Source organism: Pelagibius sp. Alg239-R121 (assembly GCF_947331435.1).
GTDB lineage: Bacteria > Pseudomonadota > Alphaproteobacteria > Kiloniellales > Kiloniellaceae > Denitrobaculum.
In genome coordinates this window covers 461,374-517,450 of the sequence record NZ_CAMZOF010000003.1, presented here as the reverse complement: position 1 = coordinate 517,450, position 56,077 = coordinate 461,374, and the positions used below count along the sequence as shown (strand labels likewise).

Below are 56,077 nucleotides of genomic sequence, written 5' to 3'. Positions count from 1 at the left end.
GCAGCCGGGCACCGCCGCCCAGCATCCAAAGGCCGGGGGTCATATTGCCGCCGAGATGTCCGGTGTCGCCGTGCGCCCAGGAGGTGACCAAATCGACCGCCAGATGATCGTTTGCCTGCGCGGCTTTCAGAAGAGCCGGATGCACCGGCATGCTGGCTGCAACACCCAACAGGGCAAGTGCCTTTGCTCGTCCCGGCTGCCGCGCGGCGAATTCCAGTGCCGAAATTGCCCCCATGGAATGACCGGCCACGGCGGCTTTCTCGACCCCCACTGCGTCGAGCAGCACAGCCAGCCAATCCGCAATGGCTTCGATGGATTCGAGGGGCGCACCGTCGGACAGGCCATGGCCAGGCAGGTCAACCGCCAGAACTGAATGGCCGTGATGGGCGAAATACCGTGACTGCAGAGACCAGACCGTGCGGTCCATACCAGCACCATGCACGAAGACGACTGCCGGCAGGTTGGGATCGAATTCCTTTCCTCCTGTCGCCGCAAAGATGCTGTTGCCGTCGACTGTCACTTTCATAAAGACGCCCCGTTTTTCACCTGCTGCGCGATCGGTTCAACCGGTCTCCGGTCTGCCGCGTTAGCCTTTCTGAGACGCTCTCAGCGCCTGATTGAGATCGCCGATGATGTCGCTCGGATCTTCCAGACCGACCGACAGACGCACCATATCCTCACCTACGCCGGCGGCCTCCAGCTGTTCAGCCGTCATCTGTTGATGGGTGGTCGAAGCCGGGTGAATGACCAGGGTCTTGGCATCTCCGACGTTGGCCAGATGGGATGCCAGCGAACAACCTTCGATGAAGCGCGCGCCGGCAGCCCGGCCGCCCTTGACACCGAAGCTTATGATTGAGCCTGCGCCTTTCGGCAAGCGTGTCTGCGCCAACTCAAAATCCGGATGGCTTTCCAGACTCGGATGAATTACCCAGCTGACCGCCTCGTGTGCTTCCAGAAAACTTGCAAGCTTGTTGGTGTTTGAAACATGTCGCTCCATACGCAGCGGCAGAGTTTCAATTCCCTGCAGGATATAGAAGGCGTTTTGGGGTGAGAGCACCGCGCCAAAGTCACGCAACCCCTCGGCGCGCGCGCGCATGGAAAAGGCCGTCGGACCGTATTCCTCGGCAAAATTAATTCCGTGATATCCAGCATAAGGTTCGCTCAAGGTCGGGAACTTTCCGCTTTCCGTCCAGTCGAACCCTCCGCCATCAACCACGATACCCCCCAAAGCAAGACCGTGCCCGCCAAGCCACTTGGTCAGCGAATGCATGACAATGTCGGCACCGTATTCGATCGGCCGGCAAAGGTAAGGCGAGGCGAAGGTGTTATCGATCATCAGTGGCAGTCCGGCATCATGTGCCACCTGCGCCACTGCTTCGATGTCCAGAACCTCCAATCCGGGATTACCCAATGTCTCGGCGTAAACCAACCGCGTCTCTTCGGTAATGGCGGCGCGAATGCCGTCTACATCGCGCGGATTGACGAAGCTGGCGGTGATGCCAAACCGCGGCAGGCTGTGCACGAACATATTGACCGAGCCGCCGTAAAGCGACGAAGAGGCCACGATGTGTCCGCCCTGTCCCATTAAGGTGATGATCGCCAGGTGCAACGCGGCCTGTCCTGAGGCCGTCGCCACCGCCCCGACGCCACCTTCCAACGCTGCTACACGTTCTTCCAGAACAGAAACGGTCGGATTCGAAATCCGGCTATAGATGTGGCCGGCGCGTTCCAGGTTAAACAGCGACGCCGCATGCTCGGTATCCTGGAACACGAAGGAGGACGTCTGATAAATTGGAACCGCACGGGCGCCCGTCACAGGATCGGGCTGCTGGCCGGCATGCAGCGACAAGGTGTCGAACTTTAGAAACTTGGCATCAACCATCGATCGCCCCGCACAATTACACCCGGACTTTGTAATACACTAAGACCCCGGGGATCCTGCATTTTCTTTTGTTGTGGAGTCAATTTCCAACGAAGACTACACGAGATTTCAACGTGTTCTCAACGCTAATCAATCCAATGTCGTAAGAAAAAGCAATGTCCGGAAAAAAGAGAGGGCCTTCGATCCTTATGTTGGATCGTGGCCCTCGTCTTATTATGCCATACCCTGTCAACTTGCCTTGGCACGAACACTAAGCAGGCCGAATGTGCCGGTCAAGGGCGGATTTATTAACAACGAATGTATTGAGTTAACAACGGAACATAACTCCATAAAATTAATGGAGTTCAACTAATCCGAGTTACAAAAGAAAACCGCCGGACAAGCCGGCGGCAAGTTTACAGGGAGGCATTACAAGGAACGGAAAACTTCCGAACAACGGTGAGAGAACATGAGATCCCCTCGAACCGTCATGCAGAAAATAACCGCCTTGTACTAAAAAATAGTTAACACGCGTATGAATTTCAATTGATTCATTTTTTCTTTTTTCCGCACGCCGGTTGCAGACGTCGCTTCTGAAACACCGGCTTCTGCCTCCTCCGGGCTTCTACGAAGCCCAAAACAAGGTTGGCTTTATGCGAAGTAGGCCAGAAGAACAGAGACCGACAGGACCGAAAGACCGGTCGATATCAGAATGGCCGACGCAGCCCGCGCCTTATAGATATCGTAGTGCTCGGCCATGATGAAGACGTTCACCCCGACCGGTAGCGCTGCCGTGACTATGGCGACAGCGGCCCAGACCGGCTGTAGATCAAACACAAATAAGACCAGCAAAGCCGTGATCACCGGATGGACAACGAGCTTGAAAATCACAAGCGCAGAGCACTGCTTTAAGTCGCCGCCAAGCCGGTACCCCACAAGCGAAGCCCCCAGCGCAAAGAGAGCGCAAGGTGCGGCTGCACCACTCAGCAGTTCTGTGAAGCGGTCCACTGTCGCCGGTAACGGAAGGCCGCTTGCGCCATAAAGCTCCCCCGCCAGCAGCGCCACAATCACCGGATTTTTAAAGATCGCGAAGAAAACCAGCTTCAGTTTCAGCCACAATGAAGACGCTGAACCGCGGCCGAGTTCGACGATCAGAGAGACCAGCGGCATGATGATCGGTGAGTGGAAAGCGACAATCAGGGTCAGAGCCAATAGTCCCTCTTCCCCGAACGCGCCGTATACCAGAGGCAATCCAAGCAGTACCGTGTTGGAGAAGATCGCGCCCATTCCCATGATCGCGGCCTCGTCGCTATTTGCCGAAAAAACCCGTCTGGAAAACAGCCACGCGAGCGCAAAGTTGGCGGCGAGGCCGGTAAAGTATGCTGCAACGATCGAGAAATCGAAACCGGTCGGTGGCCCGCCCTTGGCCATTGTCCGGAACAGCAAAGCCGGAATAGCGAGGTAAAACACAAAAGTCGTCAGACCTTTGACGGCCTCTTCCGACATAAAACGACTGCGCCCGCCTAGATATCCGCAAAGAACCAGACCAAAGACAGGCAGAACGATGTTGATCGCCGTTTCCATTAATTCTGTATCTGTTCCTGTAGGGGATCAACGAACTGAGGAGTGCTGCTGCGCAATGCATGCACAGCAGGATAAACTTGGAGAAAACCGGAGCTCAAAAAAACCGAACCCAATTGGTGGCGTCAGGCCTAACTCTTAAAAAGCGAATCGATTGCAGAGCGATGGCTCTTCTTTCCGGCAACTTCAGCGTCCACCCGTGCGATTTCCGCTTCCAGCGATTCGCGATATTCAGCGAGTTCCTCCAACCCCATCAATGTGAGGTCCTTGAGTTTGGGCTTTTTCTTCCTTGGTTCCAGGTCTTCCAGTTCCATATAGTCATCTCCCGGTGATCTCTTGCCTTACACCACAGGCTGCGACTAAATAGCCACGCAGTCTAGCGTCTGTCACCTTCGTATGAAATTTTCAGCAGCAATTCTTCATAGACTGGCGCTCTCTCAGAATTTTCTAGGAACACCGTCCTAGGCCCTGCAGCACAACGAGGACTTAAATGACCGGCTCTCTTCCTTCCACCATGACGGCAATTGAAATCAGCGAACCCGGCGGCCCTGAGGTCCTCGTGCCCTGCGAACGCCCGGTCCCCTCGCCCGGCCCAGGCGAAGTGTTGATTGAAGTCGCAGCCGCCGGCATCAATCGTCCTGATCTTCTTCAACGCACGGGCGGCTATCCGCCACCACCGGGTGCTTCCGACATTCCAGGTCTGGAGGTTGCTGGCCGGATCGCCACCCTCGGTGCAGACGTAGACGGACTCGAGGTGGGAGATGAGATAACTGCGCTGGTCGCGGGCGGCGGCTACGCAGAATACTGCGTTGCGCCCGCACCGCAGTGCCTGCCCATCCCCAAGGGATTGAGCGTCGTTCAGGCTGCGGCGCTGCCGGAAACCTTTTTTACGGTCTGGACCAATGTCTTCGACCGGGGTGGCCTGCAACCTGGTGAAAGCCTTCTGGTTCATGGCGGTTCCTCCGGGATCGGCACAACGGCAATTCAGTTGGCGTCCGCGCTCGGTGCACGGGTCCTTACGACCGCGGGATCGGCCGAAAAGTGTCAGGCCTGCGTAGAATTGGGTGCTGAGCGGGCCATCAACTATCGGGATGAAGATTTTGTTCAGATCGCCAAGGACCTGACCGGTGGTAAGGGCGTCAACGTCGTGCTCGATATGGTCGGAGGCAGCTACGTACAGCGGAATATCTCTGCTTTGGCGCCTGACGGCCGTCTCTGCTACATCGCCTTTCTTGGCGGCTCCAAGGCTGAGGTTAATCTCGCACCTGTTATGCTCAAGCGCATCACGATCTCGGGATCCACACTCCGTCCCCGGCCGGTCGCTTTCAAAGCCGAGATCGCCGGCAACCTCCAAAAGACCGTTTGGCCCTTGATCGAAGCGGGCAAAATCGCACCGGTTATCCACAAGACCTTTGCCCTTAGGGACGCCAGCCAGGCCCACAGTCTGATGGAGTCCAGCACTCATATCGGGAAAATCGTGCTGACGGTCTGATTTCAGGCTGAGGATGAGAGATGGGCGCAAAGACTGCTCAATCTGCACTCCAGGCCCGAGGATTGCTCTGGAAACACCCTCTTCGTCAAAAATTTGTGTGATGCCTGCGCCATAAAGTCTTTTTCCCGCTTGGCGGCGGCTTATAATCAGGGTATCCCACAGCTTCCGATCCGCACGCAGCCGCGTTTGTGGCGCGATGGCGGACGACTGAAACAAGCGCAGCCCCTGTCGACAGTCCACGAGGACCGGGACCCGGGCAGACGAGGAGCAAAGATGTCTCAACCACTTATGCCGAAAGCGACCGCCGTCTGGTTGGTCGAGAACACTTCCCTGGGTTTCGATCAAATCGCAGAATTCTGCGGTTTGCACCCGCTTGAAGTACAGGGTATTGCCGACGATGAGGTTGCGGTTGGCATCCAGGGCATCGATCCGATCGCCAACAGCCAGCTCACCCAGGCCGAAATCGACCGCTGTCAGGCCGATCCCTCAGCCCGGCTGAAACTCTTGAAGCTCGACCTGCCGCAACCTTCGAAACGCACAAAAGGTCCGCGCTACACTCCGGTCGCCAAGCGCCACGACAAACCCGACGGGATTGCCTGGGTGCTGCGCCATCACCCGGAACTCAAGGATTCCCAGATTTCCAAACTAATCGGGACCACCAAGACCACCATTCAGTCGATCCGTGACCGCTCGCACTGGAACATGGCCAATATCCGCCCCCGCGATCCCGTGTTGCTCGGCCTCTGCGGCCAGATCGATCTGAACTCGGCAGTGGAAAAAGCCCGAAAAGCCGCCGAACGTGCCGGCATCGCCATTCCGGAACCCCAGTTCGAGGAAGAGGCCCCTTCCCCGCTGGCCGGTTTCGGACTCAGCAACGACTGAGGCTTAACAAAGCGCTGTAGCTACAATCAGAATGTCAGCTTTCAACAAACACTCCGGTCGGTTTTCTGACTGGAGTGTTTTTTTATGGCAAATCGTTTCCCGAAACCCTTTCACGTGAACAAACTATTCTGCATTGCAAGAACACGCTATCATCTCGTTTCGCGTGCACACCCACGTAAAATTACACCGGTTTGTCAATTCTCACAGGAATCGGGAGGATGGATCGTGATTCTCATCGTTGAAAATGGCATCGACTACGCAACATACATGAATGTACACGTTCTATGGACGCGTCATCAGACAGTCGCCTACCGGAAAAAGCACTGGCCCTCCCCTCGACAACGTATCTGCTGGATCGGATGGGATAAGGGCAGACAAAAAACCGACCTCGCCAATATGTCCGATGGCGAAACACTGTACATCGCCGGACATGGGGATGGACGCACGGTCGGGCTATATAAAGCCGACAAATTGGCAGGCTATCTAATTGATCACGGTATTAAGAAATCGATCGATAACATCAAGTTGCTTGCCTGCAAATCTGCATTATCAAGCAACCCGTTCAACGAGTTGTTGGCAACCGAGCTCTTTAGCCAGTCAGACGGACGCATAGAAGTCAAAGTCACTGGTTTTCCCGGCGATATGACTCGCAATCTAGCAGGTAAATTTCGGACGATGGCGGATGGGGTACCGAAATTCGACGCCCTTGAAGCTGAAATGCGGGAGTCATTTGATTCAAAACTTGAGGAAGCGCAAACGGCGTTCATGTATGAAGTGTTAAATTATGAGCCGAGAGATGAAGACGACCTATTGAGGAAAGCAAATTCAGTAACTGACCAATACAATGCTCTTGGCGCTAAACATAGTACCTATTGCCCGGATTGCAGACGCTCGCTAGAACAAAGTATAGATAATTGTCTCTTGGACAATAAGGATACGGCAACCCGCTCTTTGGTCCTCTGATCCACTCGGCCAAACGCGCCCGATCTGTGCGACAAGACAAATGCCGAGCATGCCGGATTCATGCAATATTGAATCCAAAGAAAGATGCACTTCGAAGCACATAGACATTGTTGGACCTGCAAACATCTCGTATGGCTTGATCCGCAATTCCATGCTGAAACAGGTCGCGGCCTGATCTATGAAACCGGTTAAAACCGTCTGCCATCGCGGCGCTAGTAAAGTCGCACCAGAAAATACCTTTGCCGCCGCGCAGGCCGCGCTTGCGCTCGGCGGCGATATCATCGAGTTCGATGTCCGCCAAAGCGCAGACGGCGTGCTCTACGTGATGCACGACAAGCTGATAGACCGGACCACCGATGCCTTCGGCCCCATCGCCGAGTTGACCGCTTTGGAAGTCGACGCGCTCGATGCCGGCATCAGCTTCGATCTGGAATTTGCCGGCGAAGAAGTGCCGCGCCTGGACCATTTTCTCAGTGCCTTCAGACACCGTGCGGGCTTTTACGTCGAGATCAAACATGCCGACTGCGAGGCCGTGGTAGAGGTGCTGAAACGCACCGGCACCATGGCACAGAGCTTTACCTTTTCCTTCGACTCCAAAATGCGCGACGGCATGCACAGAGCCGCACCTGAAATGCGTAAGATGGTAAATTGGTCCGTTACGGACGATCCCGCAGTGGCGCAGAACGACCATTATGCCTCGATCTATGAGACCCAGATCAGCGCGCTGTCGCAGGACCTCGTTGATCGCACCCATGATCTCGGCATGGAGATCATGGTCTACTACGAGGGTAAGGATCCCGCCGATTTCCGCAAGATGATCGAGTTCGGTATCGATTACGTAAATCTGGATGCACTGGAACTCTTTCTCTCCATCCAGCGTGAAATTCTGGATGGAGAGGCCGCCATCTAGATCTATTCCGGCACGGGCATGGTGTAGTTTAAAGCCATGCGGCCGCCGTCAGGATAGATGGTCTGCCCTGTGATATAGCTGGAATCGTCGCTGGCCAGAAAGACCGCTACTTTGGCAATTTCATCCGGCTCTCCGACCCGGCCCAGAGGCGTGCGCATCATGATTTTGTCCATGGCAGATTTGTCGTTGGCGACCTTCTTCAGCACGTCGGTCATGATCGAACCGGGACCGATACCATTGACGCGGATCCCCTTGTCGGCGAGCGAAATCGACATGGTCTTGGTCAATTGGTTTACGCCGCCCTTGGCGACCACATAGGGCGTGATGCTCGGGATCGCCATCACCGCATTGACCGACGACATATTGATGATGGTGCCGCCGCCACCCTGCGCGACCATCTGACGCGCCGCGGCCTGCCCGGTCAGGAAGACGCCCTTCAAATTCACCCGCAGGACCCGGTCGAAGTCTGCCTCTTCCAGATCCAGGAAGTCACAGGCATGAACGATCCCGGCGTTGGCGACAACACAGTCGAGCCTGCCGAAGGCAGCGACAGTGCCGGCGATCAACGCATCGACCTGCCCCTTGTCTCCGACGTCACAGGCAATGAAAAGTGCATCCGCCCCGGTTTCCTGAATGGACTCGGCCGCGCGCTCTCCTTGTTCGACCGCGACATCGGAAAGCACGACCTTAGCGCCTTCCGACGCAAGACGCTGGGCACAGGCCAAGCCGATCCCCCCTGCGGCACCGGTTACGATCGCCACCTTGTCCTTTAAACGCATTACTCTAACCCTTTGGATAACCGAGTCCGCTGAGCGATTCGGTGATTTCGTCGATAATTGCAGGATCGTCGATGGTCGCGGGAGTCTTGAAGCTTTCCCCGTCGGCGATCTTTCGCATGGTGGCGCGCAGTATCTTGCCCGAGCGGGTCTTCGGCAAGCGTTGCACGACCGTTGCCAATTTGAATGCGGCCACCGGACCAATCCGGTCGCGCACCATGGAGACGACGTCCTTTGCGATCTCGTCGTTAGCACGATCAACGCCGGCCTTAAGAACCATGAAGCCCACCGGAAGCTGTCCCTTCAGGGAGTCCGCAACGCCGATCACCGCACATTCCGCAACGTCGGGGTGTGCGGCAAGAACCTCTTCCATCGCTCCGGTCGACAGGCGATGACCGGCCACGTTGATGATATCGTCTGTCCGCGCCATGACGTGGATATAACCGTCTTCATCGATCATCCCCGCATCGCCGGTTTCGTAGTAACCGGGGAACTCCTGCAGATAGGATTCCTGATAGCGGTGATCGGCATTCCAGATCGTCAGCAGAGTGCCCGGAGGCAGGGGCAGCTTACAGACGATCGACCCGATGGTTCCCGGCTCGACGGGATTACCTTCACTATTCAAGACGCTGACATCCCACCCGGGCACCGCGCAGGTCGGCGAACCGGCCTTAACCGGCAATTCTTCGATCCCCATGCAGTTGGCGGCAATGGCCCAGCCGGTTTCGGTCTGCCACCAATGATCGATCACCGGAACTTTGAGTTTTTGCTGTGCCCAGCTCAGTGTATCCGGGTCACAGCGTTCACCCGCCAGATACAGGGTGCGAAATTTCGAGAGATCGTATTTTCCAATGTACTCGCCTTCCGGATCCTGTTGACGGATCGCACGAAAAGCCGTGGGAGCCGTGAACATGGCCGAAACCTGATGTTCTGAGATCACCCGCCAGAACGCGCCGGCATCCGGTGTGCCGACAGGCTTGCCTTCATAGAGCAGGGTCGTGCAGCCGGCCAGAAGAGGCGCATAGACAATGTAGGAATGGCCGACGACCCAGCCCACGTCGGAAGCAGCCCAATAGACTTCACCCGGCTCCACATCATAGATGTTCTTCATGCTCCAGTTCAGCGCAACCGCATGTCCGCCATTGTCGCGAACGATTCCCTTCGGCTGCCCCGTGGTTCCCGAGGTGTAGAGGATGTAAAGCGGGTCGGTCGCCGCGACCGAAACACAGCCATGGGGCTGGGCAGTGGCTTCCGCTTCCCGCCAATCCACATCGCGGCCGGCGGTCATCGACGCCGTTGCCTGCGGGCGCTGAAGCACGATACAACTGTCAGGCTTGTGGGCGGCCATATCGAGCGCGGCGTCAAGCAAGGGCTTGTATTCGATCACCCGGTTGACTTCGATGCCACAGGATGCCGAGACCATCGCCTTCGGCTTTGAATCATCGATCCGGGTTGCGAGTTCACTCGACGCAAAGCCTCCAAACACAACCGAATGCACAGCACCGATGCGCGCACAGGCGAGCATCGCGATCAGAGCTTCCGGCACCATCGGCATATAAAGGATTACACGATCCCCCTTGCCCACGCCCTGCGCGGCCAAAACGCCGGCAAAGAGCGCAGTCGCATCCCGTAACTCGCGGAAGCTGTAGCGCTTGACGCTGTCGGTGACCGGGCTGTCGTAGATCAAAGCCAACTGATCGGCCCGCCCTGATTCAACATGCCGGTCGAGCGCGTTATAACAGGTATTCAGCTGGCCACCCTGGAACCATCTGTAAAATGGCGGGTTGCTGTCATCGAAAAGCGTATCCCAGGGCTGATCCCAGTCAATGCCCTTGGCCGCTTCGGCCCAGAAGGCACGAGGATCGGCAAGCGAGCTATCGTGTGCGTCTTTGTAGCGCCCCATGGCGTCTCCCCTTATTCCTTTTTGTCAGCCGGCCCGCGCCCCTGGCCGGCACGAGCTTCGACGGCTCGCATCAACAACCAGAAACCACAGGTTTTACCGACTGAATTTCTTTACACCCATGACTTGGATCAAGCTGACGGGACCGATAAAGAATGCGGCAATTCGGGCAGGCTTGCAAACCCACAACGCCTGAAGCAATAGCTTGGAGACGACGCGGAGTCGTCCAATCGCCAACGACCAATCCCCTCAGTTGACCAACAAAAAGCGGCCCGGAATCGGACCGCTTGCAACATCGCGACAATGCCAGCGTTGCTTCAATTCTTTCAATATCTTACCGCCCGACAAGCCGCACTACGCCTTCGACCTGTCAACCAGGTCCAAACGCCCATGACAATTTGATTTCTGGCTCTTAAGCGGCCGTCAGTTTCAGGGTTTCCAAACGATATGTGACTGTCCTGCACATATCTTCAGGCGCCGAAGCTTCGGGCGATTCGGAATTAGTGGGGACTACCCATCATTTCCGTGATTTGGTCCTTGATCCTGAGCTTTTCGCGTTTAAGTTCGTGGAGGCGGGTGTCATCGGGATGAGGTCTTTGGTTTTCCTCGTCTATTTCCCGGTCTAGAGAAGCATGCTTGCCTTGAAGAGATACAATCCGTTCGGTTGCTGGCATACGTGACCTCCTAATCAAAGTGTTACAGATATGCTAAACCTCCCTGAGCGAGAATGCAAAGCCGCAAGGGCGAATTCGGCGTGATAAAGAGGCAGAATCGAGTGACCAAATGACGCATCCAGACCGGCTTATCGTCGGGATCAGCGGCGCCAGCGGCGTCATCTACGGCATCCGGCTGCTGGAATGCCTGAAATCGCTGCCTGTCGAAACTCATCTTATCATGAGCAAATCAGCCGAAATAACACTGGCTTATGAAACCGAACTAAAGGTCGCGCAAGTACAGGCGCTTGCCGACGTCTGCCATCCGGTCGCCGACATCGGAGCATCCATTTCCAGTGGTTCATTTAAAACCCTGGGCATGGTGATCGCCCCCTGCTCGATCCGCTCAATGTCTGAAATTGCCAGCGGTGTTACGTCGAGTCTGCTGACCCGTGCTGCCGATGTCGCCCTGAAGGAACGCCGCCGCCTGGTCCTTATGCTGCGTGAAACGCCGTTGCACACCGGGCATTTGAGAAATCTGGTGGCCCTCTCGGAGATGGGGGCCGTTATAGCACCGCCCGTCCCGGCCTTTTACACCAACCCGCAGAGCGTCGACGACATCGTAGAGCATTCGATCGGACGGGTTCTGGACCTTTTTGGGATCGATAGCGGCAAGATCAAACGCTGGGGTGAAGATGCGCCCGACGGCGAAGCCGTAATGCGCGCACCCAAGCGCAGCAAGCGGGCTTAACACCCCGTCCTACTATATTAAGGTCCAGACCGCTTCCAAAGGCGCCAGCAATGGGAAAGCTCCGCGCAGAACAGCGGCCAAGTCGGCAGTAACCGCCGAATCGCATTCCACTTTGACCAGCTTGGCATAGGTCTTGAGGTTTTCAGCCGCGATTTTTGCAGAAGCCTCTCCAGTCTCCAGCGGCAAAACTTCGAACAGCATTTGCTGCTGAACCGCCTCTGCCTCCAGTTCCGCGTCTTTGATCTTTCCCAACAACGCCGCACTCGAGCCCTCGTAATCGCCTCCGGAATGTAATTGCCGGCGCAACGCCCTCAGTGGGGAGACAACATCCGCCTGCCAAGGTTTCACGGCCTTTGTCAGGGAAGCAATTTCCGCAGGTTTCAATGCGTGACCCAAAGATCCTGCCCAGCAACAGAACAGCAACAGATTTACATCGAGGTTCTTGGAATCCTGCAGTGCGAGGCAAGCTGGGGCCGTGCCGGCGCGTTCATAGACGGCAAGCGAGAAGTCCCAGAAGGGATTTACCGGCTGCTTCGAAGCGCGCTTCGCCTTGCCGTTCTTGGTTTCAGATTTGGACTGCGGGACTTGAGCGTCGCCGGATTCGGCTTCTGCTGCTTTCTTTTTCGTACTAGTCATCGCCAAAACAGATTCCCACCCCCCTGGCTGTCGTTACCAGACTGCCGTTCGGATCAACGGCGTTATAGCCAGCGATCGCATCTGCAATCGGGATCGCAGTCACCTGGCGGTTGGACCAGGCCACCATGTGGTCGAATTTTCCTTCAGCAATCAAATCGACGGCATGAACACCAAAGGCGGTTCCCATCAGACGATCCGTCGGCGTCGGTGCGCCGCCGCGCTGGACATGCCCCAAGACGGTTACCCGTGTCTCGGCACCGGTGACATCGGCTATGCGTTCGGCGATGTAGTGCCCAATTCCGCCGTAGTTTACGCTGCCCCCGGATTGCCTTTGCGTGACCGGTTCACCACTTTCCGTGGTCACAGCCTCAGCAACTACGACCAGCGCAAAATTGCGTCCATGATCCCGCAACGCCGCAATCTTGCGCGAGACGCTATCGATCCGGTATTCGATTTCGGGAATAAGGATCACGTCCGCCCCGCCGGCAATCCCGGAACTCAGCGCAATATGCCCGGCATCCCGCCCCATCACCTCCAGCACCATCACCCGTGAGTGACTGGCGGCGGTCGGCTGCAGGTGATCGAGCGCATCGGTCGCGACTCCCACGGCCGTATCGTAACCGACGGAGAGTTCCGTGTGACCGAGGTCGTTATCGATGGTCTTGGGAATTCCAACCAGGTTCAATCCACCCTGTTGAGCCAACCTGCGGAGAATATCCATACTGCCGTCACCCCCGATTCCGATCAGGGCATCCAGCTCCAACTCCCGATAGGCAGCTATGATCTCCTCGGACCGGTCGACCCTGCGGCCATCGTTCGTGGGATAATCGAAGGGGTTACCGCTGTTGGTGGTACCAAGGAAGGTGCCGCCGCGCCGCAAAAGATCACCCTCGAACCGGCTTATATGCAAAGGCTCTGCATCGATGGGCCGAGCCAAAAGGCCGGCCGTCCCCTGACGGACGCCGAAGACCTCCCAACCATAGCCCGTAATCGCCCGTTGCGTTACGGCCCGGACCACGGCATTAAGACCTGCGCAATCTCCACCGCTCGTAAGAACTGCTATTCGCTTCATCGCACCCGATGACTCTGGCTATTTCAACAGCTTAGCAGTGCGATTCTCGCGTAAAAGCGGCGCAGACGCAAACAACACTATGCAAATCGGGCAGGAAAGACCGAAGTTCGATGCAAATTCGGATGAATTCTTGTGGTATGCTGTGGTCGCAAGGCCCGATTCCGGGTTACTATGGTTGGGACTTCACTATTCGTGACACTCATGGAAGAGACTGATCGAGAGAAAATGAGGCAGCAACTCACGCGGCTTCTGGAAGAACATCGCGACCTCGACGATGTCATCGCAAGAATCCACGATCAGGTGCCCTTTGATCAGCTTCAGCTTCAGCGCATGAAAAAGCGTAAGCTGATGCTTAAGGACCTGATTCTGAAACTTGAGAGCGAGCTGCTTCCAGATATCATCGCCTAACAGTCCAGCATCCGGAGAAAGCCGTCAAAGCAAACAAGGCGGCCAGGAACCACAGGGCGTTAGATCAACAGATCGGCAGCGGAAAGCCGGACAAGACCTCCTTCAGAGCGTGCACCACCCTCTAGAGCGGATCCGGGTTAGATGGAATCTCTCCTGGTGATCTGCCGTCCCGGTGAACCTACTCCAACCACATAAATTAGAGCGGCCGGGTCAGGTCGCTTCGTGATTAACTGAAAACCAATCTGATTTCAGGCTGTTCCCGGACTGCGGAGCTATTGCTTTCTCGCGGCAGAATTGCGTTTCTGTTCGTACATTGCCTTGTCTGCAGCATTGAGAGCCTCGTCGACCTGTTCTTCGCCCGCGAAGGTATGAACGCCATAGGAAACCGAGACATCGAGCTGCTGACCTTCCCAAACAACAGGCTCTGCCTGAACGTCGGTTGAGAGCTGAGACGCCTTTTCCACGGCTATCTCTGTACTTGCCTGCGCGAGAACCACGCCAAATTCATCGCCGCCGAGGCGCCCGACCACATCGGATGATCTGACATTGGCAAGCAGGGTCGAGGCGATATGCTTCAGGGCTGCATCGCCAGCGCCATGGCCATGGGTATCGTTGACCTGCTTCATACCGTTGACGTCAAAGAACAAGACGCTGCCGGGAGATCCGTAGCGTTCGGCAAAGGACATCATCCGGCTGAGCTCGCGCACGAACGCCCGCCGGTTGAGGACCGGCGCGAGGCTGTCCTGATCCGCCAGCTCTTCCAAATAACCGATCCGCTTTTGAGCCCGCTCCAATTCCTGGCGCATATTGACGACTTCGGCGAGCAGTTTTTCAAACGCAGCCTTGACCTTGGGCGTCAATTCCGATTCCGGAATACCCATGATCGTCGTCACATCGATCGGCTGATCCGACGCGCGGCGGGCCGGCGTCACCGCTTCAGCCTTCGTGACCGGACCGGCACCCGTTGCGACGGATGCACCCGGCACAAATGAGGACGAGGTATTGTTTCTGACTTTCATAGTCGCCTTTTGTCTAAGCGGCCGGATCGGCGCCCGCACTCTGTCATTACACAATCAATCTATCACGAAAGTTAATACTGATCGGTAAACCCTCAAAAAAAACACAGATATCTGCGATTTGAGTAACTAATTTCACCCAGATGTCATGAAGGAAAACGCCACAGTGCGTCTCTCATTCTTACATTGCCTGACTTCACTTGCTTCGGCGTGACCTTGTCATGATAATGCGGCCTCTTTTGGGCAGCTTTAGTTGGTAGGCGAATGGTTTCGAACGACGATGTGCAGGTTGGCATTATTATGGGCAGTCAATCTGACTGGCCGACGATGAGGCATGCCGCTGAGGTACTCGAGACCCTTGGCGTTCCCTATGAAAAGCGGATTGTTTCGGCCCACCGGACCCCTTTGCGAATGATGGATTATGCCCGCACCGCTCGCGAGCGAGGGTTGAAGGTCATCATCGCGGGCGCCGGCGGTGCGGCTCATCTTCCGGGTATGGTTGCCTCCATGACGCCACTGCCCGTTCTCGGCGTACCAGTCGAAAGCAAAGCACTAAGCGGCCAGGACAGCCTGCTTTCGATCGTTCAGATGCCCGGTGGAATTCCGGTGGGAACTCTCGCGATCGGTAAAGCGGGCGCCACAAACGCCGGATTGCTGGCCGCTTCCATCCTTGCACTCGGGAATGCCGAGACCGCCGACGCGCTGGATGCCTGGCGCCAGCGCCAGAGTGATGCGGTGGCCAACAGCCCCAGCGACAATGCCTAGAGTCTGATTGCGATTAACGGCGACAACAGGTCGAGCAGCGAACATGAGCGATAGCCAGAGCCTTCCCCTTCCGCCCGGTTCAACGATCGGCATGCTCGGCGGTGGCCAGCTCGGCCGGATGGCGGCCTTGGCAGCAGCGTCGTTAGGCTACAAAGTCCACGTTTACAGCCCGGAGGTGGATGGACCGGCATCGCAGGTAACGTCGCTGAACACAGTCGCAGCCTACGACGACTGGCAGGCGCTGGAAAAATTCGCCGCTGCGATCGACGCGGTTACCTACGAATTCGAAAACGTCCCTGCGGCAACAGCCGAATTCCTCGTCAAACGGATCCCTGTCCGACCCGGCCCTAATGTCCTGCGCATCTGCCAGAACCGTTTGCGGGAAAAGGATTTCTGCAACTCGATCGCAGTGCCCACGACCCGCTATGCCGAGGCCACCAATGCCGATTCCCTGGCACGGGTTACGCGCGACTTTGGGCTTCCCTGTATTCTGAAAACCGCAGAGTTCGGCTACGACGGCAAGGGTCAGGTGTTTATTTCCTATGGTGACGATATCGAAACCGCCTGGAACGCGATGTCAGGCGGCAAGGAGACGGCGGCAGCGATCGTCGAGGGTTTTGTCGACTTCCGGATGGAAATCTCAGTCATCATTGCGCGCAACGGCGACGGATCCAGTGAATGCTACGTTCCCGTCGAAAATCACCACAAGAACCATATATTGGATCAGACCCACGCGCCGGCCCGGATCACTGCCGAGTTAGCCGATCGTGCGGAAGTTATCGCACGCCGGCTCGCCGAGGAGATGGATCTGCAGGGGCTGCTTGCGATCGAAATGTTCGTCACTTCCGACGACCACATCCTGGTCAACGAAATGGCGCCCCGGCCGCATAACTCAGGGCATTGGACCATGGATGCCTGCATCACCTCACAGTTCGAGCAATTTATGCGCGCCGTCGCGGGCCTGTCTTTAGGTTCGCCCGATCGCCATAGCAATGCGGTGATGAAAAACCTGATCGGAGACGATGTGGATGCCTGGCAGTCGATCCTGACGGAACCTGGCGCCAAACTGCATCTCTACGGCAAAGCCGAAGCACGTCCCGGGCGCAAAATGGGACACGTAAACAGACTGTCGCCGAAGATTTAGCGCGCGATTGTTCTATTTGGCGGTAACAGTCGCTGGTGCGATCTGCTCTCTACCGTTTCCTGAAGCCGGGGCCAAACCCACGGGAGCCAAACCCACGGGCGCTAAATCCCCGCGCCTTCAGGCCGCCACCCTGGCCAAAGCGCTTGCCGCGTTCGAGCAGCTTTTCCGGCAGACTTAGAACACCACTCATGGTCTTTCCGAAACGTCCGCCGACTTTCAGAACTTCACCGATTCGCCGATCAAGAAACGCCCAGGTCTCGCTGTGCCCCTCAGATCGATCATTCAGCCAATATAGCAGGGTCGAAGAATAGACCCCGGCGAGCAACAGCCGCTTGCTGTAAAAATTATAATCGGTCGCGCGATCTCCCGCAGCAAACCACATGGCATCGACGGTGCGGTAAAGGCAGGTGAGCCCGAGCTGCGCATTTTGCGGCATCGCCAGATACGTCAAGCCTCGGTTGATGGCTTCTCGATGCGGTTCAAGCAATTCCAAGCGGAATCGGACAGCGGTGGCAATGCGTTCACGCACCTTCATGGCGCCCAACTCCTGCTTCTCCAACTCAACCATCATGAGGTGATCGATGTGGGAGCTGAACCTCTCAACCAGCTCAGCAACACCCCCGGGAAAAAGATTCTGAGCATCGATCGAGTCCATATTCAGATCCCGAGCGCCCGTCTGTATCGCCTTGACGCTCCAGCCATCAAACGCGATATGCGGCAATGCCGCTTCCAACAGGTCGAGCTGCGCTTTATCCGTGGTCATCGCTCAGGTCCTTTTAAACCGCCAAAATTCAGAAAATCGCGAGCAAGCTGCATCGGCACCTGCCCCGAATGAATACTCAAGACTGGTTCTCAACGGGCTCGTTAGCGGCCCCGATCTCGCTCGTGAAGGTCAAAGTCGAGAGGTCGATCATACGTTGCGGATAGAGGACACCATCCAAATGATCGCACTCATGCTGAACAACCCGTGCATGAAAGCCTCTGGCCGTTCGCTCAAAGCGTCGCCCTTCAAGGTCAAAGGCACTGTAACGCAGGGCAGTCCAGCGCGGCACCTGCCCCGCGAGACCAGGCACGGAGAGGCAACCCTCCCAGCCGATCGACTGCTCCTCCGTTAGAAATTCCAGCTCCGGATTGATCAAGACCGTCAGCGGCACACCGCTTTCACCGGAGTCGTCGTCGGATTCCTGGGAATCCAATTCATCGCCGGCGTCTTCCCGCGCGGCGCGGGCGGCATTAACGTAAAAAACCACCACCCGAAGTGGTATGTGCACCTGCGGTGCGGCCAATCCGGTACCATTAGCGTCCTGCATGGTTTCGATCATATCGGCAACCAAATGGCGGATTTCAGGAGCAGTCGGGTCCGAAACCTCTTCTGCACGCTGTTTCAATACGGGATGCCCCATACGGGCTATCTTCAATAAGGCCATAGAGGCAATATGGCCGCGACCGGAGTGGCGGTAAAGCCAGGTAACAGGCCCAGGCAGCTTTTTTTAGCCAGCTGCGGCAAAAAGCGTCAGAATCTTGCAAATCGCCCTTCACATGGCCTTTTTCGTATGATACCACCCTCCACACCACGCTACGGTATCGCCATAGCGAGTGGGATGGTTTGTTCTTAACCCTGACATGACAGTTAGGATGAGCCGATGGGTCAGAGAACCCATCGCAGTGAAAGGAGCATGGTCGCCCGTGCAAGTACACGTTCGCGATAATAACGTTGATCAGGCCCTACGCGCGCTGAAAAAGAAGCTGCAGCGCGAGGGTGTTTTCCGTGAGATGAAGCTGCGCCGCAACTTCGAGAAGCCATCGGCCCGTAAGAAGCGGGAGCGCGCAGAGGCGGTTCGCCGTCACCGGAAGCTGCTTCGTAAGCGGATCGAACGCGAGGGTTTCTAGCCCAGATTTGAAGTCCTGCGGGCGTTGTCTATTCTTAGATGCGCCTGAAAGACGATCATGATCGACAAGAATGAGGGCCGTAGGCGGGAAGCCTTTCAGCGGCCCTTTTCTTGTGCCTGGATTCAGGCAACCATAGAAGCATGGACCGGAATTCGCCCGCAGAGACTGTGCCGCCGTTAACCCCTGGTCACTGGGTGGAAACGAGGCTTATCGCGTTGCCATGATGAAACCCGTCCAGCGGATCGATGGCAGGAATGCCTCGCCGGTTGAAGGCAGTATTGTTCTGGACTGGGCCAAGACTCTTTGGACCGGCGGAATGCTCTCCTTAGGACTGGTCCTGGCTCCATTGTATTTTTCATGGAGCGCGTTCCTCGTCTTCCTGGTGCTGACCTACTTGACCATGCTTGTCGGCCACAGCGTCGGCATGCACCGGATGATGATCCACCGCACATTCTCCTGCCCGAAGTGGCTCGAGCGAAGCTTGATTTACGCAGGCTTACTGGTTGGTGTTGCAGGTCCGTTCGGCATTGTGAAAATCCATGACCTTCGTGACTGGGCGCAGCGACAAAGCGATTGCCACGACTTTTTCTCACACAGGCGCGGGTTTTGGCGGGACCTGACTTGGCAGCTTTTCTATCGTTTCGAATTCGAACATCCGCCCCGATTGATAATTGAGCCACAACTTGCCGCCGACCCCTGGTGTCGTTTTATGGACCGAACCTGGCGGCTGCATCAGCTTGTGATGGTGGTGCCTCTCTATACTGCTGGCGGGCCCTCATGGGTGATTTGGGGTGTCTGCGTCCGGGTGGCCGTCAGCACGGTCGGGCACTGGACAATCACATATTTCTGCCACAACCCCGGCCCCGGCCGATGGCGGGTCAAAAACGCCGCTGTACAAGCATCCAATCTGCCACTGCTCGGTGTCCTGTCTCACGGTGAGTGTTGGCACAATAATCATCACGCCTTTCCAGAATCAGCCCGGATCGGCTTGGATCCCGGTCAAACCGATCCGGCCTGGCAGGTTATTCGGATCCTCCGACGCGCTGGCTTGGCCAAAGACATCGGGCAGCCCAGACCGATTGTTGAGAGAGACGATCTTTTCGAATCCACGGCAGCACCTTGAGGCGCAGGCCAACACTATTCCTATCCGGTTCCTGCAATATAGCCATTGAAGGCTAGAGATAAAAAACGGCGGAGCCTTGGCCCCGCCGTTTTCTGTTCAAGAAAGCGTACTCTCCTAAGAGCGCACCCTACTCCATACCCTTGACGATGTCCTCGCACATCTTCTTCGCATCACCGAACAGCATCATGGTGTTGTCCCGGAAGAAGAGCTCGTTCTGGACGCCGGCATAACCGGTGGCCATGGAACGCTTGATGAAAAGCACGGTCTTGGCCTGATCGACCTCCAAGATCGGCATGCCGTAAATCGGCGAGGCCGGGTCCGTCTTGGCGGCAGGGTTGGTAATGTCGTTGGCGCCGATCACGAAGACGATATCGGTCGATTTGAAATCGCGGTTAATCTCTTCCATCTCCAGCACCTCATCGTAAGGCACGTTGGCTTCGGCCAGCAACACGTTCATGTGTCCGGGCATGCGGCCGGCCACCGGATGGATAGCGTACTTCACGTCCACGCCACCGCCTTTGAGAATATCGGCCATTTCCCGCAGTGCATGCTGGGCCTGCGCCACGGCCATGCCATAACCAGGAACGATGATCACCGAGCCGGAATTCTGCATCATGAAGGCCGCATCCTCCGCGGAACCTGACTTGGCGACGCGGTCGTCATCACCACCAGCACCACCCGCCACGGCGCCGCCGTCGGTTCCGAAACCGCCCAGGATCACGTTGAAGATAGAGCGGTTCATGCCTTTACACATGATGTAGGACAAGATCGCACCCGAAGAGCCCACCAGCGCACCGGTCACAATCAACAGGTTGTTGCTCAGCGTGAAGCCGATGCCGCAAGCCGCCCAACCCGAGTAGGAGTTGAGCATGGAGATGACCACGGGCATATCCGCCCCACCGATCGGCAGGATCAGCAGGAAGCCAACCAGCAGCGCAAGGATGATAATCAGCCAGAAGACCGCGTTCGACTGATCCACGCAAAGCACCACGATCAGCACGACAATCGCAATACCGATCGCGGCATTCAGATGATGCTGAAACGCAAAGACCAGCGGCTTACCACTGATGAGCGCCTGCAGCTTGCCGAACGCCACCAGCGAACCGGTAAAGGTGATGGCACCAATAGCGACACCGAGCGACATCTCGATCAGACTGGCGACCTGGATATCGCCGGGCGTTCCGATGCCGTAGGCTTGCGGTTTGTAGAAAGCCGCCACCGCAACGAAGACGGCGGCAAGACCAACCAGCGAGTGGAAAGCCGCCACGAGCTGGGGCAACGCAGTCATGTTGATCTTGAGTGCGATCACGGTACCGATGGCGCCGCCCACAAGGATCCCGGCAATGATCAGGCCGTAACTGACGACACCCGGCATTGACAATGTTGTGATGATAGCAATGGCCATACCGACCATGCCGAAGAGGTTGCCGCTCCGACTGGTTTCAGGATGCGACAAACCGCGCAGAGCCATGATGAAGCAGATTGAGGCGACGAGATACAGCAGTGCTGCGAGATCTGGTGACATTTACGATCGCCCCTTATTTCTTCTTCTTGAACATCTGCAGCATGCGCTGCGTGACGATGAAGCCGCCAAAGATGTTCACGGACGCCAGGGTCACAGCAAGAAAGCCCATAACCTCGCTGAAACCGAAGTCAGCCGGACCGGCCGCGATCAGTGCGCCGACAATGATGACCGAGGAAATCGCGTTGGTGACGCCCATAAGCGGCGAATGCAGGGCTGGCGTCACTCGCCAGACTACGTAGTATCCGACGAATACCGCCAGGACCAAAACGGTCAAGCCGATGACCGTCGGGGAAACACCGCCGCCGCCCGAAGATTCAACGGCGAGTCTGCTGGCTTCGCCGGCGAGACCGATCAACTCGTTTGACAGCTCGCGCGCCTGATTGGCGGCTTCCGTCGCTTTTTCTACAAAAGATTCGGCAGACATCTAATTCTTACCCCTCCCCCTTCGGCGCGGCATCGGAGTCTTCCGACGGCGCTGCACTCGGTGTCTCTTCACTCGAAGCTGCGGCAGGTACCTCTTCTTTAGGCGCCGCCTCTTCCTTGGGTGCAGGCTCATCCTTGGGCGCGAGCGCAGGATGAACGATCTTTCCGTCCCGGGTGATACAGGTGCCCTTGACGATTTCATCTTCCCAATCAATGGCCAGCGCCTTGGTCTCACCGTCGACCAGCAACTGAAGCAAATTGAAGAGATTGCGCGCATAAAGCGCGCTGGCGTCGGCGGCGAGACGGCTCGGCACGTTGTAGTGACCGACGATTCTCACACCGTGCTTGGTTACGACTTTTCCTGCCTGCGCCAGCTCGCAGTTGCCGCCATTCTCAACCGCGAGATCGACGATCACCGAACCGGGCTTCATGGATTTCACCATCTCGGTACTCACCAGCATCGGTGCCGGACGCCCGGGGATCAAAGCCGTGGTAATGACGATGTCCTGTTTCTTGATCGTCTCGGCAATCAGCTCAGCCTGCTTCTGTTTATAGGCGTCGCTCATTTCCTTGGCATAACCGCCGGCGGTCTCGGCCTGCTTGAACTCGTCGTCTTCGACGGCAACGAACTTGCCCCCCAGGCTTTCGACCTGTTCCTTGGCGGCCGGCCGCACATCGGTCGCGGAGACGACGGCGCCGAGCCGTTTTGCCGTGGCAATCGCCTGCAACCCGGCAACACCGGCGCCCATCACCAGGACCTTTGCAGGTGAAACCGTACCGGCAGCGGTCATCATCATGGGAAATGCGCTGGCGTACTCGGCAGAGGCGTCCAGGACGGCTTTATATCCGGCGAGGTTGGACTGGCTGGAAAGAACATCCATCGACTGCGCGCGCGTAATGCGCGGCACCAGGTCCATGGCGAACACAGTCGCGCCTGACTTGGCAAAGGCCGCGACGTCATCGCCCGTGCGATAAGGATCGCAGATTGCCATGACAACGGCACCGGATTTATAGGACGCAAGCTCCGCGTCCTTTCCGCTGACGATCGGACGCTGCACCTTCAGGACAACGTCGGCGTCTGCCGTAACGTCGGCACCGATTGTGGCGCCAGCCGCTTTGTAGGCATCGTCGGTAAAGTTAGCGCCTATGCCGGCGCCTTTTTCGACCGCGACCTCGGCACCAAGGCCGATCATTTTTTTAACCGTTTCAGGGGAGGCGGCAACGCGAGACTCGTGTGCGCGCCGCTCTTTTGGAATGGCGATTTTCATGTAATTCCTGCTCTGCTTTCCCTAGAGGCCTGACAGACGGCCGAAGACTGCGACCAGTTGCTGGTTGTACCTGCGTAGAGCCTGATCGTTTCATCTCGATCCAAAATGAAACGATCAGGCTCTATCCAGCTTTTCGTTCACCCTTTAATGAACGTACAGCAGTCTCCGTTCAAGCTTTTTGGCAGAAAACGGAGGATTCAGAGTCATTTTTTACGCATACGCAAAAAATTTTGTTGCAGTGCACAAGGTTTTTTTATGAATGCTGTACCTTAGTCTAACAAATGCGCGAATCGATTCGCGCCGCTGCCGCGACGGGAGCCAACTGAAGGAAACACACAATTTTGGGGCGAGTTCGATGCGCCGTCGTCCTGACGGCAATCAGGCGGGTGTAAGTCCGACCTCTTGAAGCGACTCTCTTTGACGCCGTTCCAGATCATCGACATCGAAACCGGCGATCATGTCGTGGAACAGACGATGCCAGTTGATCTCCGCCTTCAAATGCATGAAGACCGACCCCAGGCCGACGGCCGCCCGATCCATCAAAACGAACTCGCGTGGCGGTTTGACGCCGCCCAGACGCTTAAGTTCAGCATGTACCTGATTGGCGACGCGCGCACCATACATGCCGCCCTCGCCTTCCATAATCTGCTGAGGTTTGTCGTCCAATAACGGTGCGTAGAGGAACTTGGCCCAGATGTTCAGGGCATCCAGCAGTTCCTTGCTGATCTTGGTGAAGCCCCAGGATTCATAGGCATGCACCGCGAGCGCCTCGTCGTCTCGTTCGAGCGCATAGTAGAGATCGATCACACCTTTGACGAAAGCCGGCCGGAATACGCGTATGCAGCCGAAATCGAGCAGATTGATCCGGCCGTCTTCGCGCAGCGTGTAGTTGCCGAGATGCGGGTCTCCGTGAATCACTCCGTAATAGTAGAAAGGCACATACCAGGCACGAAACATGTTCATGGCCACCTGGTTCCGCTGTTCGACATCGTCGGTCTTGGCAAGAAAGGTCATGAGAGGCTCGCCCTGCAGCCACGTCATGGTCAGGAGCCGCTCTCCAGATAACTCTGACAGCGGTTCGGGCACGACCACGCCCTCCTCTTCCGCGAGCATTATCCGGTAGAGTTCCATATGCCGCGCCTCGCGGTAGTAGTCGAGCTCCTCGCGCAGGCGGTCTGACAGCTCTGCAAAAATGTTGGAAGGGTCGATCGCTCGGTCGTAGCGTCGGTAGATGCCGAAAAGGATCTTCAGCTGCTGCAAGTCGGCTTCGACCGCCGACTGCATATCCGGGTACTGCAGCTTGCAAGCCAATCGGCGGCCATCGAGGCCGATGGCCTCATGGACCTGGCCAAGGGAAGCTGCGGCCGCGGCACTATGGCCAAAGCTCTCGTACCTCTTTTGCCAGCCGGCACCCAGTTCACTGCGCATGCGTCGCTTAACGAAGGGCCACCCCATGGACGGTGCGTTGGATTGCAGCTGCCGGAGTTCCTCGGCATATTCCGGCGGCAGGGCATCAGGGATGGTCGCCAGAATCTGAGCAGCCTTCATCAAGGGCCCTTTCAGGCCGCCCAGGGCTTGCTTCAGTTCATTTGAATGCTGACCCCGATCAAGATTCAGGCCCAAATAGCGTGAACCAACGACCTGAGCGGCTAATCCGCCAACCGAGGTGCCGACCTTCGCATAACGCCTGATTCTGCCACCGATTCGCGACTCTTCGCGGCCGAAGTTTTCATCACTCATGTTGGGAACATGGGCTTGGTGTCAGAGCTTGTCCAGCCACAGGGACACTTTCATCAAGGTCTAACATGCCACGCCCAGAGAAGCCGCGGTCAATCCATCTGCTCCAATTCATCGATGAAGCGTCCGATCAGGCTCAGGCCCTGCGCCCAGAAATTCGGATCGGAAGCATCCAAACCAAAGGGCGCCAAAAGCTCCTTGTGCCGTTTGGTCCCGCCCGCACCCAGCATATCGAGATACTTCTCGGCAAAGCCATCGGAAGCCTGCTCGTAGACGGCATAGAGAGAGTTGACGAGGCAATCGCCAAAGGCATAGGCATAGACATAGAAAGGAACGTGAATGAAGTGCGGGATATAAGCCCAGTAGTGGCGGTAATCGTCGTCGAATTTCAAAGCCGGCCCCAGGCTTTCGCGCTGAGTCTCCAGCCAGATTTCACCCAGCCGCTCTGGTAAAAGTTCGCCCGAGCGGCGTTCGTCATGCACCCGGGTTTCAAACTGATGCATCGCGATTTGGCGTACAACGGTATTCAGCATGTCCTCGACCTTGGAGGCCAGCATCACTTTACGGCGGGTTGGGTCGGTCTCTGCACGCAGTAAAGACTGGAACGTCAGCATCTCCCCAAACACTGAGGCGGTTTCAGCGAGTGTCAGGGGTGTGTCCGCCATAAGGTGACCCTGCGGCCCGGCAAAAACCTGATGGCAACCATGCCCCAGCTCGTGCGCCAAAGTCATGACGTCCCGCGTGCGCCCCTGATAATTCAACAGAAGATAGGGATGCGCCGAGGGAACGGTTGGATGGGCAAAAGCCCCAGGTGCCTTGCCGGGACGGACCGGTGCGTCGATCCAGGGCTGATCGAAGAATCGGCGTCCGACCTCCGCCAGTTTCGGTGAGAAAGACGCGTAGGCGTCAAGCACTGTGCTGCGCGCATCGTCCCAGGAAATGACTTTGTCGTTGTCATCGGGCAAAGGCGCATTGCGGTCCCAATAGGGTATCTGATCGACACCAAACCATCGGGCCTTCAGCCTGTAATAGCGATGTGACAGGTTCGGATAGGCATTTGCGACGGAATTCACCAGTGCGTCGACCACCTCGTCCTCAACGACGTTTGCCAGGTTCCGTGACGAGATGGGGCGCCCGAAACTGCGCCAGCTGTCCTCGGTCTGCTTATCCTTGGCGAGTGTATTGGTGATCAGCGCAAAGGTTCGCTGATTCGCACCCAAGACCTTGCCCAGCGATTTCGCAGCCTCCTTGCGCACCTCGGCCTTCCGGTCGCCCAGCTTGTTGAGAATTTCCGCGTTGCCCAGCTCGCCGCCGCCGAAGGGAAAGCGCAGGGCCGCCATGGTCTCGTCGAACAGCCGCGTCCAGGCGGAACGGCCACTGACGGCCTTCTCATGCAACAACCGCTCGATTTCCTCTCCGAGCTGATGAGGCCGATACGCACGCAGATCGCGCAGCCAAGGCGCATAGTGTTCAAGTTCGGGCGCCGACAACTTCGCTTGCAGAACGTCGTCGGCCAGGTGATTGAGTTCGAGCGTAAAAAACAGCGTCGCCGTCGAGATCGTCGTCGTGCGCTCCTGCATCGCCTGATAGAACTGCGTGACGGCCGGATCGCTCATGTTGCCTGAATAGACCAGCTGCGCGTAGCTCATGACCCGCCCCAAGGTCTCCTGCAGACCCTGGTAAGCATCCACAGCACCTGCGAGCGCTACGCCGTCCAGATTTGCCAGGCGCCCTTCATAGAGCGCCTTGAATTCCTTTGCAGCCGCTTCGCAGCCATCGAGATCCTGGCTGAGTTCCGGCGACTCCGTCCCGGGATAAAGGTCACTCAAATCCCACGCGGGCAGGGTGCCTAGTTTCTCGTCAATCACAGGATTCGGTTTAGCGGCGTTCGACACGGATGGTCCTCCTAGAGTCTGAAGGTTTTTTCCCTGAATAAGGGGTAAACGTCAATCAGCCTCTACTTCTTATGGTTAGAGCGCGATTCACGATCTTGGTCGCTTTGATCAAGATCGATCACTCTCCAGGCAGTCACTCTTAGCAGTGGCACGTAACAGTCGCACCTTGACCGCTAGCGATATAGGCCCCAAAAACGTGATCGCCAAGGACAAACCTGCGTGATTGAAGCGGACAGCCATGCAGCGGTGAAACGCTGTAAGAAGGGGGGAACTATGGATTTTTCGGCTTGGAACAGCTTGACCGAGATGTTTTTCGAGCAGGCCGAGAAACATGCGGACCGGAATTTTCTCTGGGCCAAACGCGATGGTGCCTACCGTCCCTTGACATGGCGCGAGGCTGAATCAGGCGTCAAAGATCTGGCGCGCGGACTGCGGGGACTGGGCGTCGAACGCGGCGACCGTGTCGTGCTGGTTGCTGAGAACCGCCCGGAGTGGCTGATCGCCGATGTTGGGATTATGGCCGCCGGCGGCGTAACCGTACCTGCCTACACCACCAACACCACCAACGATCACCTCCATATCCTGACCAACTCGGGTGCCAAGGGTGTCATTGTTTCGACCCGGGCGCTTGCGCGTAAACTGCTGCCCGCTGCGCTGGATTCCGCAAGCTGCAAGTGGGTCATCTCCATCGAAGACCTGGAACAAGGCCAATCGGTTCCGATCGAGCTCTATCGCTGGGATGAAATTCTGCACAAGGGCTCCCTCGCGCCCGACGATGTCAAGGATTACGCCAGCTATGCCCAACGGCACGAAACAGCCTGTTTTATCTATACTTCCGGCACCGGCGGCGTCCCCAAAGCGGTGATGCTGAGCCACGGTGCGATCATCTGTAACTGCATGGGTGCCCATCACCTGTTGGAAGAGCTTGGCCTCGACCGCGAGGTTTTTTTGTCCTTTCTGCCTCTCACTCATTCCTATGAACACACTGCGGGACAATTCTTCCCGATCTCGATCGGCGCGGAGATCTATTACGCCGAGAGTGTCGAACAGCTGCTGAACAATCTCGCCGAAGCCAAACCGACCATCATGACTGCGGTGCCGCGCCTATACGAGACCATGCTGCAGCGCATCCGGCGTGGGGTCTCGACCCAAAGTCCTTTCAAGCAGCGCCTGTTCACCTTGGCCGAAACCTTGGGGCGCAAACGCTACGTCGATCCCACAAGCCTGAGCGTCAAGGAACGTTTACTGGATCTGATCGTCGAGATTCTGGTGCGCAGCAAAATCAAGAAACGTTTCGGCGGCCGCCTGAAGGCGATGGTTTCCGGAGGTGCTGCGCTCAATCCCGATATCGGTGTGTTCTTCGTCGCGTTGGGCTTGCCGGTTCTGCAGGGTTACGGTCAGACCGAATCCGCGCCGGTGATCTCCTGCAACCGGCCGGAGCGCGTGAAGATGCATACGGTTGGTCCGCCGCTGAAAGGCGTCGAAGTCAAAATAGCCGATGACGGTGAGATTCTGGTGCGTGGCGAGCTGATAATGAACGGCTATTGGGGTGACGAGGAAGCCACCGCAAACGTCATCAAAGATGGCTGGCTGCACACCGGCGATGTCGGTCGCCTGGACGAGTACAACTACATTCAGATCACGGACCGGAAAAAGGATATCATCGTCTTCTCCGGCGGCGACAACGTTTCGCCTGCCAGGATTGAGGGTTTTCTGACTCTTCAGGCCGAGATCCACCAGGCGATGGCCTATGGTGACAAGCGGCCAAACCTGGTTGCGCTGCTGGTGCCTGACGAGGAATTCCTGAAAAGTTGGGCAAAGGAGCACGACAAGAAATACGATCTCCAGGCCCTGAGTGCCGACCCCGATCTCCGCAAACACCTCTCCGGTGTGATCGATAATGTAAATAAGCTGTTGTCACCGATGGAAAAAGTCCGGCGTTTTATCATCGCTCCGGAAGCCTTCACCACCGACAACGGCATGATGACTCCGACCCTGAAGATCCGGCGCCACAAGATTCTCGCCGAATACGGCAAGGTGCTCGACGAGCTTTATGAAAAGAAAAAAGCCTGAACCAGCTTGAGCCGTCTACACGACGCAGCAGCCACACCAGGAACATAGAAGCCCAGCGATTCGCCGACTTTAAATTTCTTTCGGTATCGGCATCTTGGTACTTTCGTTAACCAATTCCAATATAATGGGCAGCGACGTTGCTTTTTTGCCCGATTCGGCTCAGCCAAATTGCTATTTAGGTCAGCAATGATTACCTTTTAAGGCATAAGCCGATAAGAATTCTGCTCGGGAGAGGAAACGATGGCCCTTAACGCGGTAACTCTCGACGACAAGTACGCACTCGACTCCGGCCGGGTCTACCTGACCGGTACGCAGGCCTTGGTGCGGCTTCCCATGATGCAGCGCCAGCGGGACGTTGCTGCCGGCCTCAACACTGGATGCTTCATCTCCGGCTATCGCGGTTCGCCACTCGGCGGCGTCGATCAGCAACTCTGGTCCGCCCGGCAGTTTCTGGCCAAGAACCACATCCACTTTCAGCCTGGTGTGAACGAAGACCTCGCCGCCACCGCCGTTTGGGGCAGCCAGCAGGGCAGCCTCTTCGGTGACAGCAATTACGACGGCGTTTATTCCATGTGGTATGGCAAAGGCCCCGGCGTAGACCGCAGCGGCGACGTCTTCCGGCATGGCAACCTGGCCGGCTCTTCACGCCACGGCGGCGTATTGCTTTTGGCTGGCGACGACCATACCGCCAAATCCTCCACAACCGCCCATCAATGCGAACACGCCTTTATGGACGCCATGATTCCAGTGTTGAATCCGGCCGGGGTGCAGGAGTTTCTGGATCTGGGCCTCTATGGTTGGGCTATGAGCCGCTATTCCGGCTGTTGGGTCGGGTTTAAGACGATCGGCGAAACGGTCGATTCCTCCGCCAGTGTTTATGTCGATCCGCACCGTATAGATATTCAGATGCCCGCCGACTTCGAAATGCCTGCCGAAGGCTTCAATATCCGCTGGCCGGATGGGGTGCTGGAGCAGGAAGAACGCCTGCAGGCTCACAAGATATACGCTGCCCTTGCCTTTGCGCGCGCGAACAAGCTCGACAAAACGATCATAGATTCACCGCACAAGCGGCGCCTCGGCATCGTGACGGCCGGCAAGTCCTATCTCGATGTTCGCCAGGCGCTGGACGATTTGGGGATCGACGATGAAATGGCCGCGGATATCGGCCTCAGCCTGTATAAAGTCGGCATGACCTGGCCGTTGGAGCGCGAGGGCATGCGGCACTTCGCCGAAGGCCTCGAAGAGATCATCGTCGTCGAGGAAAAGCGTGCAGTCATCGAAAACCAGCTGAAGGAACAGCTCTACAACTGGCGTCCCGATGTGCGCCCCCGGGTCATCGGCAAATACGACGAAAGCGGCAATTGGATCCTGCCCTCGATCAACGAGATCACCCCGGCCCGTATCGCACGGGTTCTGGCACAGCGTATCGGCCGCTTCTACAACAACGAACGCATTGACCAGCGGCTTGCGTTCCTGGAACAGAAGGAACAGGCGCTGAACGCGGATACGCCCCCGATCAGCCGTATTCCCTACTTCTGTTCCGGTTGTCCGCACAACACCTCTACCAAGGTTCCTGAAGGCAGCCGGGCCATGGCCGGTATCGGTTGCCATTACATGGCGATCTGGATGGACCGGGACACCGAAACCTTCACGCAGATGGGCGGTGAAGGCGTGCCCTGGGTCGGTCAAGCGCCTTTCAGCAAGACCGATCATGTGTTCGCCAATCTGGGCGACGGGACCTATTTTCATTCGGGCATCATGGCGGTTCGCGCCGCCATCGCCGCCAAAGTGAACATTACCTACAAGGTCCTTTACAATGATGCAGTCGCCATGACCGGCGGCCAGCCTCATGACGGCCCGCTGGATCCCGCAATGATCACGCGGCAGCTGGAGGCCGAGGGTATTCAGCGCATCGTTGTTGTCACGGACGAACCGGACAAATATCCGGTCGGCACGCCCTGGGCACAGGGTATCACCATCGAACACCGCGACGAACTTGACCGGGTTCAGCGCGAGATGCGTGAGATCAAGGGCGTTTCGGTCATCCTTTACGACCAAACCTGCGCGGCGGAAAAACGCCGGCGACGCAAGCGCGGTCTCTATCCGGATCCGCCCAAACGGGCCTTCATCAATGATGCTGTCTGCGAAGGCTGCGGTGATTGCTCCATTCAATCGAACTGCGTTTCCGTTGCGCCGCTGGAAACCGAGTTTGGACGCAAACGCACCATCGACCAGTCGTCCTGCAATAAGGATTTCTCCTGCGTCAACGGCTTCTGCCCCAGCTTTGTGACCGTCCACGGTGGCGCCGTGCGGAAGAAGAAACCGGTCGCAAATGACGGGGACGATAGCTCTGCGTCACAGTGGGATGACCTTCCAGAACCGACCCTGCCCTCCCTGGATGAACCCTACAGCATCGTCATTACCGGGGTCGGCGGCACCGGCGTGGTCACGATTGGCGCTCTGATCGGCATGGCGGCCCACATCGAGGGCAAGGGCTGTTCAGTCCTTGATATGGCAGGTCTGGCCCAGAAGGGCGGCGCTGTCGTCAGCCACGTTCGCGTTTCTGCACAGCCCGAAGACATCCACGCGGTTCGGGTCTCGGCAGGCGGTGCGAAACTTCTTCTGGGTTGCGATCTGGTGGTTGCGGCCGGCTTCGACGCCTTGTCCAAGATTGAGAAAGACCGCGGCCGCGCCGTGATCAACAGCCACGAGGCCGTGACCGGCGACTTCACCCGAAACCCGGACCTTCTGTTCCCGTCACAGAAGCTGCAGGAACGGATCGAGACTGAAACCGGCGTAGGCAACACGGATTTCCTCGACGCCACGCAGATCGCGACGGCGATCCTCGGCGATTCGATTGCGACCAACCTCTTTATGCTGGGTTACGCCTGGCAGAAAGGCCTGGTACCGCTCAGCCTGGACGCGATTGATCAAGCCATCGTCCTCAACGGTGTCGCGGTCGAAGCCAACACGCGTGCATTCCGCTGGGGACGGCGCGCAGCCAACGACCTGGCAGCCGTTCAAGCTTTCGCTGCGCCTCCGCAGGAACCCGCAAGCCATCATTTCTCGAAGGACCTGGACGAGGTTATCGCGCGTCGCTCCGCGGTTCTCACCGACTACCAGGACACCAACTATGCCAAGCGCTATCAGTCGCTGGTAGAAAGAGTCCGCAAGGCCGAAACGGCGATGCTGCCGAATTCATCGGCACTGAGCGAAGCCGTTGCGCGCTATTATTTCAAACTGCTCGCCATCAAAGACGAATACGAGGTCGCACGCCTGTATTCCAGCGCAGAGTTTGCCGAGAAACTGCGCCAGCAGTTCGAAGGCGACTTCAAATTGAGCGTCCATCTGGCCCCCCCGCTCCTGGCCAAACGTGATCCGGAAACCGGGCATCTGAAAAAACGCGAATTCGGTGCCTGGATTCTTAGCGCCTTCAAACTGTTGGCCAGGTTCAAAGGCCTGCGCGGCGGCAAGCTGGATATCTTCGGGTACAGTGAAGAGCGCAAGATGGAACGGCAGCTCATTGCGGATTACGAGCGCCTGATCGAAGAGCTGATTGCTGGTCTGTCACATGACACACACGCATTGGCTGTCGACCTCGCATCGGTACCGGAGCACATCCGGGGCTTCGGCCATATCAAGGAGAAACACATTGCCGAAGCGAAAGAGCGCGAAACTGCGTTGCTCCAAAGCTTCCGCAATCCGGAACCGACGCGCAGCGCCGCTGAATAAGCGGCACGTTACAGCAGCGGTTTGATTCAAGCTTGCCTGGCTGCCAGATCGCGGCAGTATGTCGAAACAACAACCGATCCTCGGTCTTGTCGGCCTGTGCCTATCCTAAGGTTCGCCGAGAAACATCATTGGAGACTTGAAAAGATATGGCAGCTTATATGATCGCGCGCGTGAACGTTCACGACCCGGAAGGATACGAGGCCTACAAGACCAAGGCTTCGGCCGCGATCGCAGCGCACGGCGGCCGGTATCTGGTCCGCGGCGGCGCTTTGGAAGTGCTTGAGGGTGAAGATTCCGGCTGGCGTCTGGTGATCGTAGAATTCGCCGATATGGACACGGCCAGAGCCTTCTATAATTCAGATGCCTATCAGGAAGCCGTCAAGCTACGAGCGCCTGTTTCGGACGGCACTTTCGTCATTGTTGAAGGCCTCTAAATTCTGGCCGTTTTCACCAAGGCCGACGGCACCCCGGATTTGATCCAGGCTGGAACGAACCATTTTGTGCGATCCGTCGTCACTGTGAATTTGCTGTAATGACATCAGGTAGAGCGGATCAGCCTGCCCGTTGAAATCGGAATCGATAGGTCGCGGGGGTTACGCCCAGGTGTTTGGCAAAGGCCCTGCGGAGAGTTTGCGCGTCTCGAAAACCCGACAGGGCAGCCACGCTTTCGTAGGATGCCGGTGACTGTTCCAGTGCATTTCTGGCGTAATCCACACGGACCCCTTCCACGAAGCGTGATGGGCTTTCACCGAACTCCTTTATGAATAGCCTGTGCAGGCTACGCTCGGTCATGTTGGCGTATTCACTCATCCGCGTGACCCGCCAATCTTGAGCGGGCTGATCGACAATCGCTTCGCACAGCTGTTTGATGCGCGGCGAGGCAGCGCTTTGTGCCTGTAGGGGGCGCGAATACTGGCTTTGGCCACCGGACCGTCTCATGTAGACCACCAATTCGCGCGCCACTTCGAGCGCGATTTCGCACCCTAAATCGTCCTCCACCATCGCCAGTGCCAGATCGATACCCGCAGTCACCCCGGCGGACGTGAATATATTTGCGTCGCGTGTATAGATCTCGTCGGGCAGCCAGCGAACCGCCGGATAGCGCCGCCAAAGGTCCGGTGTCCGTCCCCAATGGCAGGTGGCTTTACGTCCGTCGAGCAAACCGGCTTCCGCCAGCAGCAGACTGCCCGAACAAACCGACGCCACGCGGCGCTGATTCGGCGCTGCCTCTCTTAAAAATTGGACCATAGCCGGGTTGGCACACTGACGATCGATTCCCGGGCCGCCGGGCGTAAAAAGATCGCCTCCAGGCAAAGCGGCGTCGAAACCGGCATCGACCATCAGAGCAATTCCGGACTCGCTTGTCACTGGCCTGCCGTCTTCACTGATCGTACGCACACGATAAAAAGGCTCAGCAACAAAGCTGTTGGCGGAACTGAAAACCTGCAGCGGCCCGGCAACATCCAACATCAAGACTTCGGGGAAAAGAATCATGGTCACTGGAATTGGATCACGCATAGAATTGTCCGATTTTGATTGCAGAATGTCATATCGGACGAAATTAGAGAGCGTTATCATCTCTTAGTCAAGTTGATAAAAATTCTGAATTTCACATTCCGAATTCAACATTTTAAGGAAAGTATCTCATGCAGATTGGAATTCTCCTCTTCGACCGGGTGGAAGAGCTCGATTTTGCCGGTCCCTATGAAATTCTGGCCGCTGCGGAAGACCGTCGCCCGGAAGAGATCCAGGTCAGGACCTACGCATTCGACCAACTCGGAGTGACCTGTAACAAACGGCTTCAGGTATCAGCTCATGCCCTATGCCAGGATGCACCGCAACTGGACGTCTTGCTGGTCCCCGGCGGCAATGGCAGCCGGGCGGTCGCGGACAACCCAGACATGGTGCAATGGGTGAAGGATCAAGCGGCCGGCGCACAATGGGTCACTTCGGTCTGCACGGGCGCGCGAATCCTCGAGGCCGCGGGTCTGGTGGACGGCAAACGCATCACGACCTTCCACGATGCGATCCCCGAACTGCGTGCGACCGGTCGGGCGGCGGAGGTCCTGGACAACGTCCGCTTTGTTCAGGATGGATCACTGGTCACTTCGGCAGGCGTATCCGCGGGAATAGATATGACACTTTGGCTGTTGGGGCAGTTGACCTCTCCCGCATTTGCGCGGGAAGTCCAGGCCTATGTCGAGTATTATCCCGCGCCACCTTATACCGCCGAGACGACCGAGGCTGCCTAAGGTGTCTGAGGTGCAATCGCGACACCCCACTCCATGATGAAATGGTCAGGCCCGAAAAACGCCCCGGTCTGAAGGAAAGGGTCAAGAACGTGGATCAGTCTCTGACGCACAGAGATAGAGGCTGCTTCACGTTTCTCGCTGATCCAATGGAAACCGATCAGTCTCTAGGTTAAGGCCGGATCCAGGGTTCGTTCACTCGGCAACAGAATCGTTGCGACCGTGCCCTGCCCGACCTGACTTTTGAGCTGGAAAGTCCCGCCGTGCAGCTCGACGAGGAAGCGCACCAGAGGCAAACCCAACCCCGTCCCGTGGCGCTTTCGGGTAAAACCGGTTTCCGCCTGCTCGAAAGGATGCAGGACCCGTTCGATATCGCTCGGGCGAATCCCAATCCCGGTGTCCTGGACGATGAGTTGAAACTGTCCGGCAGCATCAATGCTCGCGGTCACAGTGACGCAACCCGACGGGGCGGTGAACTTTATTGCATTGGAAAGCAGGTTGATCAGGATCTGCTTCAGGTTGCGCTCGTCACCGAACAACATGGGGAGTTCGGGCGGAACAGAGATCACAAGTTCCGGCGCAGCTCTGTCATAGCGCGCAATCACGAGCCGGCCACAGGACTCGATCAAGTCGGTCATATCCACCGAATGCTCGTCAAGAACGGCCTTCCCCGCTTCGACCTTCGCTAAGTCGAGAATGTCGTTCACCAGATCGAGCAGATGCAGACCCGATGTGCGGATGTCTTCGGCATATTCCTGGTAGGTCGCGAGGTTACCATCTGATAGGTCTTCCGCAATAAACTCCGAGAACCCGATAATCGCGTTGAGGGGTGTGCGCAGTTCGTGGCTCATGTTGGCCAAGAACTCCGACTTAAAGCGATTTGCCTCCTGCGCTTCCCTAAGAACCTCTGCCATGGCCCGAGTACGTTCGATGACCCGCTGCTCCAATGCCGAATTCGCCGACTTAAGTTCTTCGTTTGCTCTAAACAGCTGCAGGCTTTTCTCCTCAAGAAGTCGCTCGGCTTCCAACCTGGCAAGCCGTTCTCGCTCATAGCGTGCCCGACGGACCATGCCGTCGGTTTTTCCACCCATCGCAACCCCTTGTGACAGGGCGCCGTCAGACACGGGTGATCGTGAAGACAAATTGCGTTTCATTTTGGGACGACTGATCTTGCCTAGAGATAACGAACTCTTCGTCAAAGTGCTTCATCGCGCCACGTATCAGACCTTCGCAAAGATCCTGCAACGGGCGTTGCGAGCGATAGGTCATCTTGAAACATTGAGGACTCAGACGTTCGCTTTCAAATGTTGGTAGCTCTGCGTCGGGATAAAGCTTTAAAACTTCGACATGGATCTGCGTTTCGACCCGCTCCAGGAATGAAAAGACATCCGAAGCATCGGATAGAAACGCGGGATACAGAGTCGTAAAGCGCCCGAACAAATGCTCGCCGTAACGCATGAGAAGCGCAGGCTTGGAAATTCCCGATTTGTTCGCAAGGCTGGAAAGCAGATAATCAAGCTCGGAGTAATCGTAGGTTCCAACCGCAGTGTAGACGCAATGCGATGGCAGATCAGATTCTTCAACGATTTGATCTACAGTAACTTCGCCAAATTCTTGATCAACCAGATCTAGAAATTCTGTAAAGACTACACCCTTCATGACCGGCACCAAATTAAGTTGTCCGATCAGCATATATAGAATTTCATCGAAAAATCCGTTTTATTTTAATTTTTATCTAAATTACGATATTTATAGGAATATTATCTGAATTTATACCAATAGAATGTGCGATTACAGTATACATTCAACCTGAAATACCTAAAAGAATTGAGTAACACGGGCCAACTTCCTTTCGGAACCACCGTCTTCTGGATGGCCGCCTACAATTTACGAACGCCGTTTGCAGAAGCCACCCGGAGAGCAAGAAACGCCATCTTAATCACTCAAGCCATGGTCAAGCCGCAGGCATCAGACGACCACCTTGAACGCGTATCGACCGGCACGCTCCCGAGCTCATTAAATTCAGCGGTGAACAAATTAGAAACAAATGACATGAAAAATTATAGATGCGCCCGGATGGGTAGTATTTTTGCGATTCATTTCTTTAAAATAGAGAAAAAGCGAAAAAACTTCGATAACAACTTGTTAAATAACCGCCCTTATACAAAATGCTCTTAAGTCAAGTCGCATTGAACACAAAACAAGTTAGAGGTTGAGCTCAACAACGTTTGCGACTTGGCAAATTGAAAAGCGGTGAATTCATGCATTCAGTCGAACCATCTGACTCGCGCGTGTCGGATGATTGGGGTCCGCTTAAATATGATCCCGATCTGAGCTTTGCCCATCCGCTTTTGAAAGAAGCCTACGAACTTTGGCAAAGATTGAGTGGCGCTCGAGATCTGCCGTCGCGGCGCGACCTCGACCCTATTCAGATCCCACGCCCAATGCTGCCTCACATCCAGTTGCTGGACATAGAAGCCGGACCGCCGGCGCGCTATCACTGGCGGCTGATCGGCACGCACATCACCAATGCGCTGGGTCGTGATTCCACGGGGAAATACTGGGACGAGCTTTATGACGAAAGCTCTCTCCGGTCCATGTCAAAAGGCATTGCGTGGATCCAGACGAACCGACGGCCGATCCGCTGTTTCGGCCAGTCTGATTTCGCCAAGAAGCATTTTCAGTCCTTCGAGGCGATCGAGATGCCGTTGTCGGACAATCTGGGCAATGTCGGCACGGTATGGATTGTGGCGGTCTACAGCTAGCCCACCGGATCGTCTGACGGCATCAAGACGCCTGCAGGCAAGTCTGCCGAAACCGCGCGAGTTCCTGCAAAGATCGGATATGCACAATCCTCCTGTCGGCACTGCGGGCTTGAATCGCGGTAAGCAATTTCGGACGCATTTCACGATGCAGTCGCCACATCATACGGTAGAGCTTAAGCGTCACGGGCAACATCGGACAGCCATCTGGACCATCTGACCTGCCAAAAAAGATCGAGCGGATCTGCCTCTTTGTCGCCCAGAACAAATGCCGCCAAAAGGGGTGATCTACAAAGATTATGGTATCGGCCCTATCAAAGCGCCGTTCGATATCCGGCCAAGGGCCGAAACCATCGATGACCCAGCGGTCCTGAGCGATCAGAACCTCGTGCCGGTCGTGGAATACATCTTCGGACACCAGAACCCAGCCTGGCAGCCACTGCATCTTGTCGATCGGATGATAGGGTAGTCTCAAGGCAGCACTTATCTCCCGGCAAAGGGTAGATTTTCCGCCACCTGCATTTCCAATCACCGCTACTCTGGTCATGGCCAAAATTAGACTCAACGGCGTCTTTTGGCAAATAATCGACCCGCCGAGCAGCGGGAAATCACGATCGAAAGTATTGCCCTGGTGTCATCCCAAAAGCTTGCCGGAATGCTTCGATGAACGCGCTCAACCCCTCATAACCAACGTCGTAGGCAACCGAAGTGACGGGCGCTCCGGCAGCCAGATATTCTAGTGCGGCAAGCAGGCGCGCCTGACGGCGCCACTGCCGGAAGGTCATTCCGGTTTCCGCCTGAAAGCGTCGGATTAAGGTACGCGGCGATATCCCCAACAACTCTGCCCAATCTTCCAACGAATGCTCATCAGCAGGCTTGGCCAGTAAGGCGCGGGTTATCCTCCTCACTTTGAGATCGCCAGGCTCGGGCAGATAGAGCGGTAAAACGTCAATCGTCTCAATTTCGGAGAGAAGTAACGCGAGAAGGTGTTGGTCCTGCCGTCGGTCGCGATCGGACCCCATTCGGATGATGATTTCACGCATCAAGGGGGAGACGCGCCATACCGCGCAGCTCTCAGGCAAAGCAACACCGGCATGATCGTTTCCGGTTGTGCTCGGGTTTTTGCCCGCTCCACCAACCTGTTTCAGATAAACCGTACGCATCGAGACTGCATCACGACAGTAAATCTCATGAAAGCAGCCGGCGGGCACCCAAAGAGCACGTCCGGGGGGCAAGACCCAACTGCCATCGGCCGTCTTCACCCGCATAACGCCCGAGCGCGCGTGCACGATCTGATGTTCATCATGCCGATGAGGCTCGATCCAGGCCCCCTTGGAATACTCGCTTGCAAGACCGGTAAATCTCGACATTGCGGCCAGTTTGTCATTTTGAAGATAAAAACTGTCATACCACAGACAGAATGCTTTTTCACGCCTGTCTAATCTATCCGCCATATCCTCTTGCCTGGCGACAAGGATCGCGCGATGACCGCCAAGACCACACTCAGATTTCTGAACCTCGGACATTTCTTCGATCATTTTTTCTTACTGATCTTTCCGATCGCCGTCATCGCCATCGAACGGGATTGGAACCTCGACTACGGAGCAGCTCTCGCCCTGGGGACACCGATCTACGCCGCCTTCGCAATCGGCACCCTTCCGGCGGGTTGGCTTGGAGATCATTGGCGCAGGGAATGGCTGATCGCACTGTTGTTTTTCGGCTGCGGCATTTCCAGCGTTATGGCGGCGCTCTCCAGTGGCCCCGTCCTTCTGATGATCAGCCTCGGCGGAATAGGGCTGTTTGCGTCGATCTATCACCCGGTAGGTCTATCGATGGTAACCCAGATGTCGAAACGGCCGGGGCGGGCCCTCGCGGTCAATGGAATATACGGAAATCTGGGACTGGCCGGCGCGACCTTGCTGACGGGCCTTCTCGCCGAGACCTATGGCTGGCGCAGCGCATTTCTATTGCCCGGTTTGGCCGCGATCGTCGTCGGAATTCTTTATCTGGCTTTAAACCGCCGTGCCGCAACCGCGACAGAACAACATGCCGGTAACGTCACGGCATCCGCTGTGGCTGCGTCCCGTGCCACGCAACTGCGGGTGTTTGCAGTGATTCTGCTTGCGGCCCTTTTTGGCGGCGCCGTGTTTAACGGGGTCAGCATCTCGCTGCCTAAACTTTTCGAGGAACGGCTGATCGATGTCACGAGTGATCTCTCCGCGATCGGCAGCTACACCGCGCTGGTCTTTGCCGCGGCGGCCTTTGCTCAGCTGCCGGTCGGCGACTTGCTGGACCGTTTTGGCGCGAAACCAGTCCTCGCGGCGCTGCTCGTACTTCAGGTCGGCGCACTCATATTGGTCGCCAATACTTCGGGATTGCTGGTGGTGCCGGCCGCCTTGATTCTCGTGCTTCTGATGTTTGCCGAAGTCCCGATTACAGGCTGGCTGATGGGGCGCTACGTGCCGCTCAGTTGGCGCTCCCGCGCCTTCGCGGTCGAATACGTTCTATCGCTCGGCATGAGCTCCGCGATCGTTCCTCTGATAGCCGGCCTACACAGCATGGGGTACGGCTTTGACAGGCAATATCTTCTGCTGGCCGCTTCTGCGGGTATCGTCTTACTCGCGGCTGCCGCCCTTCCATCACGCCATCAAACGCTCCAGGATACGGCGTCGACCGCGTGAAAGCGGCAACGCTGCAAGTGAACTTAGTCCGCTGTCCGAAAACGCTCGAAGGGAACAACCGCAATCGGTGCCAGCTCGACCAGGAAGTCCGGATGCCCGAGACCGGCGGCCATGATCGACGTGCTGGCGGGCGCACATTCCGGGTCAAAATAGCTGTTGCGGACCTGTTGGATGGCGGGTAGCTGGCTGCGGTCGGTAAAATAGGTCGTAACCGAGACGATATCTTCCATGCACCCACCCACCGCTTTCAACACCGCATCGATGTTGCGAAAGCACTGATGAGTCTGCTCGGTAATATCACCAAGGCCAACAATCTCCTCGGCTTCGTTCCACGCGACCTGTCCGGTGAAGTGAATGACCTGTCCTGCGTGTTGCAACACACCCATGCTAAATCCCCGGCCGCGCGGCTTCCAGGTACCCGGCGGATTAAACCCCTGCAGCATTCTAACGCCTCCCCGTTTTGACTTTGCTTACCGGCTCCTCAAGGAAGAATGCGGTTGAAAGTTCGCCGGTCTTTATTCCCAGCAGCTTTCTCAAGCCTGCCTGCCCCTCTTTGGTTACACGGACTTCCCGGCTGCCAGGTTTCTTCCGCAGCCATTTTCGCTTCACCAGATTGTCTGTAAAGGCTTGCCCAAGCGCACCGCCCAGGTGTGGCTTACGTTCGCTCCAGTCCAGACATTGTCTGGCAAAGAGCCGACGGCCGCTGCGCAGACCCGCGAGGTCCATACCGAGCTTCGCGAAAAACCTCTCACCCTTTTCGGTTGGTGCAAAATCGTCCTCGCCCTGCGCCTCGATCAGGCCTTTGCTCTGCAGTGCCTCAGCAACCGCCAGTCCCAGCACTCCCGCCAGATGGCCATAACATGTACGTGCGAAGCAGACCTCGTTCTTGCGCCGCGCCGCAGGTTTCGCTTTCCCGCTCGGTGCGATTCGCAACAGAGCCTGCAGAGCGGCACCGACCTCGGTCGATGCAACGCGGTAAAAGTGGTGACGGCTCTGGGACAGCACAACCAACATCCCTGCATCGACCAGCTTGGAAAGATGAAAGCTCGCTGTGGAAGCAGAGACCCCCGCACCATGGGCGAGTTCCCGAGCGGTTAAGGAACGGCCATCGATCAGGGCTGAAATTATTTCGACCCGCGATGGATCCCCCAACAGCTTGCCGACCTTGGAGATATCGAGGTTTGCGGTCATTGTTCGGTCGCCTTCGAAGTAATTTTTCTTGCGGAAATTCATCTTTCCAGACATTTACGGTACGACTTATATCGAACAATGCATGTTGACTCAATCCATTGGTTGACTACTATCGAACAATGGACGTAACGAAGGATAATTGAGATGCTGTCCCAATCTGAAAAAGCCGCGCTCTTCCGCGCTCTACACGAACGCGACGGCGCCTTCGTAATTCCCAATCCTTGGGATTCGGGGACGGCGCGCCTATTGGCGTCTCTCGGCTTCGAGGCCCTGGCAACGACCAGCGCCGGGATGGCTTTTTCCATGGGCCTGCCTGAAGGCAACGCCGGCCGGAATGCGACTCTCGAGCACTGCAGGACCATCGTCGCGGCGACAGAGCTGCCGGTCTCGGCCGACCTGGAAAAAGGCTATGGCGATGATCCCGAAAGCGTCGCCGAGACCATTCGTCTCGCTGCCGCGACCGGACTCGCAGGTGGCTCCATCGAGGACTATAGCGGTAACAGTGACAAGCCGATCTACGACTTCGACTTGACGGTTGAACGTATTGTCGCGGCCGTAGAGGCAGCACGTTCAGTGCCGGGCGGTTTCGTGCTGACCGCGCGCGCCGAAAACTATCTTTTTGGCCGGCGCGATCTTGACGACACAATCCGCCGCTTACAGGCCTTTGAAGAGGCCGGCGCAGATGTGCTCTATGCGCCGGGGCTCAGCAATCTCGACGACATCAAATCGCTCTGCGCATCGGTCGGCAAACCGGTCAACGTGGTCATGGGCCTGCCGGGGGCGACCTTCGGCGTTAAGGAACTCGCTGAAGCCGGCGTGAAGAGGATCTCCGTTGGATCCGCTCTCTGCCGCCTCGCCTTCGGGACTGTGTTATCGGCGGCCCGTGAAATGATGGATGAGGGCCGCTTCACCTTCGCAAAGGATGCCATCGGCTTCGCTCCCCTGGACAAGATTTTCCAAGGCTTCGAAGACAGCTAACCGCCCGCCTGTTTTACGTGCGGGATGCAGAGGTGTGATCCAAACTGACAATCCGCTCTTTCGCAAAGAGCGCGAGAAGGTTTACGGGAGCCGGTGACTCACCCGTCGCATTTCTATCTTACGTGATTCTTTTCTATAGATAGAGCAGCGCGCGCCACTTTGCCTTGAAATCGGGATGGTCCCGATCCGGCAGCTTTTCGTTCGGCGAGCTCTTTACTGCCGGACGCATGGTTTTCCTGTCGTCCGCACCGTCTTTGTGCCGGACAAAAAGACCAGAACCCGAATTCATAAGAACGCGGTCGCCGATCGTCACTATCGCCATGAGTCGCTCCTTTCCGTCGAGTTCGCGCACGCCGCAACAACGCGTACTGGGTTGATCTCATTGACTTTGACAGGTTCGTATCATAATTTGAAATTCAAAATTTATAATGTCATATTTAAAAAAACTCATAACGATCCAATCATGGTTGACCGATGCTGAGCCTGCGCCAGGTCCGTTACTTCATCGCCGTTGCTGATACCGAGAAAGTCTCGGCTGCGGCCACTCAACTCGGTATTTCCCAGTCGGCCGTTACTCTGGCGATAAAGGACTTGGAAGAGACACTGGGGGTCACCCTCTTTACGCGCCGATCCGGTGGCGTATCTCTAACTCAGGAGGGTCAGAATTTCAGGGCGCATGCCGACAACATTGAATCTGCCGTCGCTGATGCCGTAGGCTCCATGCGGCGGAACCTTCCGGATCTGTCCGGCAAAATACGCCTCGGTGTCACCTATACCGCTTCCGGTTACGTCCTCTTTCCCTTGCTCTCGCGCTTTCGCCGCACCAATCCCTGGATCGATTTCGAGTTGGTTGAAGCCCCCCGCAGCGAACTGGAAAATATGCTGGAGCGTAAGGAAATCGACATCGCCTTCATGCTGGTTTCCAACCTCTCAGCACCGGACCGCTTCCATAGCAAGGTTCTGAAAAAATCATCCCGTCGCCTCTGGCTTTCCAATATCCATCCGCTCACTAAAAAATCGGCGGTGACCATGGCCGAGATCGCGTCTCAGCCCTATGTTTTTTTTCGAGCCGACGAATCAAACCGGGCCAGCCGGCGTTTCTGGCATGACGCCGGACACGAACCGAATGTGGTGTTTGAAACGGGGTCTCTCGAAGCGGTGCGCAGTATGGTCGCTACCGGCAATGCGGTCACAATCCTGTCCGATCTGGTCTACCGGCCCTGGTCGCTGGACGGGGGTCGGGTTGAACGCCGAAATATTGTGGAGGGTGTCCCGAGTATGGATGTCGGGATCGCCTGGCGTCATGGCTACCGCTTTTCCGCGGCCGAAAGCCGGTTTCGCGACTTCCTGATTGCAGCGACAGATAGTTAGGGAACCAGGATGACCAAGAGCGCAGCAAGCCTTTCCTTCGCCTGGGGTCTGAATGGCCTGCGCGCATTGCTGCCGGATGTCGATGTCGTCGTAATCGTCGATGTTTTATCGTTTTCCACCGCTGTCGATGTGGCGGTCAGCCGGGGCGCAGTTGTTCTCCCCTATGCTTATGGCCGAGAAGGTGCCGCAAGATATGCGGCCGAACAGGCAGCAATTCTGGCCCAACCAAGATCCACACTGGGCAAACAAATTAGCCTCTCCCCCAAATCTCTCGCTGAAAGTTCTCCCGGCCAACGCATCGTTCTTCCTTCACCCAACGGATCGATGCTTTCGGAACAAACCGGCGGTTGCCCGACCTTTGCCGGCTGTCTGCGTAACGCCAAGACCGTCGCGGAAACGGTGAGCGGTCAAGGCGGGAGAACTGCCGTAATTGCGGCGGGGGAAAAATGGCCGGACGGCAGCCTGCGGCCGGCGCTTGAGGATCTGCTGGGTGCCGGCGCAATACTAGATGGTCTCTGCGGAGGCCTAACACCTGAGGCTGAAACGACCTTGGCCGCTTACCGCGCCATGAAAGACAATTGCGCCGAAGCTATCCGTGCCTGCGAGTCAGGTCTGGAACTGATCCAGGCAGGTTTCGCCGACGACGTTACCTTTGCTCTCGCCGAAAACGAAAGCCGGGCTGTCCCGTGCCTGATCGAAGGCGCGTACCGGAATCTAGCGGAACACAATTAAATTTTTTGAACCGATCTTTTGCTACCTTGAGTATCTCCCGGCACTTGAGTAGTTTGTCGCGATGTTGAAGCGCTTGCGACATCGATATCTCAGGTTCGCGGTCTGCGTGATGTACACGCTCGCCATGGCTCTGATGATCAACGGTCACCAGGCGCCTGTTGCTGCATCAAGTGCCGCCGTGTCCGATATCGATCTTTCCGGATACGCCCTGCCCGACGGCTCCCTGCCGGTCCTGTGTCTGGATGCAAGCGGATCGCTTAAAAGCGACGATCTTGTCCTCGTTTATGGCTTTTGCGAAGCCTGCCGCCTCACGGCTGTGCCGGGATTACCGACGTGTGCCGCTAACGCCCTTCTCAAACGCTACCCACAGCGTGAAACCTCCTATCCCCGCGAGACCGAAGATGCGGTCCGAAGCAATCACTTCGCGTTCTCTCGCGCGAGAAGTCCTCCCGCACAGAGCCAGTCGAAGACACCGGCCTAAATCCAACCTGGCGCGCAAACCACAACAGCTTGCTCCGCCGGTCGGCTGCAGAACTCCATCGTTTCAATACCGCAGGCTTTGGCGCGTTTCCTACGTTTCGAGCGCAAGCGCGACAGCCCGCAGTCGATGTAAGAGGACATCCATGTCTGACCTTTCGAGTGTTTCCAAAACCCAGCTTCAATCGCAAAAACAATACTCTCTTTACCGGGCCATCTGGCGCTGGCACTTCTACGCCGGACTCATCGCTCTGCCCTTTATGATACTGCTGGCCGTGACCGGGTCGCTTTACCTCTTCAAGGATGAGTTCAACCGGAATCTTTACGCCGAGCGGTCGGTCGTAGAACCGCAGACAACACCCCCACTTTCGCCCGATGCCTTGGTCGAGGCGGCTGTCGCTGCAGCCCCCGGGTCGACGCCGTCGAACTATCAAGACCCCGCCGCCGACGATGCTTCCGCAGCGGTAACGCTGAAAACCGAAGGCGGAAAATTTCTCGCATTCGTCGATCCTTACAGCGGCAAGGTTCTGAAAATCTTCGCGCGCAGCGACGAGTTCGGCCAGGTGGTTCGTAAGGTTCACAGCCTGGCTTTTTTCGGCGATTCAACTAACAAAATCATCGAGGCAGTCGGCGGGTTCGCCATGGTTCTGGTCGTGACAGGCATCTATCTCTGGTGGCCGCGCACGCAAAGCGGCGGGGTCTATTCTCTGCGCGGCAAACCGGCGAGCCGGGTTTTCTGGCGAGACCTGCATGCGGTGACGGGCGCGTTCGCCGGCCTGCTGATCTTCTTTCTCGCACTCAGCGGCATGCCTTGGTCCGGCTTCTGGGGCAATCAGCTCAATCAGATCGCAAATTCCATGGGCGCAGGTTATCCGGAGATGCTGTGGGACAACGTGCCGACCTCGTCAATCTCAACCGGCGAAGTCTTGGAGTCTAGTGGATGGACCGTCGAAAACGCCCCCATGCCACTCTCTGCAACTGCCGGCAAAACCGACCAAACGATCAGCCTTCAGAAGGCAGTGGAAATTGCTCGTGGCCTCGATATCACGCGTGGTTTTTCGGTTGCTCTACCGAGTGGTCCGGAAGGAGTCTATTCAGCGTCGATCTATCCGGACGATTTGGATAAGCAGCGTATGATCCACATTGATCAGTACTCCGGCAAGGCGATCATCGACCTGAAATTTGCCGATTATGGCGCGGTCGCGAAAGCCATCGAGTGGGGTATCAATATTCATATGGGTCAGGAGTGGGGTCTCGTAAATCAGCTCATTATGCTCGCGACCTGTATCGCGATACTCCTCTCATCGGTCGCGGCGGCCGTCATGTGGTGGAAGCGCCGACCTAAAGGTCGTCTCGGCGTGCCGCCTGCGCCACAGGATAAACGCGTCTACGTCGGTCTCTGGATCATCGCAATACTCTTTGGCATTGCCTTTCCTATCAGCGGCGCTGCAATCGCAACCATGTTGGTTCTCGATTTTTGCCTGATCCGTTGGGTCCCGCCACTCCGCCGCGCCTTTTCATGACGCACGAGGTTTATTCACGTTCTTGATCACTTTCGTCACGAACAACCAGGCTTCAGAGCAGATCCTCGTTTGATGAAACCGCCTTAGTTGATCCATTGATCCTCCGGCACATCTGCTCTTGGAGTCACTTGAGAAAGCCCGCGTAATGCTCAGGCCTAATGCGCGGGCTTCTCCACAAGTGCTTTCCGCACAGCCTCAACGGCGCGTTCTATATCCTGCTCGCTGGTCAGCCAGTTGCAAACCGAGATCCGCATCGCTCGCTTGCCTTGCCAAGTGACACCGCCAAACCAGGCCTCGCCGCCGGTCTGAATACGTGCAATCACTTCATCGGTGCGGCGATCATGGTTACCGTCCGGTGAGAGAAAACGGACGAGTCCTTGATTAATCACCGGGAGTGCAAGCGCTTCTGCTCCTTCCATAGCTGCGATGCCTTCGACCAGCCGGGACGCAAAGTCGCAGCAGCGTTCCACCAGATCGCTGAGCCCTTCGGTCCCTAAATGCCGGAGAGCGGCATATGCGGAAAACCCCCGCCCGCGCCGCGACCATTCCGGATTCCAATCCTTCTGATTTCGCAGTGCCTCCAGGGGGACGGCATAGCTCGTGGCCTGAGAAAAAGCGGCCCGGTGCGCAGCGGGTTTCGACACGAATACAAAACCCGAATCAAACGGCAGGTTTAGCCACTTGTGCCCATCCGTCGCCCAGGAATGCGCGAGCTCGACGCCTTCCAGAAGATGGCGAAAGCGCGGACTGGCCGCGGCCCAAAGTCCGAACGCGCCGTCCACATGGATCCAGGCATCGTGCTGTCGGGCGATTGGACAGAGTGCATCAAAATCGTCGAACACACCGGTGTTTAGATCACCTGCTTGCAAGGATACGATCGTCAGTCTCTCCGGTTCGGCGCTCAGCACGGCTTCCAGCGCCTGTGGGCTCATGCGGCCCTGCGTATCACTTTCGACATAGATGACGGCGTCGGTCCCTATCCCCAGCAACCGGACCGCACGGAGGATGGATTCGTGGCGGTTCTCACTGGTGAGGATTCTGATCGCCGGAGCTCCCGATAACCCCTGCGCCTCAACATCCCAATCGCGCTGACGCAAAAGGTGATGACGCGCGGCTGCAAACGCGGTCGTATGGGCCATCTGACAGCCTGTCACCAGGGCAAAGGACGACGCAGGCGGGATGCCGAGAACCTGCTTCATCCAATTGCCGCAGACTTCCTCAACCACCGCTTCCGCCGGCGCTGTCACGTTGGATGCAGCGTTTTGATCCCATGTAGACGTCAGCCAGTCAGCCGCCAGCGCGACAGGCAGAGAACCGCCAATGACCCAGCCAAAAAAGCGCCCGCTGCCCGAGCCGAGAATGCCGCCTTCGGCATCACGCACCAGATCATCAAGAACCTCACTTGCCGAGACACCCTGTTCCGGTAGCGACCGGTCCAGCTTTCTGCGCAATTCATCGAGGCTGTCCACTGTTCCAATCGGACGATGGTCGAGCTTTCCCAAATAGTCGATCGCATAATCGCTTGCCTGCTGAAGAACTCTGTTGTCGGTCACCTTGGCAATTCCCATCTGCTGCTCACGAACACCCCCACAAAAGGCCATCGCTGTTGGCAAGTCTAGCCAGGATCGGACTCGGTCCCGGTCAACAGATGGACCATGTCCGATTTCAGCTAGTTCTGCAAAAAATCGCTGTCATAATCGGGCCGCTATGAACATCCAAGCGATTGCAGAAAACAACAGCGGTATCGACCCGGAAATCTGGCGCGATTGGGAAGCCTGTGACCGGGCAAGGATTGCGCGCGACCGGCGCTACGATGGCCTCTTCTTTACCTGCGTGCGCACGACAAAAATCTACTGCCGCCCAATTTGTCCGGTACGCTGCGCTCACTCAAAGAATGTGACCTTTTATCCATCCGCCGCCGCCGCCGAGCGGGCAGGATACCGCCCCTGTCTGCGCTGTCGGCCCGAGACCGCCCCGGGAAGCCCTGCCTGGTGCGGCACGGCAACGACTGTAGCCAGGGCCATGCGTCTGATCGAAGAAGGCTTTCTCGACCTGGAAACGGTGGATCGGCTTGCCGACAAGCTCGGGATCGGTTCACGGCATCTTTCCCGCCTTTTTCTGAGGCATGTTGGCGCAAGCCCCAGCGCGATCGCCGCCACACATCGGGTTCAGGTCGCCAAGCGCCTGATCGACAGCAGTGACCGGCCCTTGGCGGACATCGCCTTCGAAGCGGGCTTTGGCAGCATCCGGCGGTTCAATGACGCTTTCCGGACGACTTACGGACGTGCGCCATCGTCGTTCCGCAGGGCGAAGCGGGCAACCTAAGACTGGTTGTCGCGGGAACGATGCGTGACGACAACTATGCTTGGAGCGGGCAGAGGTGATTGTCGAAAGCGATACCGGGGTGGTGCTTTTCTTCGGACCGGTTGCTTGCGGTTACGATACCGCTGCCGCTGGTCAAGATGAAGCCTTTGCCATTTGCTGCCAAACCACAGCCATCATCGAGCTTTATGGCGGAGAGATAATCCCCATCTCCGCCCCAGAGCGTCACGAGGCCGCCCCTGGGTGAGGAAACGGCAAAACGACCGCCCCCTGCCGAAAAGGCAACCGCACCGCAATAATTGCGCATTCCCGCGGCGACCTCACAGGGAGCCGATTTCAAACGCAATCCATCGTCGCGATCGATAACGGCAACCAGCGGCGGCTGTTCCAACTTTGCGCCCTCCCACTGCGCAACCGCCACGATGCGGCCGTCCCCGCGCACATCCAGATGTCGGAGCGAAAGCTGGTGGAGCTCACTGGGAGGTTCGTAACTTTTAAGGAGAGCGCCCGTCTCCGCGTCAATCACTGCGACGGAAGGCCTCATTTCAATCAAATTGAGCTTCATGCGAGGGGCATCCGGGTGAGTCAGAATACCGCCATTGGCGACCAACAGGGTCCGTCGATCCGGCATCAATGTAATTTCATGGGGCCCGATGCCATGCGAAGGGATTTCCCCTAATCGGCGATATCCGTCTGTTGCGTCGTAGCGGCCGATAACACCCCGTTCGCCGTCAAAGTCGTTTTCAGTGGCGAAGAGGATACGCCCATCCGCTGAAAAGCACCCATGCCCATAAAAGTGCCGGTCCGCAGGCACCGATAAAACTGTCTGCGGCTGACCCGTCATGACATCCAGGACCACCGCAAAGCTTCCGGGCCGGCGGGCAAAGATGACGGCTTCAGATGAGTTTGGCCGCCACGCCGCGCCATGTCCCCGCGCCGGCAAATCGAATTCCGCCAGCAGATCTCCATTTTCGGAAAGAATGGCCCCGCCATGCCCTCCGCCTGAACGACTGCGCGCCGTCAGAAAACGTTTCCCGCGCTCAAATTTGGACGCTGAAGATACAGGTATCGGCGCATTCGCAGAGGTCAAGACAGCGCCGCCGAGCAGCCCGAGCGCTCGCCTACGGGACAGTCCTTTCACAATCAATCGCCATCCAAAGCATTGAAGCCAAGGGATAGGTTGAGGGTGAGGGCGAGGTTTCCGGAGGTCCTTAAGTGCAGGTCTTCTGCAAGAAAACGCAGATAATCCAGCTTAGGACGCAAGGTTTTGTCGCTTGCGGCTTCAATGAAGGGCTTATCCACCGCTTTCAGGGTCATTAATGCCTGTTCGTAAGACCCCAAAAGGGTCCCGTCCAGCCCCCTATCCGCCTTTTTGACATAGGCCGAGATCCCGCTTTTTACATAGAGCTCCAGCAGGCTTTCGAAGTTTGCATCCAAAGCTTCGAGAGTGGTTCCGGAACGCCAGAATTCGCCGCGTTTCGGCCGCGCCTTTTCGATGCTGTCGCCCAGCGGTGCCTTCAACTTCCGGTCATGCAGAAACTGCAAACCGCCGCTGAGAGACTTAACGACTTCCAGCGCGGCTTCGCGATGATCACGGTAGAGCGGATTTTGCGGCCCCGGCTGTCCCAAGACGCGGGCAAAATCTTTGTCGGGGCCCCAGGCAACGTCGATTTCACTCGTCATCCGGACCAGATTTGCCGTGATGGCCTGAGCATACTGACAGCGAAAAACGCTATCCTCCCGCAGGCCGGCCGGTTTCATCGTCATGAGCCGCTCAAGCGCCGTCAACCCCTGCAGCGCAATGGATTTCTTCGCCAAGGACTCGGCACTGGTTGCGGTCTGATCGCGCTTGTCCAAAACCTTGGCAAGCTGCCGGGAGGTGGTGTTCTTTGGGTCCGGCCAAAATGCAATGCGTTCGTAACGGTTTTCGTCCGTCACGGGACCAAAGCGAACGTGCTGTATCGCCACCCATGCGGTCACCAGATCCATGAACGACTTCGCTATGATAGGAGTATTCACGCCGTCATCTGTTCGGCAGGCGGCCTGAACGATAAGTGCAAGGTTTTTGCTTGCCTTAGCCATCCGTCCATAAGCCGGCCGAATGTGGTGAGTCACGGTAGCCTGAACGATTGCCGCATAGTCCGGACCAGCCTCGCTCTTGGCATCTTGCGCAAAGCCAAGTCCACTCCCCAGCGGCCAGGTGAGGAGAAAGCCAAAAATCAGAACGGTAAGTCCACGCATTTGCCGAGGTCCTGTCACAGTGATCCAACGAAAGCCAATAGGGCTTCTCGTTCCCCAGGTGTCATATCGACAACCATCTGCCGAGCCTGTTCCGCTTCTCCGCCGTGCCAGAGAACCGCCTCAAGCAGATTTCTCGCACGGCCGTCGTGAAGAAATTTCGTGTGCCCGTTCACCGTCTCTGTCAGGCCGATGCCCCAAAGTGGAGCTGTCCGCCATTCGCGGCCATTCGCTTTCCACTCGGGACGGTTGTCTGACAGGCCCTCCCCCATATCATGAAGCAGCAGATCGCTATAGGGCCAGATCAACTGAAACGCATAGGCTTCAGGTTCGGCGTCCCGGCGGGTCACAAATTTCGGCATGTGGCATGTCGCACAGCCAGCGCCGTAAAACAGCGCTTTGCCGGTCAGAACATCCCCATCGTCGAGATCCCTGCGCGCCGGAACCGCGAGGCTGCGCGCGTAAAATGTCACAAGATCGAGCACATTGTCCGGTGCTTCGACATCGCCAAGCGCGAGCTGCACGCCATCTGGCGCGCTGCGGCAGTCTTCCTGCCGTGCCGTGCATTCGCCCCAATGCGCCCGGGTGAGCGAGGTCGAAATACCGATATCGCCGGTAAAGGCATGGGCAGATTGCTGCCTGATGCTGGGATTACCCGCTTTCCAGCCAAAGCGTCCAACGGCCAGCTTTCCAGTGTCTTCGTTCCGCACCCAGTTGGGCCGGCCTGAGATGCCGTCACCATCTCTATCTTCTGGATCAGAGAGAGCCAGGATATCGCCTTCATGAATCGCTTCGAGCAATCCAAGACCGATCATTTGATTGGCAATACGGGGGCTTAGCAGGGTTTTGGGATCAAGCGGTCCGTAGGCAAGCCGGTCTATCGAGTAGCTCGGTTTGCGCAAAAAAGCGACCTCGCCTCCATTCAGCGTGACCGGAATTTCCTCATATTCGATGACCATCTCACCTTCGGCACTGTGGCCCGGCACCGCAAAGTTCTGAAGCTGCGTGCCGTAGGTCGGTTCCGGGATCAATGGGATCTCGGCAGCCGCAAGCGCAGCTCTCTCGGCCGCGTTCCGGGGTGGAACCGATAGGCGTAAAAACATGGATACCGCGGCTTCACCGGGACCGGGCGGCTGACCACGTCCGTCTTTCAAGTGGCACCGCTGGCAGGCACGTGCGTTATAGAGCGGCCCGAGGCCATCCGACGCCTGCGTCGAGGAGGGGGACGACACCCAGATCTTCTTGAAGATGCCGTTGCCGACCTTTGCGCGCTGCTCCTCTTCGAATGAAAGGTTTGGTAAAAACTGTGAAAAGGCGTCCTTATTGAAAACCTTTTTGGAGGTCCCCGCGCCGGCTGGCCACCGTTCATACTTTTCCGGCTTGCTGAAGTCATCAGCCCAAGCAGTAACCGAAGTTATTTTCAACTTTTCATTGTAATTTAGATCATCCCGGTGATCGAGCACTGCAGCTGCTGCGGCAACTGCCAAGGCACAGAGAACAGTTGCGCCTGTGATCACAGATGACAAATGCATCGCCGGTTAACTTTCTTATATCTCAATAAGATATGCAGAAAACGTGTGCGATCTTGCACTTCTTTTCTGCTTTGCGGTTGCGAAACTGCGCCACGCTTAAGCTAGCTTAGCACCGGTCAATCGAACCTGAAAGTCCCGTCTATGACATTTTTGAGGTCAACCGCGCTGGTAGAGTAACGGAAGCCCGGTTCACACACTGTATTTCTTCGTGCAAACGACTCACGAAACTGTGTCGCTTGCCGTTTTTATTGAGAAAAAAATTGGGGGGACGGACAAAGTCAGTGAGAGGTGGATCACTGTGTCCGTCCCCCCGCCCGCGGAGAGCAAGAATAGCTTAGTGAAAGACTGCGGAAGGGTCGTCGAGGCTGTCGGACCCCTCGAAAGCAACATTGCCTAACTTCAACACTGAGACTGCGCGTTCGATCGACTTGGTCTGCGAGACAAGCGCATCGATGACGCCCTGGACGGCAGCATTTCCTTTTTCATTGCCTTCACCGATCATCTGATCGTAGGCCTCGGTGCTTTCAGCTCTACGCACCATCGCTTCGGCGGCAAAGAGGGTTTGATTCAGCTTACCGTCGAGCTCGGCGTCTACACCACTGTCAGCAGCAGCAACGAGGTCAGCGATGCTCGGTCCTTCGACAACCGATCCATCGATCCGGCGGTAACGGCCGCGGTAGACATTCGAGATACCCAAAACATCGTAGTAGTGAGAGTTGTGCGTGTTGTCGGCGAAACAGTCGTGCTCTTCTTCAGGGTCGTTAAGCAACAACCCAAGCTTCATGCGCTCGCCCGCCAGTTCACCGTAAGACAAAGACCCCATCCCGGTCAGGATCGCCGACAGGCCACTGTCTTCACCGTTTTGGCTCAGAGCAATTCGGGCAGCAGCACCGGGCTTCCAGTTCGCCACCATTTCCTCCAGATCCGCAATCAGCAGATCCGTCGCCGCCCGAAGATAGGCAACGCGTCGGTCACAGTTGCCGCCTGTGCAATTGGCGGGATCGAAATCCGTCGCTGGCCGGTTGCCGGCACCAGCGTCTGTTCCGTTGAGGTCCTGTCCCCAAAGCAGAAACTCGATCGCGTGGTAACCGGTCGCAACGTTTGCCTCAACTTCGCCTGCTTCCTGGAGCTCATCGGCCAGCAGTGCCGGCGTGATGTTCGTGGCGTCGATTTCCTTGCCGCCGACCTTGAGTTTCGGGCTCGCAATGACGTTTACCGCATAAAAGGCGTTCTCATCAGATTCGGTGCCGTAGCTGGTCGACACATAGTCAATCAGACCTTCATCAAGCGGCCAGGCGTTTACGCGGCCTTCCCAGTCGTCGACGATGGCATTGCCGAAACGATAGACTTCAGTTTGCTGATAGGGCGCGCGGGCTGCCAGCCAGGCAGCACGCGCCTGCATCAGCGAAGCCCGGTTTGGCGCAGTGATCAGGGCATCAACAGCTGATTTCAGCGTTTTCGCGGTTACGAGCGAATCTTCGTAGCCAGCAAGCGCGATATCGCCATAGGTCTTTAAAACCTCCACCTTCGTGGGTGCGTCTGCGTGCGCCGAAACAGGCACCAACAAATGGGATGCCGCCGCAAGACCCGCCGCCACCGCAAGACCGATCCTCTGATTCATTTTTTTCTCCGCCATAGATCCAGTTTTCCAAGTTTTTTGTTCACAAGCCGGGATCATCGTTGGTCCGCATGCCCGCTCACAGCCTTCACATCACCTCGAGGCTGAATGCTATTCACTGCCTCAGCGAATGCCGTGATCCAGCCTCCTAATCAACGGGTCGAAATGCGACCTTTCTTGTTTGCTTCCCTCAGAAACGATTGCGCTCTAGTGCAAAGTCACGGCCTCCCGTTGCTCTTCCTGCAGCGACGGCTGCACGCCAGAAAAGGACTTCCACTCGCGTTGATGCGGCACTTCAACACCGCGTTCCGAGAGAACCGTTGCCAGATCAAGCGCCCGTTCGACCAGTGCATCCGCCATCGGATCCTGCACCATCTCAAGAGCATAGGTCCGCACAAGGTCTTTCCTGCCCGCCTGCGCCGCCCCGATGATCGAGGTCAGCAAAGCTTCGTCGGCGCCGACACAGGGGCAGCAGGGTTGGTGATAATGAACCACCCTGCGCGCACCTGATCGGATCGCATCGACCAGTCGGACGAAGCTCGATAGCAACGGTCGTGCCGGCTCGGCACCGAACCGCACGGCAAATTCGTTCCATACCAACGACCAGCTTTGTTTTCCGCTCAGCCAGCGGCGGAACGACCAGACAACCAGCTGTTGTCCATCGCTCAATTCGCTCATCCAAGCCTTGGTTGGGTCTTCCTGAATCACCGCTGCGTCTTCACTGTTAATAAGAATGATTTGCAATTGCAGTAAAGCTATATTTGTCGAGCCTGTCAACGGCTTCAAACAGCCCTTTCGAATTTTTTCTCAATCCGTTCTGCGTTGGTGCTTTGAGGGGAGTCCCTCTTCCAATAAATTGATTTAGCTCACTGTTTGTTCAGGCAGCACTGGAATCTCCCAGCAATGAAGCTGGGGGCGACCGCGGGAAGGAAGATCGTTTCGTGGAAGAACGGCAGGAAATCGAAGGTTTGATCAAAGGCGAAGACGGTATCGACCGCTGTTGGTGGCACGCCGGCCACGTCGATTACATGGCTTACCACGACCTGGAATGGGGACAACCGGTCGGGGATGACCGCCGCCTTTTTGAGAAAATCTGCCTTGAAGGATTCCAGGCCGGACTGTCCTGGCTCACGATCCTGCGAAAACGGGAAAGCTTCCGATCCGCCATGGCCGAATTCGATTTTACGCACCTCGCGGAATTCGGCGAATCGGACATTGTCCGCCTCCTGGGCAATGCGGACATCATCCGTCATCGCAAGAAAATCGAATCGGCTATCAATAATGCACGCAGAGCTTTGGACCTACGCGATGAATTTGGATCTCTTGCCACGTACTTCTGGCAGTTCGAACCCGCAGCGAACGAGCGCCCCGACCGCATGACGAAATCGGTGCTGGTTGCAAACCCAACAACCGCGCACTCCACAGCACTTTCAAAAGACCTGAAAAAGCGCGGCTGGAGTTTCGTCGGGCCGACCACGATCTATGCCTTCATGCAGGCAATGGGACTGGTGAACGACCATGTGGAAGGCTGCTTCCGCAGGGCGGAACTAGAAGCCGAACGCCGCGCATTCGTCAGGCCGACCTGACCCGATCCGTTCCGCTTCCGTCCGTCAACGCGGCTGGTACTGCATCTATTCCGCTGATTCGATTAAGCCAAGAGCGTGCTTGTAGAGCTCGAGAATTGCTTCCTGCTCCTGCCGGTCCTGCTCATCCATCTTTCTGAGCCGCACGATCTGCCGCATGATTTTGCTGTCATACCCGTTGCCCTTGGCTTCGGCATAGACCTCGCGGATATCCGTCGCAGTCGCGGCCTTTTCTTCTTCGAGACGCTCAATCCGCTCGATATAGGACTTCAACTGCTCCGCTCCGACACCACCAACTTCCGCCATCTGAATTCTCCTGTCTTGCCGCCGGCTCCTAAGGAATC

General features: G+C 56.9%; 56 protein-coding genes (1 of these 56 cut by a window edge). 24 read left to right on the top strand and 32 right to left on the bottom strand.

Translation table 11 applies throughout. From position 1 onward, the window contains the following. The 4 genes from QMZ18_RS12745 to QMZ18_RS12730 all read right to left on the bottom strand — a co-directional run. Window positions 1-526: the 5' portion of an alpha/beta fold hydrolase gene (locus QMZ18_RS12745; RefSeq protein WP_282606675.1), read on the bottom strand. It extends 263 nt beyond the left edge of the window; the window shows 526 of its 789 coding nt (coding positions 1-526); the start codon lies at window positions 524-526; the stop codon falls past the left edge of the window. Between the two features lie 60 nt (window positions 527-586). Continuing rightward, a complete protein-coding gene (locus QMZ18_RS12740; protein WP_282606674.1) occupies window positions 587-1,882 on the bottom strand; it encodes an O-acetylhomoserine aminocarboxypropyltransferase in 1,296 nt (431 codons plus the stop codon). A 630-nt stretch (window positions 1,883-2,512) separates the two neighbouring features. Then, window positions 2,513-3,445: an AEC family transporter gene (locus QMZ18_RS12735; RefSeq protein ID WP_282606673.1), complete on the bottom strand. Its 933-nt coding sequence runs from the start codon at window positions 3,443-3,445 to the stop codon at window positions 2,513-2,515. 128 nt (window positions 3,446-3,573) lie between these two features. Then, entirely contained in the window at window positions 3,574-3,756 is a 183-nt protein-coding gene (locus QMZ18_RS12730) for a DUF1192 domain-containing protein (protein ID WP_282606672.1), read from the bottom strand. A 176-nt stretch (window positions 3,757-3,932) separates the two neighbouring features. On the opposite strand from QMZ18_RS12730, the gene QMZ18_RS12725 reads away from it, so the two are divergent. From QMZ18_RS12725 to QMZ18_RS12710, 4 genes are all read left to right on the top strand, one after another. Continuing rightward, window positions 3,933-4,934: an NAD(P)H-quinone oxidoreductase gene (locus QMZ18_RS12725; RefSeq protein WP_282606671.1), complete on the top strand. Its 1,002-nt coding sequence runs from the start codon at window positions 3,933-3,935 to the stop codon at window positions 4,932-4,934. Between the two features lie 273 nt (window positions 4,935-5,207). Beyond that, on the top strand, window positions 5,208-5,816 hold the full coding sequence (locus QMZ18_RS12720) for a DUF1013 domain-containing protein (RefSeq protein ID WP_282606670.1): 609 nt from the start codon (window positions 5,208-5,210) through the stop codon (window positions 5,814-5,816). Window positions 5,817-6,041: 225 nt separating this feature from the next. Continuing rightward, window positions 6,042-6,779 carry a hypothetical protein gene (locus QMZ18_RS12715; protein ID WP_282606669.1) on the top strand — a complete coding sequence of 246 codons (738 nt, stop codon included), beginning with the start codon at window positions 6,042-6,044 and terminating at the stop codon, window positions 6,777-6,779. A 178-nt stretch (window positions 6,780-6,957) separates the two neighbouring features. Beyond that, window positions 6,958-7,689, top strand: coding sequence for a glycerophosphodiester phosphodiesterase family protein (locus QMZ18_RS12710; RefSeq protein WP_282606668.1), 732 nt, complete (start codon window positions 6,958-6,960; stop codon window positions 7,687-7,689). Window positions 7,690-7,691: 2 nt separating this feature from the next. Here QMZ18_RS12710 and QMZ18_RS12705 read toward each other — a convergent pair whose 3' ends face one another. From QMZ18_RS12705 to QMZ18_RS12695, 3 genes are all read right to left on the bottom strand, one after another. Next, on the bottom strand, window positions 7,692-8,468 hold the full coding sequence (locus QMZ18_RS12705; protein ID WP_282606667.1) for an SDR family NAD(P)-dependent oxidoreductase: 777 nt from the start codon (window positions 8,466-8,468) through the stop codon (window positions 7,692-7,694). Between the two features lie 4 nt (window positions 8,469-8,472). Continuing rightward, complete coding sequence (locus QMZ18_RS12700; RefSeq protein WP_282606666.1) at window positions 8,473-10,368, bottom strand: propionyl-CoA synthetase; 1,896 nt, start codon at window positions 10,366-10,368, stop codon at window positions 8,473-8,475. Window positions 10,369-10,865: 497 nt separating this feature from the next. Continuing rightward, entirely contained in the window at window positions 10,866-11,039 is a 174-nt protein-coding gene (locus QMZ18_RS12695) for a YdcH family protein (RefSeq protein ID WP_282606665.1), read from the bottom strand. A gap of 109 nt (window positions 11,040-11,148) precedes the next feature. On the opposite strand from QMZ18_RS12695, the gene QMZ18_RS12690 reads away from it, so the two are divergent. Next, the gene (locus QMZ18_RS12690; RefSeq protein ID WP_282606664.1) at window positions 11,149-11,769 is read left to right on the top strand and encodes a UbiX family flavin prenyltransferase; all 621 of its coding nucleotides are present in this window, start codon (window positions 11,149-11,151) and stop codon (window positions 11,767-11,769) included. A 12-nt stretch (window positions 11,770-11,781) separates the two neighbouring features. On the opposite strand, the gene QMZ18_RS12685 is transcribed toward QMZ18_RS12690, so the two are convergent. Both QMZ18_RS12685 and QMZ18_RS12680 read right to left on the bottom strand, forming a co-directional pair. After that, on the bottom strand, window positions 11,782-12,405 hold the full coding sequence (locus tag QMZ18_RS12685) for a TIGR02444 family protein (protein WP_282606663.1): 624 nt from the start codon (window positions 12,403-12,405) through the stop codon (window positions 11,782-11,784). Beyond that, complete coding sequence (locus tag QMZ18_RS12680; RefSeq protein ID WP_282606662.1) at window positions 12,398-13,477, bottom strand: ATP-dependent 6-phosphofructokinase; 1,080 nt, start codon at window positions 13,475-13,477, stop codon at window positions 12,398-12,400. Before QMZ18_RS12680 ends, QMZ18_RS12685 begins: the two co-directional genes overlap by 8 nt. 201 nt (window positions 13,478-13,678) lie before the next feature. Between QMZ18_RS12680 and QMZ18_RS12675 the strand changes: the two genes are divergently transcribed. After that, complete coding sequence (locus QMZ18_RS12675) at window positions 13,679-13,885, top strand: DUF465 domain-containing protein (protein ID WP_322097211.1); 207 nt, start codon at window positions 13,679-13,681, stop codon at window positions 13,883-13,885. A 272-nt stretch (window positions 13,886-14,157) separates the two neighbouring features. On the opposite strand, the gene QMZ18_RS12670 is transcribed toward QMZ18_RS12675, so the two are convergent. Continuing rightward, window positions 14,158-14,904: a GGDEF domain-containing protein gene (locus tag QMZ18_RS12670; protein ID WP_282606660.1), complete on the bottom strand. Its 747-nt coding sequence runs from the start codon at window positions 14,902-14,904 to the stop codon at window positions 14,158-14,160. 261 nt (window positions 14,905-15,165) lie between these two features. Between QMZ18_RS12670 and purE the strand changes: the two genes are divergently transcribed. Together purE and QMZ18_RS12660 are read left to right on the top strand one after the other, a co-directional pair. Next, window positions 15,166-15,666 (top strand): 5-(carboxyamino)imidazole ribonucleotide mutase, encoded by a 501-nt coding sequence (gene purE, locus QMZ18_RS12665; protein ID WP_282606659.1) that lies wholly within the window; start codon window positions 15,166-15,168, stop codon window positions 15,664-15,666. 43 nt (window positions 15,667-15,709) lie between these two features. Beyond that, on the top strand, window positions 15,710-16,810 hold the full coding sequence (locus tag QMZ18_RS12660; protein ID WP_282606658.1) for a 5-(carboxyamino)imidazole ribonucleotide synthase: 1,101 nt from the start codon (window positions 15,710-15,712) through the stop codon (window positions 16,808-16,810). Between the two features lie 49 nt (window positions 16,811-16,859). Here QMZ18_RS12660 and QMZ18_RS12655 read toward each other — a convergent pair whose 3' ends face one another. Both QMZ18_RS12655 and QMZ18_RS12650 read right to left on the bottom strand, forming a co-directional pair. Next, window positions 16,860-17,573: a COQ9 family protein gene (locus tag QMZ18_RS12655; RefSeq protein WP_282606657.1), complete on the bottom strand. Its 714-nt coding sequence runs from the start codon at window positions 17,571-17,573 to the stop codon at window positions 16,860-16,862. A 76-nt stretch (window positions 17,574-17,649) separates the two neighbouring features. Beyond that, window positions 17,650-18,237 (bottom strand): peptide deformylase, encoded by a 588-nt coding sequence (locus QMZ18_RS12650; RefSeq protein ID WP_282606656.1) that lies wholly within the window; start codon window positions 18,235-18,237, stop codon window positions 17,650-17,652. A gap of 259 nt (window positions 18,238-18,496) precedes the next feature. Here QMZ18_RS12650 and rpsU point away from each other — a divergent pair, with 259 nt between their 5' ends. After that, window positions 18,497-18,700 (top strand): 30S ribosomal protein S21, encoded by a 204-nt coding sequence (gene rpsU, locus QMZ18_RS12645; RefSeq protein WP_282606655.1) that lies wholly within the window; start codon window positions 18,497-18,499, stop codon window positions 18,698-18,700. Between the two features lie 220 nt (window positions 18,701-18,920). Then, window positions 18,921-19,823, top strand: coding sequence for an acyl-CoA desaturase (locus QMZ18_RS12640; protein ID WP_282606654.1), 903 nt, complete (start codon window positions 18,921-18,923; stop codon window positions 19,821-19,823). Window positions 19,824-19,950: 127 nt separating this feature from the next. Here the strand turns inward: QMZ18_RS12640 and QMZ18_RS12635 are convergent, their stop codons facing one another. The 5 genes from QMZ18_RS12635 to QMZ18_RS12615 form a co-directional block, all read right to left on the bottom strand. After that, complete coding sequence (locus QMZ18_RS12635; RefSeq protein ID WP_282606653.1) at window positions 19,951-21,348, bottom strand: NAD(P)(+) transhydrogenase (Re/Si-specific) subunit beta; 1,398 nt, start codon at window positions 21,346-21,348, stop codon at window positions 19,951-19,953. Window positions 21,349-21,361: 13 nt separating this feature from the next. Further along, window positions 21,362-21,772, bottom strand: coding sequence for an NAD(P) transhydrogenase subunit alpha (locus QMZ18_RS12630; protein WP_282606652.1), 411 nt, complete (start codon window positions 21,770-21,772; stop codon window positions 21,362-21,364). 7 nt (window positions 21,773-21,779) lie between these two features. Continuing rightward, the gene (locus tag QMZ18_RS12625) at window positions 21,780-23,039 is read right to left on the bottom strand and encodes a Re/Si-specific NAD(P)(+) transhydrogenase subunit alpha (protein WP_282606651.1); all 1,260 of its coding nucleotides are present in this window, start codon (window positions 23,037-23,039) and stop codon (window positions 21,780-21,782) included. A 378-nt stretch (window positions 23,040-23,417) separates the two neighbouring features. Further along, a complete protein-coding gene (locus QMZ18_RS12620; protein WP_282606650.1) occupies window positions 23,418-24,779 on the bottom strand; it encodes an AarF/ABC1/UbiB kinase family protein in 1,362 nt (453 codons plus the stop codon). Between the two features lie 89 nt (window positions 24,780-24,868). Beyond that, window positions 24,869-26,671: a M3 family oligoendopeptidase gene (locus QMZ18_RS12615; RefSeq protein WP_282606649.1), complete on the bottom strand. Its 1,803-nt coding sequence runs from the start codon at window positions 26,669-26,671 to the stop codon at window positions 24,869-24,871. Window positions 26,672-26,890: 219 nt separating this feature from the next. Between QMZ18_RS12615 and QMZ18_RS12610 the strand changes: the two genes are divergently transcribed. The 3 genes from QMZ18_RS12610 (at window position 26,891) to QMZ18_RS12600 (ending at window position 32,910) form a co-directional block, all read left to right on the top strand. Further along, window positions 26,891-28,744: a long-chain fatty acid--CoA ligase gene (locus tag QMZ18_RS12610; protein WP_282606648.1), complete on the top strand. Its 1,854-nt coding sequence runs from the start codon at window positions 26,891-26,893 to the stop codon at window positions 28,742-28,744. A gap of 240 nt (window positions 28,745-28,984) precedes the next feature. Continuing rightward, the gene (locus QMZ18_RS12605; RefSeq protein WP_282606647.1) at window positions 28,985-32,476 is read left to right on the top strand and encodes an indolepyruvate ferredoxin oxidoreductase family protein; all 3,492 of its coding nucleotides are present in this window, start codon (window positions 28,985-28,987) and stop codon (window positions 32,474-32,476) included. Window positions 32,477-32,622: 146 nt separating this feature from the next. Next, the gene (locus QMZ18_RS12600; protein ID WP_282606646.1) at window positions 32,623-32,910 is read left to right on the top strand and encodes a DUF1330 domain-containing protein; all 288 of its coding nucleotides are present in this window, start codon (window positions 32,623-32,625) and stop codon (window positions 32,908-32,910) included. Window positions 32,911-33,028: 118 nt separating this feature from the next. Here the strand turns inward: QMZ18_RS12600 and QMZ18_RS12595 are convergent, their stop codons facing one another. Beyond that, window positions 33,029-33,994: a GlxA family transcriptional regulator gene (locus tag QMZ18_RS12595; protein ID WP_282606645.1), complete on the bottom strand. Its 966-nt coding sequence runs from the start codon at window positions 33,992-33,994 to the stop codon at window positions 33,029-33,031. A 128-nt stretch (window positions 33,995-34,122) separates the two neighbouring features. Between QMZ18_RS12595 and QMZ18_RS12590 the strand changes: the two genes are divergently transcribed. Then, window positions 34,123-34,728: a DJ-1/PfpI family protein gene (locus QMZ18_RS12590; protein ID WP_282606644.1), complete on the top strand. Its 606-nt coding sequence runs from the start codon at window positions 34,123-34,125 to the stop codon at window positions 34,726-34,728. Window positions 34,729-34,892: 164 nt separating this feature from the next. Here QMZ18_RS12590 and QMZ18_RS12585 read toward each other — a convergent pair whose 3' ends face one another. Continuing rightward, on the bottom strand, window positions 34,893-35,816 hold the full coding sequence (locus QMZ18_RS12585; protein ID WP_282606643.1) for a HAMP domain-containing sensor histidine kinase: 924 nt from the start codon (window positions 35,814-35,816) through the stop codon (window positions 34,893-34,895). Between the two features lie 25 nt (window positions 35,817-35,841). Further along, on the bottom strand, window positions 35,842-36,417 hold the full coding sequence (locus QMZ18_RS12580; protein ID WP_282606642.1) for a heme NO-binding domain-containing protein: 576 nt from the start codon (window positions 36,415-36,417) through the stop codon (window positions 35,842-35,844). A gap of 180 nt (window positions 36,418-36,597) precedes the next feature. On the opposite strand from QMZ18_RS12580, the gene QMZ18_RS12575 reads away from it, so the two are divergent. Together QMZ18_RS12575 and QMZ18_RS12570 are read left to right on the top strand one after the other, a co-directional pair. Then, complete coding sequence (locus QMZ18_RS12575; protein ID WP_282606641.1) at window positions 36,598-36,903, top strand: hypothetical protein; 306 nt, start codon at window positions 36,598-36,600, stop codon at window positions 36,901-36,903. An 83-nt stretch (window positions 36,904-36,986) separates the two neighbouring features. Continuing rightward, window positions 36,987-37,490, top strand: coding sequence for a PAS domain-containing protein (locus QMZ18_RS12570; protein WP_282606640.1), 504 nt, complete (start codon window positions 36,987-36,989; stop codon window positions 37,488-37,490). A gap of 22 nt (window positions 37,491-37,512) precedes the next feature. Here the strand turns inward: QMZ18_RS12570 and QMZ18_RS12565 are convergent, their stop codons facing one another. Beyond that, window positions 37,513-38,034, bottom strand: coding sequence for a flagellar protein FlaR (locus tag QMZ18_RS12565; RefSeq protein ID WP_282606639.1), 522 nt, complete (start codon window positions 38,032-38,034; stop codon window positions 37,513-37,515). A 61-nt stretch (window positions 38,035-38,095) separates the two neighbouring features. Beyond that, window positions 38,096-38,941: a helix-turn-helix domain-containing protein gene (locus tag QMZ18_RS12560; RefSeq protein ID WP_282606638.1), complete on the bottom strand. Its 846-nt coding sequence runs from the start codon at window positions 38,939-38,941 to the stop codon at window positions 38,096-38,098. Window positions 38,942-38,971: 30 nt separating this feature from the next. On the opposite strand from QMZ18_RS12560, the gene QMZ18_RS12555 reads away from it, so the two are divergent. Beyond that, window positions 38,972-40,168, top strand: a complete 1,197-nt coding sequence (locus tag QMZ18_RS12555; protein WP_282606637.1) for an MFS transporter — start codon at window positions 38,972-38,974, stop codon at window positions 40,166-40,168. A gap of 23 nt (window positions 40,169-40,191) precedes the next feature. Here QMZ18_RS12555 and QMZ18_RS12550 read toward each other — a convergent pair whose 3' ends face one another. Next, entirely contained in the window at window positions 40,192-40,611 is a 420-nt protein-coding gene (locus QMZ18_RS12550) for a RidA family protein (protein ID WP_282606636.1), read from the bottom strand. Window position 40,612: 1 nt separating this feature from the next. Further along, a complete protein-coding gene (locus QMZ18_RS12545; protein ID WP_282606635.1) occupies window positions 40,613-41,359 on the bottom strand; it encodes a helix-turn-helix transcriptional regulator in 747 nt (248 codons plus the stop codon). Window positions 41,360-41,503: 144 nt separating this feature from the next. Between QMZ18_RS12545 and QMZ18_RS12540 the strand changes: the two genes are divergently transcribed. After that, window positions 41,504-42,337, top strand: coding sequence for an oxaloacetate decarboxylase (locus tag QMZ18_RS12540; RefSeq protein ID WP_282606634.1), 834 nt, complete (start codon window positions 41,504-41,506; stop codon window positions 42,335-42,337). A gap of 133 nt (window positions 42,338-42,470) precedes the next feature. On the opposite strand, the gene QMZ18_RS12535 is transcribed toward QMZ18_RS12540, so the two are convergent. Further along, window positions 42,471-42,659 carry a hypothetical protein gene (locus tag QMZ18_RS12535; protein ID WP_282606633.1) on the bottom strand — a complete coding sequence of 63 codons (189 nt, stop codon included), beginning with the start codon at window positions 42,657-42,659 and terminating at the stop codon, window positions 42,471-42,473. Between the two features lie 152 nt (window positions 42,660-42,811). On the opposite strand from QMZ18_RS12535, the gene QMZ18_RS12530 reads away from it, so the two are divergent. The 4 genes from QMZ18_RS12530 to QMZ18_RS12515 all read left to right on the top strand — a co-directional run bounded on the left by QMZ18_RS12530 (window position 42,812) and on the right by QMZ18_RS12515 (window position 46,440). Then, window positions 42,812-43,708 carry a LysR family transcriptional regulator gene (locus tag QMZ18_RS12530; protein WP_282606632.1) on the top strand — a complete coding sequence of 299 codons (897 nt, stop codon included), beginning with the start codon at window positions 42,812-42,814 and terminating at the stop codon, window positions 43,706-43,708. Window positions 43,709-43,717: 9 nt separating this feature from the next. Continuing rightward, a complete protein-coding gene (locus QMZ18_RS12525; protein ID WP_282606631.1) occupies window positions 43,718-44,440 on the top strand; it encodes a 2-phosphosulfolactate phosphatase in 723 nt (240 codons plus the stop codon). Window positions 44,441-44,501: 61 nt separating this feature from the next. After that, the gene (locus tag QMZ18_RS12520) at window positions 44,502-44,921 is read left to right on the top strand and encodes a hypothetical protein (protein ID WP_282606630.1); all 420 of its coding nucleotides are present in this window, start codon (window positions 44,502-44,504) and stop codon (window positions 44,919-44,921) included. 142 nt (window positions 44,922-45,063) lie between these two features. Then, a complete protein-coding gene (locus tag QMZ18_RS12515) occupies window positions 45,064-46,440 on the top strand; it encodes a PepSY domain-containing protein (protein WP_282606629.1) in 1,377 nt (458 codons plus the stop codon). A gap of 155 nt (window positions 46,441-46,595) precedes the next feature. Here QMZ18_RS12515 and QMZ18_RS12510 read toward each other — a convergent pair whose 3' ends face one another. After that, window positions 46,596-47,993 carry an aminotransferase class V-fold PLP-dependent enzyme gene (locus QMZ18_RS12510; protein WP_282606628.1) on the bottom strand — a complete coding sequence of 466 codons (1,398 nt, stop codon included), beginning with the start codon at window positions 47,991-47,993 and terminating at the stop codon, window positions 46,596-46,598. Between the two features lie 154 nt (window positions 47,994-48,147). Between QMZ18_RS12510 and QMZ18_RS12505 the strand changes: the two genes are divergently transcribed. Further along, window positions 48,148-48,765 (top strand): bifunctional transcriptional activator/DNA repair enzyme AdaA, encoded by a 618-nt coding sequence (locus QMZ18_RS12505; RefSeq protein WP_282606627.1) that lies wholly within the window; start codon window positions 48,148-48,150, stop codon window positions 48,763-48,765. 34 nt (window positions 48,766-48,799) lie between these two features. Here QMZ18_RS12505 and QMZ18_RS12500 read toward each other — a convergent pair whose 3' ends face one another. From QMZ18_RS12500 to QMZ18_RS12480, 5 genes are all read right to left on the bottom strand, one after another. Further along, a complete protein-coding gene (locus QMZ18_RS12500) occupies window positions 48,800-49,903 on the bottom strand; it encodes a DUF1513 domain-containing protein (RefSeq protein WP_282606626.1) in 1,104 nt (367 codons plus the stop codon). 2 nt (window positions 49,904-49,905) lie between these two features. Further along, a complete protein-coding gene (locus tag QMZ18_RS12495; protein ID WP_282606625.1) occupies window positions 49,906-51,003 on the bottom strand; it encodes an imelysin family protein in 1,098 nt (365 codons plus the stop codon). Window positions 51,004-51,017: 14 nt separating this feature from the next. After that, a complete protein-coding gene (locus QMZ18_RS12490; RefSeq protein WP_282606624.1) occupies window positions 51,018-52,532 on the bottom strand; it encodes a di-heme oxidoredictase family protein in 1,515 nt (504 codons plus the stop codon). A gap of 334 nt (window positions 52,533-52,866) precedes the next feature. After that, window positions 52,867-54,153: an imelysin family protein gene (locus QMZ18_RS12485; RefSeq protein ID WP_282606623.1), complete on the bottom strand. Its 1,287-nt coding sequence runs from the start codon at window positions 54,151-54,153 to the stop codon at window positions 52,867-52,869. A 204-nt stretch (window positions 54,154-54,357) separates the two neighbouring features. Then, entirely contained in the window at window positions 54,358-54,858 is a 501-nt protein-coding gene (locus tag QMZ18_RS12480; RefSeq protein ID WP_282606622.1) for a hypothetical protein, read from the bottom strand. Between the two features lie 233 nt (window positions 54,859-55,091). Here QMZ18_RS12480 and QMZ18_RS12475 point away from each other — a divergent pair, with 233 nt between their 5' ends. Next, complete coding sequence (locus tag QMZ18_RS12475) at window positions 55,092-55,736, top strand: DNA-3-methyladenine glycosylase I (RefSeq protein WP_282606621.1); 645 nt, start codon at window positions 55,092-55,094, stop codon at window positions 55,734-55,736. Between the two features lie 45 nt (window positions 55,737-55,781). On the opposite strand, the gene QMZ18_RS12470 is transcribed toward QMZ18_RS12475, so the two are convergent. Continuing rightward, window positions 55,782-56,039, bottom strand: coding sequence for a DUF2312 domain-containing protein (locus QMZ18_RS12470; RefSeq protein ID WP_282606620.1), 258 nt, complete (start codon window positions 56,037-56,039; stop codon window positions 55,782-55,784). Window positions 56,040-56,077 lie beyond the last annotated feature (38 nt).

What these genes read in the sequence shown, in the direction of transcription:
- QMZ18_RS12600 (WP_282606646.1), top strand. Translation starts at nt 32,623, where the DNA reads ATGGCAGCTTATATGATCGCGCGCGTGAACGTTCACGACCCGGAAGGA.
- QMZ18_RS12735 (WP_282606673.1), bottom strand. Translation starts at nt 3,445, where the DNA reads ATGGAAACGGCGATCAACATCGTTCTGCCTGTCTTTGGTCTGGTTCTT.
- QMZ18_RS12630 (WP_282606652.1), bottom strand. Translation starts at nt 21,772, where the DNA reads ATGTCTGCCGAATCTTTTGTAGAAAAAGCGACGGAAGCCGCCAATCAG.
- QMZ18_RS12560 (WP_282606638.1), bottom strand. Translation starts at nt 38,941, where the DNA reads ATGGCGGATAGATTAGACAGGCGTGAAAAAGCATTCTGTCTGTGGTAT.
- QMZ18_RS12730 (WP_282606672.1), bottom strand. Translation starts at nt 3,756, where the DNA reads ATGGAACTGGAAGACCTGGAACCAAGGAAGAAAAAGCCCAAACTCAAG.
- QMZ18_RS12490 (WP_282606624.1), bottom strand. Translation starts at nt 52,532, where the DNA reads ATGCATTTGTCATCTGTGATCACAGGCGCAACTGTTCTCTGTGCCTTG.
- purE (WP_282606659.1), top strand. Translation starts at nt 15,166, where the DNA reads ATGGTTTCGAACGACGATGTGCAGGTTGGCATTATTATGGGCAGTCAA.
- QMZ18_RS12685 (WP_282606663.1), bottom strand. Translation starts at nt 12,405, where the DNA reads ATGACTAGTACGAAAAAGAAAGCAGCAGAAGCCGAATCCGGCGACGCT.
- QMZ18_RS12660 (WP_282606658.1), top strand. Translation starts at nt 15,710, where the DNA reads ATGAGCGATAGCCAGAGCCTTCCCCTTCCGCCCGGTTCAACGATCGGC.
- QMZ18_RS12650 (WP_282606656.1), bottom strand. Translation starts at nt 18,237, where the DNA reads ATGGCCTTATTGAAGATAGCCCGTATGGGGCATCCCGTATTGAAACAG.
- QMZ18_RS12505 (WP_282606627.1), top strand. Translation starts at nt 48,148, where the DNA reads ATGAACATCCAAGCGATTGCAGAAAACAACAGCGGTATCGACCCGGAA.
- QMZ18_RS12495 (WP_282606625.1), bottom strand. Translation starts at nt 51,003, where the DNA reads ATGCGTGGACTTACCGTTCTGATTTTTGGCTTTCTCCTCACCTGGCCG.
- QMZ18_RS12570 (WP_282606640.1), top strand. Translation starts at nt 36,987, where the DNA reads ATGCATTCAGTCGAACCATCTGACTCGCGCGTGTCGGATGATTGGGGT.
- QMZ18_RS12670 (WP_282606660.1), bottom strand. Translation starts at nt 14,904, where the DNA reads ATGAAAGTCAGAAACAATACCTCGTCCTCATTTGTGCCGGGTGCATCC.
- QMZ18_RS12520 (WP_282606630.1), top strand. Translation starts at nt 44,502, where the DNA reads ATGTTGAAGCGCTTGCGACATCGATATCTCAGGTTCGCGGTCTGCGTG.
- QMZ18_RS12740 (WP_282606674.1), bottom strand. Translation starts at nt 1,882, where the DNA reads ATGGTTGATGCCAAGTTTCTAAAGTTCGACACCTTGTCGCTGCATGCC.
- QMZ18_RS12655 (WP_282606657.1), bottom strand. Translation starts at nt 17,573, where the DNA reads ATGACCACGGATAAAGCGCAGCTCGACCTGTTGGAAGCGGCATTGCCG.
- QMZ18_RS12625 (WP_282606651.1), bottom strand. Translation starts at nt 23,039, where the DNA reads ATGAAAATCGCCATTCCAAAAGAGCGGCGCGCACACGAGTCTCGCGTT.
- QMZ18_RS12575 (WP_282606641.1), top strand. Translation starts at nt 36,598, where the DNA reads ATGGCCGCCTACAATTTACGAACGCCGTTTGCAGAAGCCACCCGGAGA.
- QMZ18_RS12690 (WP_282606664.1), top strand. Translation starts at nt 11,149, where the DNA reads ATGACGCATCCAGACCGGCTTATCGTCGGGATCAGCGGCGCCAGCGGC.
- QMZ18_RS12565 (WP_282606639.1), bottom strand. Translation starts at nt 38,034, where the DNA reads ATGACCAGAGTAGCGGTGATTGGAAATGCAGGTGGCGGAAAATCTACC.
- QMZ18_RS12605 (WP_282606647.1), top strand. Translation starts at nt 28,985, where the DNA reads ATGGCCCTTAACGCGGTAACTCTCGACGACAAGTACGCACTCGACTCC.
- QMZ18_RS12550 (WP_282606636.1), bottom strand. Translation starts at nt 40,611, where the DNA reads ATGCTGCAGGGGTTTAATCCGCCGGGTACCTGGAAGCCGCGCGGCCGG.
- QMZ18_RS12485 (WP_282606623.1), bottom strand. Translation starts at nt 54,153, where the DNA reads ATGAATCAGAGGATCGGTCTTGCGGTGGCGGCGGGTCTTGCGGCGGCA.
- QMZ18_RS12620 (WP_282606650.1), bottom strand. Translation starts at nt 24,779, where the DNA reads ATGAGTGATGAAAACTTCGGCCGCGAAGAGTCGCGAATCGGTGGCAGA.
- QMZ18_RS12640 (WP_282606654.1), top strand. Translation starts at nt 18,921, where the DNA reads ATGATGAAACCCGTCCAGCGGATCGATGGCAGGAATGCCTCGCCGGTT.
- QMZ18_RS12540 (WP_282606634.1), top strand. Translation starts at nt 41,504, where the DNA reads ATGCTGTCCCAATCTGAAAAAGCCGCGCTCTTCCGCGCTCTACACGAA.
- QMZ18_RS12635 (WP_282606653.1), bottom strand. Translation starts at nt 21,348, where the DNA reads ATGTCACCAGATCTCGCAGCACTGCTGTATCTCGTCGCCTCAATCTGC.
- QMZ18_RS12535 (WP_282606633.1), bottom strand. Translation starts at nt 42,659, where the DNA reads ATGGCGATAGTGACGATCGGCGACCGCGTTCTTATGAATTCGGGTTCT.
- QMZ18_RS12710 (WP_282606668.1), top strand. Translation starts at nt 6,958, where the DNA reads ATGAAACCGGTTAAAACCGTCTGCCATCGCGGCGCTAGTAAAGTCGCA.
- QMZ18_RS12470 (WP_282606620.1), bottom strand. Translation starts at nt 56,039, where the DNA reads ATGGCGGAAGTTGGTGGTGTCGGAGCGGAGCAGTTGAAGTCCTATATC.
- QMZ18_RS12700 (WP_282606666.1), bottom strand. Translation starts at nt 10,368, where the DNA reads ATGGGGCGCTACAAAGACGCACACGATAGCTCGCTTGCCGATCCTCGT.
- QMZ18_RS12530 (WP_282606632.1), top strand. Translation starts at nt 42,812, where the DNA reads ATGCTGAGCCTGCGCCAGGTCCGTTACTTCATCGCCGTTGCTGATACC.
- QMZ18_RS12590 (WP_282606644.1), top strand. Translation starts at nt 34,123, where the DNA reads ATGCAGATTGGAATTCTCCTCTTCGACCGGGTGGAAGAGCTCGATTTT.
- QMZ18_RS12555 (WP_282606637.1), top strand. Translation starts at nt 38,972, where the DNA reads ATGACCGCCAAGACCACACTCAGATTTCTGAACCTCGGACATTTCTTC.
- QMZ18_RS12720 (WP_282606670.1), top strand. Translation starts at nt 5,208, where the DNA reads ATGTCTCAACCACTTATGCCGAAAGCGACCGCCGTCTGGTTGGTCGAG.
- QMZ18_RS12585 (WP_282606643.1), bottom strand. Translation starts at nt 35,816, where the DNA reads ATGGGTGGAAAAACCGACGGCATGGTCCGTCGGGCACGCTATGAGCGA.
- QMZ18_RS12705 (WP_282606667.1), bottom strand. Translation starts at nt 8,468, where the DNA reads ATGCGTTTAAAGGACAAGGTGGCGATCGTAACCGGTGCCGCAGGGGGG.
- QMZ18_RS12675 (WP_322097211.1), top strand. Translation starts at nt 13,679, where the DNA reads ATGGAAGAGACTGATCGAGAGAAAATGAGGCAGCAACTCACGCGGCTT.
- QMZ18_RS12525 (WP_282606631.1), top strand. Translation starts at nt 43,718, where the DNA reads ATGACCAAGAGCGCAGCAAGCCTTTCCTTCGCCTGGGGTCTGAATGGC.
- QMZ18_RS12595 (WP_282606645.1), bottom strand. Translation starts at nt 33,994, where the DNA reads ATGCGTGATCCAATTCCAGTGACCATGATTCTTTTCCCCGAAGTCTTG.
- QMZ18_RS12725 (WP_282606671.1), top strand. Translation starts at nt 3,933, where the DNA reads ATGACCGGCTCTCTTCCTTCCACCATGACGGCAATTGAAATCAGCGAA.
- QMZ18_RS12545 (WP_282606635.1), bottom strand. Translation starts at nt 41,359, where the DNA reads ATGACCGCAAACCTCGATATCTCCAAGGTCGGCAAGCTGTTGGGGGAT.
- QMZ18_RS12695 (WP_282606665.1), bottom strand. Translation starts at nt 11,039, where the DNA reads ATGCCAGCAACCGAACGGATTGTATCTCTTCAAGGCAAGCATGCTTCT.
- QMZ18_RS12515 (WP_282606629.1), top strand. Translation starts at nt 45,064, where the DNA reads ATGTCTGACCTTTCGAGTGTTTCCAAAACCCAGCTTCAATCGCAAAAA.
- QMZ18_RS12580 (WP_282606642.1), bottom strand. Translation starts at nt 36,417, where the DNA reads ATGCTGATCGGACAACTTAATTTGGTGCCGGTCATGAAGGGTGTAGTC.
- QMZ18_RS12680 (WP_282606662.1), bottom strand. Translation starts at nt 13,477, where the DNA reads ATGAAGCGAATAGCAGTTCTTACGAGCGGTGGAGATTGCGCAGGTCTT.